Source organism: Bradyrhizobium sp. AT1, assembly GCF_001590795.1.
Classification (GTDB): domain Bacteria; phylum Pseudomonadota; class Alphaproteobacteria; order Rhizobiales; family Xanthobacteraceae; genus Bradyrhizobium.
In genome coordinates this window covers 1,968,682-2,013,752 of record NZ_JXDL01000001.1, presented here as the reverse complement: position 1 = coordinate 2,013,752, position 45,071 = coordinate 1,968,682, and the positions used below count along the sequence as shown (strand labels likewise).

The window sequence follows — 45,071 nt, the reverse complement described above, 5'->3', positions numbered from 1 at the left end:
GTTCAATCGAGGGCAAGGCCACGAAGCAAAAGCTCGGGCGAGATGAGCCGCGAGGACGCGAAGCCGTGTCAGTAATGCCCATGTCAGTCATTCACCACCGCTCTCGTGCCCCGGACGCAGCGCAGCGCCCCTTCGGCGGTGCGCTGCAGAGCCGGGGCCCACGCATCGGCACGTACCCATGGCTTGCTGGGTCCCGGCTCTGCGCAGCAGCGTAAGGACGCTGCAGCGCGTCCGGGACACGAGAGAGACGCACGATCGCCACGCCCCTGATGGCGAAAAACCTTGTGCAAGCAATCCAGACTGTCTCCGCAAAGGCGTTCCGCAAGCCCGGGACGAAATGCGCCGCGAGGATGCGAAGCCTTGCCTCATTCCCCCTGAATCCACTCCGCTACCCCGCGCCACAGCGTGTCGCGGTGGTCGGGGCGGAAGAAGCCGAAATGGCCGATCGTTTTGGCGCCGACCTCGGACGGTTTCACCGTCAGCACCTCCGGCTTGATCGCAGTGAACCCGCTCGTGAGCAGCTCGACCGCCGGCCGCGTCGCCCAGGGATCGTCGGAAAAGCACAGAGCCCGCAGCTCGCCCTTGAAGTTTGCAAAATTCTCCAGCGCCGGCAGCTTGGAATCGAAGAGATAGCGCGGGCTCGAGACCCACTCCGCCCATTGCAGGAATACGCCCTTGGGCAGATCCTCGCCGACGCCGGCCCAGCCCGGCGCATAGCCGAGCGCGTGGGTGAGCGGCACACCGACGAGGTTCATGAAAGCGAAGACGCGGTATTTTTCCGGCGATGTCATCAGCCGCCAGGTCGCGGCCTGCGAGGCCACGAACGCGGCGCGCGAGATGTCCGTGTTGTTCGCGATCAGCCCCAGCGCCTGGCCGCCGAAGGAATGGCCGACATAGGCGAGCGGCAGCGTATTGTACCGCTCCCGCATCCAGCTCACCGCGGCGGTGACGTCGAGCGCGGCCCAGTCCGACATCGAGGCCTTGAAGCCGACCAGGGATTTCGGCTGGTTGTAGCCGACCATCGCCGGGAGCCTGCTGTCGCCGATGCCGCGATAATCATAAGTCAGCACCGCACAGCCCCGATGGGCGAGATAGGAGGCAAAGCCGCGGTAGATTTTGCGCGGGACGGCGGTGGCCGAATTGATCAGCACGGCATGGCGCTTGGCGCCGCGCGGCAGGAACAGGGTGCCGGCCAGCGCATAGCCGTCGGCCGCCGGGAAGCTGATCTCGTCGATGAAAACGTCGTCCAGTGCCGCGTCCATGGGGATGGATGTGCCGCCAGTTTCCTCTGCCACCCCTAGCAAATGCGAATTTGGCTTTTCCCGCAAGGGTTTGCGAAGAGAAACGGATTTACAACTGGCGGCGTCGCGCCAGCCTGTGTATAAGGCGGCCCTCGCAACCCACAGATCAGGTTGCACTTTTCGCTTCACGGAGAGATTGCGATGTCCGAGCGGTGGACGCCCGAGTCCTGGCGCAGCAAGCCGGTGCTACAGGTGCCCGACTATCCCGACGCCAAGGCTTTGGCCGACGTCGAGGCGCAGCTTGCGACCTTTCCGCCGCTGGTGTTCGCGGGCGAGGCGCGCAACCTGAAGAAGGCGCTGGCGCGCGTGTCGGCCGGCGAGGCCTTCCTGCTCCAGGGCGGCGACTGCGCCGAGAGCTTTGCCGAGCACGGCGCAAACAACATCCGCGATTTCTTCCGCGTGCTGCTGCAGATGGCGGTGGTGCTGACCTATGCCGGCGCGGTGCCGGTGGTGAAGGTCGGCCGCATCGCCGGTCAGTTCGCCAAGCCGCGCTCCTCGCCGACCGAGAAGGTTGGTGGCGTCGAGCTGCCGAGCTATCGCGGCGACATCGTCAACGACATCGCCTTCACCAGGGAAGCGCGCATCCCCGATCCGCAGCGCCAGCTGATGGCCTATCGCCAGTCGGCCGCGACGCTGAACCTGCTGCGCGCGTTTGCGACCGGCGGCTATGCCAATCTCGGCAGCGTGCATGAGTGGATGCTGGGCTTCCTCAAGGATTCCCCGCAGTCGCGCCGCTACAAGGAATTGGCCGACCGCATCTCGGATGCGCTCAACTTCATGCGCGCCTGCGGCCTCGATCTCGAGAGCCATCCGGAGCTGCGCGCCACCGATTTCTACACCAGCCATGAAGCGCTGCTGCTCGGCTACGAGCAGGCCATGACCCGCGTCGATTCCACGACCGGCGACTGGTACGCGACCTCGGGCCACATGATCTGGATCGGCGATCGCACCCGCCAGCTCGATCACGGCCATATCGAATATTTCCGCGGCATCAAGAACCCGATCGGATTGAAGTGCGGTCCGTCGCTCAAGCCTGACGAGCTCTTGAAGCTGATCGACGTGCTCAACCCCGACAACGAGCCGGGCCGGCTGACGTTGATCGGCCGCTTCGGCTCCGACAAGATCGCCGAGCATCTGCCGAACATGATCCGCGCCGTGAAGCGCGAGGGCAGGGTCGTGGTCTGGTCCTGCGATCCCATGCACGGCAACACCATCACCTCGACGTCGGGCTACAAGACGCGGCCGTTCGACCGCATCCTGTCCGAAGTGAAGTCGTTCTTCACGATCCATGCCGCTGAAGGCACCCATGCCGGCGGCGTGCATCTGGAGATGACCGGGCAGGACGTCACCGAATGTATCGGCGGCGCCCGCGCGATCACCGACGAGCACCTCAACGACCGCTATCACACGGTCTGCGATCCCCGCCTCAATGCCGAGCAATCCATCGACATGGCTTTCCTGGTCGCCGAGCTGCTCAAGCAGGAACGCGCCGGCAAGGCCCAGCCGATGCCGGTCGCAGCGGGGCTCTAAGACCTTGCTGCGGATCTGGAAGGCCACGATCAATTCCCGTAACGGTCTGGCCTTTGCGTTTCGGTCGGAGCAGGCCGTTCGCGAGGAGATCTTTGCGCTCCTGCTGGCGGTGCCGCTGGCCTGGTTGATCGGCGCGACCGCGATGCGGGCCGTCGAGCTGGTCTGCTCGGTTGCGTTCGTGCTGACGGTCGAGCTGCTCAATACTGCGATCGAAAAGCTCGCGGACCGGTTGACGATGGATCACGACAAGCAGATCGGGCGGGTCAAGGACATGGGCTCGGCGGCGGTCGGCGTGGCGCTGCTGATGGCCGGCGCGTTCTGGATCATCGCCATTATCGAGCGGCTGGGATTTATCTGATCGGAGCGCGGCGGCCATGACTGAACGTCTCGACGCATTCGCGGTCACGCTCGCCCAGCTCAATCCGGTCATGGGCGACATCGAGGGCAATGCCGCCAAGGCACGCTCGGCCCGCGCGCGGGCGATCCCCGACGGCGCCGATCTCGTGCTGTTTCCGGAATTGTTCATCGCCGGCTATCCGCCGGAAGACCTCGTGCAGAAGCCGTCTTTCCAGGCCGCGTGCCGCGCCGCGATCGAAGTGCTGGCGCGCGAGACCGCCGATGGCGGGCCGGCCATGCTGATCGGCACGCCCTGGGTCGAGGACGGCAAGCTCTACAATGCCTGCGCGCTGCTCGACGGCGGCCGCATCGCGAGCTTGCGCTTCAAATGCAATCTGCCGAACTACGGCGTGTTCGACGAGAAGCGGCTGTTTGCACGCGGGCCCGCCGCCGGACCGGTCACCGTGCGCGGCGTGCGCATCGGCGTGCCGATCTGCGAGGACATCTGGCTGGAGGAGTCCGAGGACTACGAGAACGTGGTCGAGACGCTGGCCGAGACCGGCGCCGAGATCATCCTGGTGCCGAACGGCTCGCCTTACGCCCGCGACAAGAACGACGTGCGGCTGTCCGTCGTCGTGGCGCGCGTCACCGAGAGCGGGCTGCCGCTGGTCTATCTCAACCAGGTCGGCGGCCAGGACGAGCTGGTGTTCGACGGCGCCTCCTTCGCGCTCAACGGCGATCTCTCGCTCGCGGCGCAATTGCCGGCGTTCGAGGAAAGCATCGTCACCCTGCGCTTCACCCGCAACGGCGACGACTGGCGCTGCACCGGGCCGATTGCGGAGCAGGTCGAGGGCGACAAGGCTGATTACGCCGCTTGCGTGCTGGGCCTGCGCGACTATGTGGGCAAGAACGGTTTTCCCGGCGTGCTGCTCGGTATCTCCGGCGGCATCGATTCCGCGCTGTGCGCGGCGATCGCGGTCGATGCGCTCGGCGCCGACCAGGTGCACGGCGTGATGCTGCCCTATCGCTACACGGCGGCACACTCGATCGCGGACGCCGGCGAGCTCGCCGGTCATCTCGGCATCCGCTACGAGGTGCTGCCGATCGCGGAGGCCGTGAGCGGGTTCGAGACGATCCTCTCGGGCCTGTTCAAGAATCTGCCGCCAGATATCACCGAGGAGAATCTTCAGGCCCGCACGCGCGGTACGCTCTTGATGGCGATCTCCAACAAGACGGGCCTGATGGTGGTGACGACGGGCAACAAGTCGGAGATGTCGGTCGGTTACGCCACGCTCTATGGCGACATGAACGGCGGCTTCAATCCGATCAAGGACATCTACAAGACGCAGGTGTTCCGGCTGGCAAGCTTGCGCAATAGCTGGAAGCCAGACGACGCGCTCGGGCCTTCAGGCGAGGTGATCCCGCCCGACATCATCACGCGCCCGCCGAGCGCCGAGCTGCGCGAGAATCAGACCGACCAGGATTCTCTGCCGCCTTACGAGGTGCTCGATGCCATCCTAGAGCGTCTCGTCGAGCGCGAAGAGCCGCTGGATCAGATCATTGCCGCCGGCTTCGATCGCGAGATCGTCACCCGCATCGACCATCTGCTCAACGTCGCCGAATACAAGCGCCGCCAGGCCGCACCCGGCGTGAAGGTCACGCCCAGGAATTTCGGCCGCGATCGCCGCTATCCCATCACCAACCGCTTTCGCGACAAGGGCGAGAAGCTGCCGGCGGCCGACGAGACGCTGGTGTCACGCGGCAGCAAGGCCTCGATCGACGCGTTCGAGGGGTAATTCAAGCGGTGGACGAAGCGACTTGTCCGCCGTCAGCAAGAGCGAAGGCGGAAGCGTGCCCACGAGTTTTTTGATTGTGGTATGAGCGCGGCGACTGATGCAGCAGGCCCGCGCCTTCGAGCCTAAATAAGGCGGCCGGATTTTTTATCGCATGGGTTGCAGTGCCTGCCTTGCGGTCATTGCTTCCATTTGCTTACAGCGCGTTGCACTAACGCCCGGTTTGTCTTCTCTGGCCCGTCAAGTAGATCTGGGCGAAAATCGATCAGATACAATATCAATGCAACCGTGCTAGCCCGAATCCGAACGTTCGGATTGGCATCTGATGGCAGTGCCGCAGGCAAGAAAGTCGGCTGATCGTTGCCGTCAAACACGCAAAAGTAAGATTCCCACGGCACGTCAGCATCCAAGATGCCCAGCTCATGAGCAGTCATCGCCTCTTGAATCTGAGTTCTCGTAAATGGCAAACCGTATGCTGTGCAAAAAAACAGAATCGTCTTCTTAAGTAGCCTTCCCTCTCGTAACGCTGTCAGCTCCCACCGAAACCCATGAGTTTCACCTACGCGAGCAATGACTATTCTGCTCGCCTGCAATAGTGCCTGAGCTATATACTGCCATTGTTCATCATCAACGAATACACGAGCGAACGAGGAGCTGGGATACCGTTCCCTTGGTCTTCCAATGCATAGGGTTGGAATGTGAGGCACAAGCTGTTCGCTAAGCACGCTCTCAATTCGATCCTGCACTGTGATATGGCTTCCGATGTACCGGGCAAACCGGAACGGATCGTCACTAAAATCCACGCTCTCCTTTGCTGATTTTTCGTCATCGACGAAGGAGCGCAAGTATAGACAAAATGGCTGTCCACTCTTTGCAATTTGACCAACGGGAGATGGAAGCAGGTGAAACTTGGTGCGAATCCATAGAAACCGGCAGATGTAAAATTGTACGATGATTGGAAACATCGCGATCAGAAATAGTTTTGCGAAACATCCAACGTCCAATCCCAAGGGAGATATTTCGGCCTTCAAAGTCACAGCAATGGCTATCACGATAATCACGACAAGCATCGGAACGAACCGGATAAACAGTTCATGCTGTAGTACGGGGAAAACTAGTCTTACAAAAAAACAGACCGCGATCGCTAACGCGCCAAACAACGTCAAGGCATATAGAATGCCCTTCTTAAAGTTAGGCCTCTCCTTAGAATAGACGCTTATGGCGCGACCATACCGAATTAGGAGTTCAGCTAACGCCATCTTGTGGCTCGCTCGCCGTCTTTTATGGTTGCATTAGGCACTAGTCGCCGCACTCCGCAACGTCATTTCTTCGACGTGCTTTTGCTCGCTGATGGACCGCTCCAAGCTACGCGATGGATCGATGGGCGATAGGCCAAGGTGGAATCATGGGAGCAATTCGAGCGCTCGCGCTTGGCTTCACCGCACCATCGACCATTCTCAATCAGCCATCTGCAGTGATGCGCTTCACGATCGCACCACGCGACGCCCGGTATTTAGTTTCGGGTGATTTCACGCGATACAGGAAGCGGCTTCGATGGCTTGGGCGCGTGCTTCTTCACGGGCTTGGCCAGTCGCGCAGCGGGAGCGATGCCTTTGCGCCAAAGCATGCCACACACCGCTGAGCGCGACCGCCACGACCCAGTTTCGTAATGATTTCAACTGGGTACGCTCAATGGCGTGTTCTCACCAAGGGGAGAAGAAAGCCCACCTATTTCTGCTGCTGCGGCAGGAAGGTCGGGCCGACCGAGCGGATCGGCTTGTTCTCGGAGCTCGCCGCCCCGCCCGCATCCGCGGGCGGCGTTGCGGCCGGTGCAGTCGCCGTCGTCGGCGCGGGAGCTGCGCCTTTCTTGGCGTTCGCAGGCGTGCCCTTGCCCAGCCGCTGCTGCTGCATTTTCTTGGCGCTCTCCTCGGTGACGATGATGTCGCCCTGCTGCTCGGCGCTCGCCTTGTCGTCGGCCGATTTCAGCGCGTCCGCCCAGGTCTGGCCTGCGGCCTTGCAGGAGCAGGACGGGTTGAACTCGCTGCGGAATTTGAACGCGGTCGGCAGCGCCGTGTAGGGCTGGCCGCTGATCGAGACCGCCGAGTTCATGTCTTCGCCGGGATTGCGATGGGTGTAGAGCACGGCTTCCGCGGCCGGGCACAGCGCCTTGCAGGTCTTCTCGTCGTCGGGGAAGCGCGCCGGGACCGTCGCAAACGAGACGGGGAAATAAGCGCCGTCGCAGGTGCGCACGCACACGGTGCGGTAGGTCCCGGATTGCGATTGCGGGCCTAGATCGGAGGGCGGCACGCCTTGCGGATTGCCGGCGTTGTTGCCGTTGAACAGATTGCTCAGGAAGTTGCCGCCGCCTTGCGGCTGCGCCGCAGCCGCGTATTGCGGGCCGCAATTGTTCTGCGCCAGCGCCGCCAGGACCGAACGGCGCTGGTTGTCGCGTTCCGGATTGAAGCCACCGGCGCCACCGCCGCGCAGGCGCTCGAGATTGCCGGTGATCTGGTCCAGATTGGCGCGCATCTGCTGGATCTGGGTGTTGACCGGGCCGCATTGCGCCGACTGGCCGTTGAACAGCGAGAAGAAGCCGGAGGAATCGCAGCCCATGCGCTTGGCCTGCATGGTGACGCGGTCGAGCTCGGCCTGCTGCTTGGCCTGGGAATCCTGGTAACGGCGGATCTGCTCCTCACGCGCGGGGTCGCCCCCGCCGCCGCGGTCCAGTGCCGCGAGCTGGCCCTCCAGCCGCACACACATCGGATTCGGCCCAAGGCCGTTTTGCCCCGCCTGAGGCGGCGGGCCGGGCGGACCGGCTTGAGCGAAAGCGCCGGTGGCGAGCACGGCCGTGCTCAAGAGCACGGTGCAGGCAAGGAGGAAGCGGGCACGGGACAGGGGCAAAAATTCAGGCATATCCGCCATTCTAGCGAGGTCACGGCCCGGCATGACTTTGAAGGGCCGAAGCGCGCCCTCCCATAGCCGCTTCCTGCGGCATCGTCACGTCGTTTCGGGGCCGAAGCACCGGGCCTAAGCTACGCCAGCTCCGAGCGAATTCAGCGCTGGCAGGTGATTGCGACATATTCGTCGCAATGGCCATGGGAGCAATTTGTGCCGGATTTGGGGACAGAGCCGGTAATTTCGTCGGGATCGACCCGCCGAAAGGCCGAAGCCTGGGCAAAATCTCGTGACTGGCAGTAGGTGCGAGCGGCCGAGGCGCCGCATTTGTCGCCCTTGGCCAGGCACTGGTCATAACCGCTGGCCTGGTTGGCGATGATGAAGACGCGACTCTCGGCGAGGGCGCTGGAGGTCGCAAAGACGAAGGCGCTGGAAATGAGCGCGGGCAAAAATCGCATGAAAAAGCACCGGTGGCAAAAAAGGGGAACCGCCGGTTCCAAAATGGGCTCAAATGGTTAGGGGATCATGAACCATCGCGGCGGGCAGCGCGCTTTGCGGAGATAAAACCGCGTTTCGCCGCTCTCTTGACGCCGGGGCGCCTGATAGCCCATATGTTCCGCATGAACGGTCTCCTCGCCATTTGTGCCATTTGCCGCGAGATTACGAGCTAGCGATTCGCTGGCTGGAGCCGTCTTTTCTCAAACATTGAGAGCCTCGGACGCCCGGCCGCAAGGGATGGGTTTGTCATGGAATTGCGCCTCTACGATACGCTGAGCCGGGAAAAGCGCGCCTTCGTGCCGCTCGATCCCAACAACGTCCGCATGTATGTCTGCGGACCGACCGTCTATGACTTCGCCCACATCGGCAATGCCCGTCCGGTGATCGTGTTCGACGTGCTGTTTCGGCTGCTGCGCCATCTCTATGGCGAGGCGCATGTCAAATATGTCCGCAACATCACCGACGTCGACGACAAGATCAACGACCGCGCCGCGCGCGATTTCCCGGGCTTGCCGCTCAACGAAGCCATCCGCAAGGTCACCGAGCAGACTGGAAAGCAGTTTCACGCCGATGTCGATGCGCTTGGCGCCCTGCGGCCGAGCGTCGAGCCGCGCGCGACCGACCATATCGGCGAGATGCGCGAGATCATCGAGCGGCTGGTCAAGGGCGGCTTTGCCTATGCCGCCGAGGATCACGTGCTGTTCTCGCCGCAGGCGATGAATGCCGCCAATGACGGGCTGCCGCGCTATGGCGCGCTCTCCAACCGCTCGCTCGACGAGATGGTCGCCGGTGCCCGCGTCGATGTCGCGCCCTACAAGAAGGGCAACACCGACTTCGTGCTGTGGAAGCCGTCGAAGCCCGGCGAGCCGTCATGGCCGTCACCGGCGGGCATCAAGGCCGAGGGGCGGCCGGGCTGGCACATCGAGTGCTCGGCCATGGCCTGGAAGCATCTCGGCGAGCATTTCGACATCCACGGCGGCGGCATCGATCTCGTGTTTCCGCATCACGAGAACGAGGTCGCGCAGAGCTGCTGCGCCTTTCACCGCGAGCGCATGGCGAACACCTGGATGCACAACGGCTTCTTGCAGGTTGAAGGCGAGAAGATGTCGAAGAGTCTCGGCAACTTCATCACGATTCGCGAACTCCTGAATACGCTTCCCGGCGACGTTATTCGCTTACAGATGCTGATGACGCACTATCGACAGCCGATCGATTGGACCGAGCGAAGCACGTACTTGGCTTCATCGGAGTTAGAAGAGTGGGCCGAAAGTCTTCACAGCTACTTCCGCTTTCCGAACGACAATCCGCCGACGGCTGTCGCAGATGCATTGTCAGATGATCTGAATACCCCAGCTGCAATTGCAGTTCTTCGGGAACTACATGTCGCGGCGAAAAAGGGTGGAACGAAGGAGAAATTGATCTTTGCTTCAAACCTAAAGTTGCTGGGCTTCAAGAAGCTGGACAAGCCGGGACTGTTCCGCTTCGGTGTCTCCGGTCTCAACGTTGCCGACGTAGCAATCGGCAAATACGAACCGGCCATTCGGCGATTGAGGGCCGCAATTGCAAACGATGCCCCGGATTCTGCGCGAGACGAAATCCTCTCTTCCATCTTGAAGGATGGTCTGAGCGTTCAAGAGGGTAACAGCGGAGATCTGACTTTAATCCGAGGGAGCGAAGAAGACGCTTCTAAGAAGATTCAGAAACTCGTTGATGATCGGTTGTCGGCTCGGCTCGCCAAGAACTTCAAGGAATCGGACCGCATTCGTGATGAGCTTGCCGCGATGGGAGTTGTTCTCAAAGACGGTAAGGATGACGACGGCAAGCCAATGACGACGTGGGAGGTCGCGCGATGAAGCGGCCCGACACGCCGTTCCCGCGGCACTGGCTCTATTACATCGCGCTGAAGATCCTGCTGCTGGTAGGGGCTGTCGCGATCGTGCTGAAACTCTATGGGATGTGGTGAAGACGATGGGACAGACTTTGCCAAAGCCGGGCTTGCGGCCGTTCCTGCCGGATGATGTGCCCGTGCTCGCCGCGATCTTCACCGCCAGCATCGAAGAGCTGACCGGCGACGACTACAGCGAGGCGCAGCAGCAGGCCTGGATGGAGGCGGCGGAAACCGAAGAGTTCGGCAAGCGGCTTGCGGCTGACCTGACGCTGATCGCGACGCTGGAGGGCTCGCCGGTCGGCTTTGCGTCACTCCGCGGTGCCGATCACATCCGCATGCTCTATGTGCATCCGGCCGTCAGCGGGCAGGGCATCGCCGCCATGCTGGTCGATGCACTGGAGAAGCTTGCCGGCGGCCGCGGCGCGCAAAGCCTCACCGTCGATGCCAGCGACACCGCGCAGGGCTTCTTCGCCAAGCGCGGCTATGTCGCCATGCAGCGCAACAGCGTCACTGTCAACGACGAGTGGCTCGCCAACACGACGATGAAGAAGACGCTCGGAGCGGTGCAATGAGCAAGGAGCGCCTTTATCTGTTCGACACCACGCTGCGCGACGGCGCGCAGACCAACGGTGTCGATTTCACGCTTCAAGACAAGCAGATCATCGCCGCGATGCTCGACGATCTCGGCATCGACTATGTCGAGGGCGGCTATCCCGGCGCCAATCCGACCGACACCGAGTTCTTCGGCACAAAGCCGGAGTTCAAGCATGCGCGCTTCACTGCCTTCGGCATGACGCGCCGGGCCGGGCGCTCGGTCTCCAATGATCCCGGTGTCGCCGGGCTGTTGGAAGCGAAGGCGGATGCGATCTGCTTTGTTGCGAAAGCGTCGGCCTATCAGGTGCGTGTGGCGCTGGAAACGACGAAGGAGGAGAACCTCGCCTCGATCCGCGACAGCGTCGCGGCGGCGAAGGCCGCCGGCCGTGAGGTCATGCTCGACTGCGAGCATTTCTTCGACGGCTACAAGGAAGATTCGGGCTTCGCGCTCGCCTGCGCCAAGGCTGCTTATGATGCCGGCGCTCGGTGGGTGGTGCTGTGCGACACCAATGGCGGTACCATGCCCGATGAGGTCGAGGCCATCGTCACGGAAGTCACGAAACACATCCCCGGCGATCACGTCGGCATCCACGCCCATAACGACACCGAGCAGGCGGTGGCCAATTCGCTCGCCGCGGTGCGTGCGGGCGCGCGACAGATCCAGGGTACGCTGAACGGTCTTGGCGAGCGCTGCGGCAACGCCAATCTCTGCTCGCTGATCCCGACGCTGAAGTTGAAGCAGGGCTTCGCCGACGTCTTCGAGATCGGCGTCACGACGGAGAAGCTCTCGACGCTCGTCAAGGTCTCGCGCACGCTCGACGACATGCTCAACCGCGTGCCGAACCGGCACGCGGCTTATGTCGGCGAGAGCGCTTTCGTCACCAAGACCGGCATCCATGCGTCCGCGGTGCTCAAGGATCCGCAGACCTATGAGCATGTGCTGCCTGAGCTGGTCGGCAATCACCGCAAGGTGCTGGTGTCCGATCAGGCCGGCCGGTCCAACGTCATCGCCGAGCTCGACCGCGCCGGCATCCCCTACGAGAAGAGCGATCCGAAGCTGACGCGCCTCGTCGAGGAGTTGAAGGAGCGCGAGGCCGCCGGCTACGCCTATGAGTCCGCCAATGCCTCGTTCGAGCTGCTGGCGCGCCGCACGCTCGGCAAGGTGCCGCATTATTTCGAGGTCGAGCAGTTCGACGTCAATGTCGAGCAGCGCTACAACGCGCTCGGCGAGCGCGTCACCGTGGCGCTCGCGGTGGTGAAGGTCGACGTCGCCGGCGAGCACCTGATCTCGGCGGCCGAAGGCAACGGCCCCGTCAACGCGCTCGACGTCGCCATGCGCAAGGACCTCGGCAAGTACCAGAAATACATCGAGGGCTTGAGGCTGATCGACTACCGCGTGCGTATCCTCAACGGCGGCACCGGCGCGGTCACGCGCGTCCTGATCGAGAGCGAGGACGAGAACGGCGACAGCTGGACCACGGTCGGCGTCTCCCCGAACATCATCGATGCCTCGTTCCAGGCGCTGATGGATTCGGTGATCTACAAGCTCGTGAAGTCGGGGGCGCCGGCGTAGGACTTTGCTTCGCCCCGGAATGACGGCGGAGGGGAGTAACCAATGATCGACCACATTTCTGTCGGCGTCAGCGATCTCGACCGCGCCGCAAGATTTTACGAGGCGACGCTCGCAGCGCTCGGCCTCACGCGCCTCGTCACGCGGCCGCGGACGGTGGGCTTCGGCAAGGCCTATCCCGAGTTCTGGATCAACTTACGCGAGAGCATGCCGCGCGTACCGGCGGAAAGCGGCGTGCACATCTGCCTGCGGGCGAAGACGACGGACGAGGTCGATGCGTTTCATGCCGCAGCTCTTGCGGCCGCCGGGGCCTCCGACGGCCCGCCCGGCATCCGGCCGCACGATCGCGTGCGCTATTACGCAGCCTTCGTCACCGATCCCGACGGCAATCGGATCGAGGCGGTGACGTTTCCGAGCGCGTAGCGAAGCTCACCGTCGCGCGCGCTTTGCCTGCTTCACCAAATGCCGGCGCAGGAAATCAATCGTTCGACGCACCTTGACGGGCAGGAATGCCCGGTTTGGGTAGAGCACGTAGGCCGCGGTATCGAACGTCGTCGCCGTCACCTGCCAATCGGGAAACAGATCGACGAGCCGCTTGCCGACGAGATCCTCGTCGATTAGCCAGTCCGGCAGGAGCGCCGGACCTAGTCCCGCCCGCGCGCAATCGCGCAGTGCGAGCGCGTTCGAAAGCAGAAGGTCTCCCTGAACGGCGACCTCGGTGATTTCGCCGCGTCGGTCGCGGAACAGCCAGCGGGATCGGAAATCGGGAAACGTGAACAGAAGGCAGGACATCGCGGACAGATCGGCGGGCCGTCTTGGCCGGGGTTTCCCGCGCAGAAAGGCCGAGCTTGCGCAGACCCGGTAACGGGTATCGAACAGCTTGGCGCCGACGAGGTCGCCGCTGAATCCGGGACCGAGACGGATCGCGAGGTCGATTCCCTCGCTGACCAGATCGAGATTGCTGTCCGTCAGGATGAGTTCGAGCTGGAGCTGGGGAAATTCCGCCCTGAATTCGGGCAGCAGCGGCACCAGGCAGCGATTGCCGAATGCGACCGAAGCGGTCGCGCGAAGCCGGCCGCGGGGAATGGTGCCAAGGGCGGTCGCCTCCTCGGCGGCGGCATCGAGCTCCTGTAGAACGAGCTCGGCCCTCCGCACGTAGCGTTCGCCAGCCTCCGTCAGCGACATGCTGCGTGTGGTGCGCTGGAAGATGCGAAAGCCAAGCTCCGCTTCGACCTGGGCGATCATCCGTGAGACCGAGGAGGGGTCGACGTCGCGTTGCCGCGCGGCGCCGGCAAAGCTCGCCTGGCGAGCGACCTCGATCACCAATCGAATTGAATCGATGTCCATTCGTGCAAAATAAGCATGAGCGTGGTGCGACGCCAGCCGTTTTTGCCGTGCGGCACCGCGAATAGCGTCCGGGTGTCAATTCGACATTCCGGAGATCTCAATGCCTGTCTTGCTTCGTATCGATTCCAGCGCCCGCCTTCAGGGCTCCATTTCCCGCGACCTCGGCGACGGATTCGAGGCGGCATGGCGCGCACGGGGGGCGGACTTTCGGGTGACGCGGCGCGATCTCGCCGCCGATCCGGTCCCGCAGATCACGCAGACCACGATCGCCGGCTTCTACACCGCCGCACAGGAGATGACCGCCGAGCTGCGCGCCGCGACGGCGCTATCGGACAGGCTGATTGCCGAGCTCAAATCGGCCGATGAGATCCTGATCACTGCGCCGATGTATAATTTCACGATTCCGGCAGCGCTGAAGGCCTGGATCGATCAGATCGTCCGCATCAACCAGACGTTCTCCTATGACGGCACGAGCTTCAAGGGACTGCTGACCGCGCGACGCGCGACCGTGGCCAGCGCTTACGGCGCCGGCGGCTATCTCGCGGGCGGGCCGCTGGGCGGCGCGGACTTCTGCTTCAACTATCTGAAGTTCGTGCTGGGCTTCCTGGGCGTCGCCGAGATCCAGCAGATCGGCGTCGAGGCCACGACGGGCGATCCTGCCGACCTTGCCCGGCAGGTCGAGCAGGCGAAAGCCGGTATTGCCGCCAAGGCGGCATGACACGCCGACGCCCGGACCGCGCGTGATGGACCGCGACGTCGGCGTGAGCCACGTCGCGGGCATCGTCCAGACCAGTCCGGATCGATAGGGCGCAGCCCTCTAAAGCTTGCGTGCCACTTCCGGCGCGAGATCGCGCTGGCTGTCGGGAATCTGCGCAGCCGCGGCGCGCAGCCGAGGGACGATTTCCTCGACCTTGTCGGCCTTCAGGATTTCGACGGAAAGACCGGCGCGGATGAACTGGGTCTGGCGCATGTGGGAAACGAGCGAGAACAGCGGCTCCCAGAAATTGTCGATATTGGCCAGCAGCACCGGCTTGGCGTGACGGCCGAGCTGCTGCCAGGTCAGCTGCTCGACCAGCTCCTCGAGCGTGCCGAGGCCTCCGGGCAAGGCGACGAAGGCATCGGAGCGCTCGAACATCAGCCGCTTGCGCTCGTGCATGTCGGGCGTGACGACCATCTCCTGTACGCGCGTCAGCGCGTTCTCGCGCATCCGCAGGAAGTCAGGGATGATGCCGGTGACGGTGCCGCCGTGATCCAGCACGGAGGTTGCGACCGCCCCCATCAGGCCGAGCGAGCCGCCGCCGTAAACGAGGCGGATCTTGTTGTCCGCCAGCGATTTGCCGAGCGCCTTCGCCGCTTCGATGAAGTTGGGATTGGTTCCTGGGCCGGAGCCGCAATAGACACAGACGGTTTTGATCGTGCTCATTGGTGCCATGATGCATTGCAGCGAAGAGGCGTCAAGCCCTTAAGGTGATTCGATACTCCCGGAAATCTACCGGTAAATGGCGACAAACAATCGAAGATTCGCCATCTGGCGGGGTGCGCTGACATCGGGAAGGCTCTATATGACAGGCGAAAATCGTAAATCGCGGTGACGCCCGCATCCGGCGGGATTTCAGGCTTCTTGATGGACCAACCTCAATCGTTCGACGGCGCCGACGTTCCCAATCCTGCTAGCGGGACGCCGGAGCGGGCTACGCTGATGGGCACGCTGGCGCATCTGTGGCCCTTTATCTGGCCGGGCGACCGCTTCGACCTGAAAATGCGCGTGGTGTGGTCGCTGGTGCTGCTGCTCGCTGCCAAGCTGATCACGCTGACGGTGCCGTTCAGCTTCAAATGGGCGACGGACGCGCTGACGGGCGCCAACTCGGCGCCCGTGCAGGCTGACAATTGGCAGTTCTGGGTGCTGGCCTCGCCGTTGCTGCTGACCGTGAGCTACGGGGTGATGCGGGTCCTGATGGCGCTGCTGACGCAGTGGCGCGACGGCATCTTCGCCCGCGTCGCCATGCACGCGGTGCGCAAGCTCGCCACCATCACCTTCATCCACATGCACGAGCTGTCGCTGCGCTTCCACCTGGAACGCAAGACCGGCGGCCTGACGCGCGTGCTCGAGCGCGGCCGCGAGGGCATCGAGGTCATCGTCCGCATGGTGATCCTGCAGCTGATCCCGACCATCGTCGAGGTCTCGCTGCTGATGGCCGTGCTGCTCTGGCAGTTCGACTGGCGCTACGTGGTCGCCACCCTGATCACGGTCGCGCTCTACATGTACTACACCTATATCGCGACCGAGTGGCGGATCGGCATCCGTCGCAAGATGAACGATTCCGACACCGAGGCGAACACCAAGGCGATCGACTCGCTGCTCAACTACGAAACGGTGAAATATTTCGGCGCCGAGGCGCGCGAGGCCCAGCGCTACGACAAATCGGTCGCGCGCTACGAGGAGGCGAGCGTCAAGACCTACACCTCGCTCGCGGTGCTCAACACCGGCCAGGCCGTGATCTTTACGCTCGGCCTGACCGCGACCATGCTGATGTGCGCGATCGGCGTGCGCAACGGCACCAACACGGTCGGCGATTTCGTGCTGGTCAACGCCATGATGATCCAGCTCTACCAGCCGCTGAACTTCATGGGCATGGTCTATCGCGAGATCAAGCAGGCGATCATCGACATCGAGAAGATGTTCGGCGTGCTCGGCCGCGAGGCCGAGATCAAGGATGCGCCCGATGCCAAGCCGCTGGTCGTCTCCGCCGGTACCGTGCGCTTCGAGGACGTGCGCTTTGCCTATGAGCCGACGCGTCCGATCCTGAAGGGTCTCAGCTTCGAGGTGCCGGCCGGCAAGACGGTCGCCATCGTCGGCCCTTCGGGTGCAGGCAAGTCGACCATCTCGCGCCTGCTGTTCCGGCTCTATGACGTGTCCGGCGGCAAGATCCTGATCGACGGGCAGGACATCCGCAGCGTGACGCAGGATTCGCTGCGCGCCTCGATCGGCATGGTGCCGCAGGACACCGTGCTGTTCAACGACACCATCCGCTACAACATCCGCTACGGCCGTTGGGACGCCAGCGATGCCGAAGTCGAGGAGGCCGCGAGTCTCGCGCAGATCGACCACTTCATCCGCATGTCGCCCAAAGGCTATGAGACCCAGGTCGGCGAGCGCGGCCTGAAACTGTCCGGCGGCGAGAAGCAGCGTGTCGCGATCGCGCGCACCGTCTTGAAGGCACCGCCGATCCTGGTGCTGGACGAGGCGACTTCGGCGCTCGACACCCATACCGAGCACGAGATCCAGGGCGCGCTTGAGCGCGTGGCGAAGAACCGCACCTCGCTGGTGATCGCGCACCGGCTCTCGACCATCGTTGGAGCCGACGAGATCATCGTGCTGGATCAGGGCCGTATCGCCGAGCGCGGCACCCACGCCAAGCTGCTCGCGCATGGCGGGCTTTATGCCAGCATGTGGAACAGGCAGCGCGAAGCCGAGGCGGCGCGCGAGAAACTGGCCAAGATGGCCGACACCGGCGAGGCCCCCAACCGGGAGCCGCCACCCGTCAATGACGCCCTGACGGCGCCCGCGGCGGCGGAGTGACCTTGTCTCAGGTCCCAACTCTGGCCTAAACAGGCCCGCGCGACGACCCGCGCCTCAACTCCGACCGGCAGATAGCGATGTCCATTCTCGATTCGATCCAGCGTCAGATCCCGCCGATCCACAAGGAGGGCTATCCCTTCATCGGCGGCTTTGCGCTGGCCAGCCTGATCCTGTTCTGGCTGTGGTCTCCTCTGGGCTGGATCGGCACGATCCTGACCGTGTGGTGCGCGCTGTTCTTCCGCGATCCCGTGCGCGTGACGCCGGTGCGCGAGGGGCTGGTGGTGTCGCCGGCCGACGGTCGCGTCTCGATGATCACCATGGCGCTGCCGCCGGCCGAGCTCGGGCTCGGCGACCGGCCGTTGCCGCGCATCTCGGTGTTCATGAGCGTCTTCAATTGCCATGTGAACCGCGCGCCCGTCGCGGGCAGGGTGGACCGCATCGCCTATCGTCCCGGCCTTTTCATCAATGCCGAGCTCGACAAGGCCAGCGAGGACAATGAACGCAATTCGCTGGTCATCTCGACGCCCAATGCGCGGATCGGCGTGGTCCAGATCGCAGGGCTCGTCGCCAAGCGCATCGTCTGCTTCGTCAGGGAGGGGCAGGCGATCGGCGCCGGCGAGCGCTTCGGCCTGATCCGCTTCGGCTCGCGGCTCGACGTCTATCTGCCTGTGGGCACCAAGGCGCTGGTCTCGGAAGGGCAGACCGCCATCGCCGGCGAGACGATTCTGGCCGATCTTGCGGGCGACGACCCCAGCCGCGCCTTCCGCGCCAATTAACCAATAAGTCGGTCTGCGAGGGTGTTCCGCCGCAATGGCGGAGGGCGGCGCGGCTTGCTATATCTCGCCTCGAGGTGAGGACAGCCATGACACCCTACGATCTGAGAGATCCCGACGTCCGCCGCCGCCGGTTCCGCCCGATTCCGGTGCGGATGCTGGTGCCCAACGTCATCACGCTGCTGGCGATCTGCGCCGGCCTGACCTCGATCCGGCTGTCGATCGAGGGGCGGATGTCGCTTGCCGTCTACGCCATCGTGTTCGCGGCCGCGCTCGACGGCATCGACGGCCGCATCGCGCGCATGATCAAGGGCCAGTCCAAGTTCGGCGCCGAGCTCGACAGCCTCGCCGACTTCGTCAATTTCGGCGTCGCGCCCGGCCTGATGCTGTATTTCTGGCAGCTGCACGAGCTCGGCAATGCCGGCTGGATCGCCGCCATGGTGTTCGCGATTTCCGGCGGCCTGCGCCTTGCGCGCTTCAATGCCACGATGGACGACCCGAACAAGCCGGCTTTCGCCGCCAATTTCTTCACCGGCGTGCCCGCGCCGGCCGGCGCGATCACCGTGCTGCTGCCGATCTATGTCGCGTTCCTCGATCTCGGCCGCTGGCCGGCCGGGTTGACCGCCGCCTACACGCTGCTGATCGCCTTCCTGATGGTGTCGCGCCTGCCGGTGTTCTCCGGCAAGACCAAGCGCATGCGCGTGCCGCCCGAGTTGGTGCTGCCGGCGTTCGTCGCGGTGATCGTTTTCATCGCGCTGCTGATCGCCTATCCCTGGCATGTGCTGTCGATCGGCACGGTGCTGTATCTGCTTGCTTTGCCACTCGGCTACAAATCCTATCGCGACCAGGCGCGTGCGTTGGACGCGGCTGGGCCGGCGGACGGTGAGGTCTCGTCACCGCCTTCGGCGCCGACGCTGGCGAATTTGCCGGAGCCGCCCCACGAGGACGACGACCGGCCCGGACGGCTGCACTGAGCGGTTCTCGGGGATATCTGCCATGAAGGCGTGCTGAGTTGGGTTGAGACCCGATCTCGGCTATATCGCCCTGTGACGGCGGCATCGCATCAATCAGCCGCCAATCTGGGAGAGAATGCCGTGACCGACAAAGCGACCGGGCCGCTGCCCGCTTCCGTCCTCGAAGCGCTGGGCCGCTACGACACGCCGACGATCTGCAATGCCATGGAGATCGTGGCGCCCGAGCGCCGGCTGATCGGCTACACCACCAAGCCATTGGTCTGCCCGTTCCCCGATCTGCCGCCGATCGTCGGCTATGCCCGCACCGTCGCGATCCGGTCGGTGCTGAAGTCGTCGCTTCCGCCTGACGAGCAGTCCAAGCGCCGCATCGAATATTACGAATATGTCGGCACCGGCCATGGCCCGCGCATCTCGGTGATCCAGGACATCGACGGCCCCGATGTCGGCTATGGTGCGTTCTGGGGCGAGGTGCAGAGCAACGTGCACAAGGCGCTCGGCTGCCTCGGCGTCATCACCGACGGTTCGATCCGCGACATCCCGCAATGGGCGCCCGGCTTCCAGGCGCTGGCCGGCTCGATCGGCCCGTCCCATGCCTGGGTGCATGCCGAGAGCTTTGGCGGCGAGGTGCGCGTTGCCGGCATGACCGTGAGGTCGGACGACCTGATCCATGCCGACCAGCACGGCGCCATCGTCATTCCGCACGACATCGCGGCCAAGCTGCCCGAGGCCGCCGAGCTCTGCGGCCGCCGCGAGACGCCCATCCTGGAGATCGCCCGCAGCCCCGACTTCTCGCTGGAGAAGCTGAAGGCCGCGCTGAAGCGCTCGGCGGAGATCCACTGAGCTTACGGCGGCGAGACCGCCCGCGGGTTGCCTTGTTCGGTCAGGAACAGGGCAGCCTGATCCGGCTCTCCAAACATCGCGGCGGCGCATCCGATCAAGGTGAAGCCGCCGGCGAGGTCCCACAAAGTGATGTCGTCCGCGCTGGCAGGGCTGTGAATCAGCCGCGCTGCGATCACGGCGAAGGCGGCCTCGACAAAGAGCAGGATGCTGAACGCCGGCAGGACGAGCTCCGGCTCGAGCAGGTGGAGCGCCAGCACCGCCGGCAACACAGTGAGAACACTGAACAGCGTCAACATTGCAAATCGCTCCCGCGATCGAACATGCCGCAGGGCCGCAGAATAGCAGATCATCATTCGTTTCGCCCGTGGCGCAGGGCCGCAGTCGTTCGCCGACTGGCGCGCTGGGCGAAGACCCACTAGGCTCGCAATCCGTTCAAACTGTTGCCGGCGCACGAGAGCCGGCGGTATGGAATGTCGTGACGCGTAAATCAGATCGCTTCTTCAGGAATCTCTGGCGGTTCAACGCAATTGCGCTTGCGGGGGCGTTGGTCGTTTTCGTTCTGCTCGCCGCTTCGCTCGCATGGTCGCTGTTTGGCGAGACGACACGGACGCGCCGCGTGACTAATGTGGTCAATGTCGGCGAGCAGGAAAAGGTCTCGGAGGAATTCTCGCTGGGAACGCCGTATGTCCTCACAGGGACGCCCTATGTTCGCGTCGCGCTAGTGCGCGGGCAAACCTCCGCCGGATCCTACTATTTGAAGCGGTCGGAGCAGAACACGGTCAACTATCTCTTCATGAACGCTTCCAATAACGAGGTGAGGTGGCTGTTCGATCGCGCCAATCAGCTGCTCATCGAAGGCCAGATCCTGTTCGACAAGGCGAAGGTCACCGACATTTCGCGCAGCGTCGTGGGCTTAGTTTATGTGGTGGTCGACAAGGATACAAACGGCGACAATCGCTTGACCGAAAAGGATGCGGTGTCCGTCGCCACGAGTGACCTCGACGGGACCAATTACAGGAAGCTGATCGAGGGTATCGAGCAGCTCTACTCGGTCCAGCAGATCACTGACGACAAGGTTCTGGTCTTGTACCAGAAGGACAAGCAGAGCGTCTCCCAGCTCTACAGCCTTCCCCGCATGGAGCCGCTCAAGCAGGCGATCATTCCAAAGGTCGGCCTGAACTAGACGCGCCGCCTTCTCCGCCGTCGCGCCGCAATCATGGTTACCAAAGCGTTGAAATTCCTGTCGGCAGTCGGCAAAGCCGGCTTCATTGTGGCGCGTTGCGTCGGCCTGGCGCGACGGCGCAACTTAACCTTTACGCGGCTTTAAGGGCGGCGCTCTAGGGTTTCCGATGCGGTTCGGGGTTGGGCCGCGCCAGCGGCTAGGACGGCCGTTGTTGCGTACGCGTTGGAGTATCCCATGGATATCATGACGAGCGTCGGGCTCACGGCGGGCATCATCGTCATCACCGCGATGATCTTCATGGGCGGCGACCTGCACATGTTCATCTCCGAACATGCGATGATCATCATCTTCGGCGGCTCGATCTCCGCCACCATGATCCGCTTTCCGCTCTCGGCACTCCTGCACGGCCTTCCGCTCGGCGCCAAGTTCGCCTTCACCATGAGCCGCCTGTCCGCGCACGACCTCGTCGACGAGCTCGCCCGCATCGCGGAGATCGCCCGCAAGCAGGGCCCGGTGGGTCTCGAAAAGGTCGAGACCGACGAGCCCTTCCTCGCCAAGGGCATTCGCTACGTCGCCGACGGCTACGACCTCGACTTCATCCGCGACAATCTCGAGCGCGACCGCGACAATTTCCTCATGCATCTCGACGAGGGCAGCAAGATCTACCGCGCCATCGGCGACTGCGCCCCGGCGTTCGGCATGATCGGCACCCTGATCGGCATGGTGCAGATGTTCGCCAACATGACCGACCCCTCCAAGCTCGGCCCGTTCATGGCGACCGCGCTGCTCGCCACGCTTTACGGCGCGCTGGTCGCGAACCTGTTCTGTCTGCCGATCGCCGACAAGCTGCACGGCAAGCTGCTCGACGAGGAGACCAATCGCACCTTGATCATCGACGGCATCCTGATGATCCGCGACTCCAAGAGCCCGACGCTCGTGCGTGAAATGCTGCTGGCCTACCTGCCGGAGAAGCATCGTCACGCCGAGGGCGAGCCGGTGCCGGCGTAAGACCGCCCGCCGGGATTTTCAGCCATGGCCAAGAAGAAACGCGGCGATGCGCATGGAGGCGGTCACGGCTGGTTCGTGACCTTTGCCGACCTCATGGGCCTGATGATGAGCTTCTTCGTGATGCTCGTCGCGTTCTCGACGCAGGACGCCAACAAGCTGAAGATCGTCGCCGGCTCGATGCGCGATGCCTTCGGCGTGCAGAGCGAAGCGCGCTATGCCGGCATCGTCGAGTCCGACGGTCTGCCGACACGTCCGCGGCTGAAGAATGTCGATCACATTCAGCCCGAGGACGCCTCCAACACGCCGACCCCGGACCAGGAAGACCGCGACAAGACCTCGGGCGCGAAGATCAAGGTCGACCGCAATTTCGCGCTCGCCGCGGCCTCGCTGCGCCAAGCGTTGCAGGACATGCCGGAGCTGACCGAGATGTCCAAGCACATCATGTTCGAGGAGACCAAGCAGGGGCTCAACCTCGAGATCGTCGACCAGGACGGCCGCTCGATGTTCGCCGACGGCTCCAAGGTGCCCTATGACCGCACCCGCCGCCTGGTCGAGAAGCTCGCGATCCCGCTCAAGGCGACGCCGCTCCGCGTCTCCATCGCCGGGCACACCGCGGCCGGCTTCGTGCCGAACCGCAGCGACTACGGCGCGTTCGATCTGTCGGCCGATCGCGCCAATGCCGTGCGCCAGATCCTCGAACGCGAAGGCCTGCCGCCGTCGCACATCTTCGCCGTCTCCGGCAAGGCGGACACCCAGCCGCTGTTTCCCGACGATCCTTCGCTCGCGGCCAACCGGCGGGTGACCATCACGCTGATGCGCGAAGATCCGCCGCTGCCGCCGAATCTGAAGCCGTGAGCATGATCCGGGCCCGGTGAGCGCCGGGTTTCCGACGAAATCATGCGCGGAAACAGGCCCCCTTGCGCTACCATCTTACCTGAGGCATGTCGTCACGCCGGCGATGAGCGTGGCTGCGGCGTCACAGCATCCGGCTCGGCGCCTGCTATGGTGGTGCGCCGATTGACAGGTGCACCGGAAGCGTCAAAAGGCGCCGGATCAATTCCAGGGAAGAAGCGTTTTCCACCTTCATGACGGCGAGCATCACACAGGCCGAGACCCAGGACGGGCCGGTCACCTCCGGTTTTTGGGCCCTTACGCTCGGGAGCATCGGCGTCGTCTTCGGCGATATCGGGACTTCGCCGCTCTACGCATTCCACGAGGCGGTCAAGGGCGCGGCTCATGGCGAGCCGGTCTCGCGCGTCATCGTGCTCGGTGTGCTCTCGCTGATCCTGTGGGCGCTGTTGATCGTCGTCACCGCCAAATACGTCCTGCTGCTGCTGCGGGCCGACAATAACGGGGAGGGCGGCACGCTCTCGCTGATGGCGCTGGGCCAGCGCGCGCTGGGGCGGCGAAGCTGGGTCCTGCTCGCCCTCGGTGTGATCGGCGCCTCGATGTTCATCGGCGATTCCATGATCACGCCGGCGATCTCGGTGCTATCGGCGGTGGAGGGCCTGAAGCTCGCAACCCCCGCGCTCGAACACTACGTCGTCCCGCTCACCGTCCTCATCCTGGTGTTGCTGTTCGCGGTGCAGAGCAAGGGGACCGCGCTGGTCGCCTCGGCCTTCGGGCCTGTGATGGTGATTTGGTTCACCGTCATCGCTGTGATGGGGGCCGTCCACATCGTCGATGATCCCTCCGTGCTGGCGGCGATCAATCCCTATTACGCGGTGCAGTTCGTGCTGTCGCACGGCACGATCGGCCTCGTGACGCTCGGTGCCGTGTTCCTGGCGGTCACCGGAGGTGAGGCGCTCTATGCCGATCTCGGCCATTTCGGGCGCAAGCCGATCCAGTCGGCCTGGATCTTCTTCGTGCTGCCCGCGCTCCTCATCAACTATTTCGGGCAGGGCGCGCTGGTGCTGTCCGACCCCGGCGCGATCGAGCACTCCTTCTATCGCATGGTGCCCGAGCATCTGGTGCTGCCGCTGGTCGGGCTTGCGACCGCGGCGACCGTGATCGCGAGCCAGGCGGTCATCACCGGTGCTTATTCGCTGGTCTATCAGGCGGTGCAGCTCGGCCTCTTGCCGCGCTTCGAGGTCCGCTATACCTCTGAGACCCATGCCGGCCAGATCTACCTTCCGCGGGTGAACCGGCTGCTGCTGATCGGCGTGATGCTGCTGGTGCTGCTGTTCCACACCCCCAGCAATCTGGCCTCGGCCTACGGCATCGCGGTCTCCACCACCATGGTCGCCGACGGCATCATGGGCTTCGTCGTGATCTGGAAATTGTGGAACTGGCGCGCCGCCACCGCTGCCGCCGTGATCGTGCCCTTCGTCGTCGTCGATCTCAGCTTCTTCAGCGCCAATCTCCTGAAGCTGCTGGAGGGGGCCTGGGTGCCCCTGCTGTTCGGCGTGGCCATGGCGGGGACGATCTGGACCTGGCGGAAGGGCTCCGGGATTCTGATCCAGAAGACGCGCCGGATCGAGGTGCCGCTGGACGATCTGATCCGGAGCCTCGAGAAGCGGCCGCCGCATATCGTCAAGGGCACCGCGGTGTTCCTGACCAGCGATCCCTCGTTCGTGCCGACCGCGCTGCTGCACAACCTCAAGCACAACAAGGTGCTGCACGAGCATAACGTGATCCTGACCATCGAGACCGCGCACACGCCGCGGGTCGACCTGGCGGAGCGGTTCCGCATGGAGAAGGTCAGCGACAAGTTCTCCAAGGTCCGTCTGCGTTTCGGCTACATGGAGCAGCCGAACGTGCCCAAGGCGCTCGCGATCGCGCGCAAGCAGGGCTGGCAGTTCGACATCATGTCGACGTCGTTCTTCGTGTCGCGACGGTCGCTGAAGGCGTCGGCCCAGTCGGGCATGCCGTTGTGGCAGGACCATTTGTTCATTGCGCTCAGCCGGTCCGCCAACGATGCCACCGACTATTTCCAAATTCCCACCGGGCGCGTGGTTGAAGTCGGAACCCAGGTCACTATTTAAAACGCAACTGCAGTACCCATGCGAAATTTGCATGGCGAGGGCCCAGAATCGGGCTAGGCTATGTCGGCAGCGCAGGACTATAAGCCCGCGCTCTTCCGCCGTTGTGCAGTGAAGCATTTTTAGAGGCCAATCGGGCTCTCCCATGACAAGTGACGTAGCAGTTCCCGCCCCGGAAACGGTGGCGGCCAATGGGCATGGTGACGCCCACACCACCGCCCGTTTCGGCGCGCTGACACTGGGCAGCATCGGGGTGGTCTATGGCGACATCGGTACCAGCCCGCTCTACGCGTTCCGCGAGGCCGTGATGGCCGCCTCGGGTGCGGAGGGAGTGCCGACGCCGGCAGCCGTGCTCGGCGTGCTCTCCCTGATCCTGTGGGCGCTGATCGTCGTGGTGACGCTCAAATACGTCGTGATCCTGCTCCGCGCCGATAACAATGGCGAGGGCGGCACGCTGGCGCTGATGGCGCTGGCCCAGCGTGCGGTCGGCACCGGCGGGACGGCCATCGTGCTGCTCGGCATCATCTCGGGCGCGCTGTTCTACGGCGATGCCGTGATCACGCCGGCGCTCTCGGTGCTGTCGGCGATCGAGGGCATGAAGGACGTCACCCTGACGTTCGAGCCTTATGTCGTGCCGCTGACCATCGTGATCCTGGTCTGCCTGTTCGCCGTGCAGTCGCGCGGTACCGCCCGCGTCGCCGCGTTCTTCGGGCCGATCATGTGCGTCTGGTTCGCGGTCATCGCGGCGGCGGCGATCCATCCGATCATCCAGCAGCCGCAAGTCCTCTACGCCCTGAACCCACTCTACGCCGTGTCCTTCATGCTCCACCACGGCATCATCGGTTTCGTCACGCTGGGCGCCGTGTTCCTGGCGGTCACCGGCGCCGAGGCGCTCTATGCGGATCTCGGGCATTTCGGCAAACGGCCGATCCAGTTTGCCTGGCTGTCGATCGTGCTGCCCTCGCTGGCGCTGAACTATCTCGGGCAGGGGGCGCTCGTGCTCAGCGACCCCGGCGCCATCGTCAGCCCCTTCTTCCAGCTCTTTCCGCAAGGCTTCGTCCGCGGCTGCATGGTCGTGCTCGCCACCATGGCAACCGTCATCGCCAGCCAGGCGGTGATCACCGGCGCCTATTCGCTGACCCGCCAGGCGATCCAGCTCGGCCTGCTGCCGCGCTTCGAAATTCGCCATACGTCGGAAGCCCATTCCGGCCAGATCTTCATCCCGCGCATCAACCAGCTGCTGCTGGTCGCGGTGGTGCTGCTGGTTCTATTGTTCCGCTCCTCCAGCGCGCTGGCCTCGGCCTACGGCATCTCCGTCACCGGGACCATGGTGGTCACGGCGCTGATGGGCTTCGTCGTGATCTGGAAGGGCTGGCGGTGGTCGGCTCTTGGGGCCGGCGCGCTGATTGCGCCCTTCCTGTTCCTCGACCTGACCTTCCTGACCGCGAACCTGCTCAAGGTGTTCGAGGGCGGCTGGGTGCCGCTGGCGCTCGGCGCGCTCATGATTATCCTGATGTACACGTGGCGGCGCGGCAGCCGGCTGCTGTTCGAGAAATCGCGCAAGCTCGAGTTCCCGCTCGCTGATCTCGTCGCGATGCTGGAAAAGCGGCCGCCGCAGCGGGTGCCCGGCACCGCCGTGTTCCTGACCTCGGACCCGCTCAGTGCCCCGACGGCGCTGATGCATAGTCTGAAGCACTACAAAGTGCTGCACGAGAAGAACGTCATTCTCACCATCGAGACGGCGCAGACCCCGCGGATCGACCCGGCCGAGCGGGTGAAGCTGGAGCAGATCTCACCGACCTTCTCCAAGGTGACGCTGAAATTCGGCTTCATGGAATCGCCCAACGTGCCGAAGGCGCTGGCCATCGCCCGCAAGCTCGGCTGGCAGTTCGACATCATGTCGACCTCGTTCTTCCTGTCGCGCAGGGCGCTCAAGCCCGCGGTGCATTCCGGCATGCCGCGCTGGCAGGACCGGCTGTTCATCTCGCTCAGCCGCTCCGCCAACGACGCCACCGACTATTTCCAGATCCCGAGCGGCCGCGTGGTCGAGGTCGGCACCCAGGTGACGATCTAGGCTGTGCCCGAGGCTGCACTTCAAGAGGCTGCACTTCAAGTCGCTGCGATTTAGCTTTAACTTGCGCAAGGCAGCTCAAGCCTTTGTAGCGCTTGATTTTCGTGAGCCGAGAGGCGAGGTTGCCGCCGGCCGGGACAGGTCCGGCGGGCACGCGCGATGTTGGAGGATGATGTGGCAAACCAGGTGCAGGATCTGACCCCGGACGAGGTCTCCAAGGGTGTCGCGGAGGGCCGCTATCTCCTCGTTGACGTGCGCGAGCCGAACGAGGTCGAAGCCGAGGCCTATCCCTATGGCGTCGTCGTGCCGCTCTCGACCTTCGATCCCAAGGCGATCCCCGATCCCGCCGGCAAGGAAGTCGTGTTCGCCTGCCGCTCGGGCAAGCGCTCGGTGACGGCCTCGCTCGCGGCGCAGGCGGCGGGCCTGCCTTACGACAAGCACCTGGCCGGCGGCATGCTGGGGTGGAAGGCGGCGGGGCTTCCCAGCAAGGTCGGTGGCTGATCGGGCCGATGTCGAAAAGCTCTTCCCTGAACAAGATCTTCGCCGATCTTCCCGTCACCATCTTCGAGGCGATGTCGCAGGCCGCGCGCGACAATGCCGCCATCAATCTCGGCCAGGGCTTTCCCGACGATCCCGGCCCGGAGGACATCCGTCGCGCCGCCGCCGAGGCCTCGCTCAACGGCTACAACCAGTACCCGTCGATGATGGGCCTGCCGGAGCTGCGCCAGGCGATCGCCACCCATTACGACCATTGGCACGGGCTCAAGCTCGATCCGATGAGCGAGGTGATGGTGACCTCCGGCGGCACCGAGGCGCTGACCTCGGCCATCCTCGCTGTGGTCCAGCCCGGCGACGAGGTGGTCTGCTTCCAGCCGGTCTATGATTCCTACCTGCCGATCATCCGCCAGGCCGGCGGCATTCCGCGCCTGGTGCGCCTGGAGCCGCCGCACTGGCGGTTGAATGAGGACATGCTGAAAAGCGTCTTCAATTCAAAGACCAAGGCGGTGCTCTTCAACAATCCCCTGAATCCGTCCGCGGTGGTCTATCCGCGCGAGGACCTCGAGCTCTTGGCGCGCTACTGCCAGGAGTTCGACGTCATCGCGATCTGCGACGAGGTCTGGGAGCATGTCACCTTCGACGAGCACAAGCACATCCCGCTGATCACCATCCCCGGCATGCGCGATCGCACCATCAAGGTCGGCTCGGCCGGCAAGATCTTCTCGCTGACGGGCTGGAAGATCGGCTTCGTCTGCGCGGCGCCACAGCTCTTGCGCGTCGCCGCCAAGGTGCACCAGTTCCTGACCTTCACCACCGCGCCGAACCTGCAGGCCGCGGTCGCCTACGGCCTCGGCAAGCCCGACGAGTATTTCCTGTCGATGCGCAAGGATTTGACGCGGAGCAGGGACCGCCTGACCAAGGGGTTGGAGAGCCTCGGCTTCCCCGTGCTGAAGTCGCAGGGTACCTACTTCCTCACTGTCGACCTCTCGCCGCTCGGGCTCAACGAGAGCGACACCGAGTTCTGCTGGCGGATCGTGAAGGACTACAAGGTGGCGGCGATCCCCGTGTCGACGTTCTACGAGCAGGACCCGGTGACGTCAGTGGTGCGCTTCTGCTTTGCCAAGAAGGACGAGACGCTCGACACCGCGCTGGAGCGGCTGTCGGACGCGGTGCGTGGACGCAAGAGGTAGACAGGGATGACGAACGTCGGCCGCTCCGGATTGGGCCTTGGGCTTGCGATCGCCGCCGCGCTGACGTTGCTCTCTGTGCCCGCAGGGGCCGAGGAGCGCGTCGTCAACTTCTACAACTGGTCCAACTACATGGCGCCAGATGTCCTCGAGGCCTTCACCAAGGAGACCGGCATCAAGGTCGTCTACGACACCTTCGATGCCAACGAGACGCTGGAGACACGCCTGATGGCCGGCAAGTCCGGCTATGACGTCGTGGTGCCCACCGCCTATTTCCTGCAGCGCCAGATCAAGGCCAACATCTTCCAGAAGCTCGACAAGGCGAAGCTGCCAAACCTCGTCAACGCCTGGCCGATGGTGACGAAGAACCTGGCGACCTACGACCCCGGCAACGTCTATGCCGCCAACTACATGTGGGGCACGACGGGCATCGGCTACAACGTTGCCAAGATGAAGCAGATCCTCGGGCCCGATGCCAGGATCGACAGCTGGGACATCGTCTTCAAGCCGGAGAACCTAGCAAAATTCAAGGATTGCGGCGTGCACATGCTCGACTCCGCCGACGACATCTTCCCGGCGGCGCTGAGCTGGCTCGGGCTCGATCCGAACTCGACCAAGCAGGCCGATCTCGAGAAGGCCGCCGAGGTCGTCGCAAAAGTTCGCCCGTCGGTGCGCAAGTTTCACTCCTCCGAATACCTGAGCGCGCTCGCCACCGGCGAGATCTGCTTCGTGGTCGGCTGGTCCGGTGACATCATGCAGGCCCGCGCCCGCGCGGCGGAGGCCAAGAATGGCATCGAGATCGGCTACGCCATTCCGAAGGAAGGCGCGCAGATGTTCTTCGACAACCTGGCGATCCCTGCGGACGCCAAGAATGTCAAGGAAGCCTACGAGCTCATCAACTATCTCTACCGCCCGGACGTCGCCGCCAAGAACTCGGACTTTCTGTCCTACGCCAGCGGCAACCTCGCCAGCCAGAAGCTGGTCGATCCGAAGATCCTGAACGACAAGAACATCTATCCGGACGAGGCGACGCTCGCGAAGCTTTTCGTCATCACAGCGCGCGAGCCGGCGACCCAGCGGATCATCAACCGGCTCTGGACCAGGGTGAAGACGGGGCGGTAGAGGCTGCCACGGGCTCCCGCCGTGACGGCAGCTAACGCCACCTGCGATGCAGCCACAGCCACTGCTCGGGATACTCGCGCACCCAGCCTTCCACCACGCTCGTAACCGCCTGCGTCGTTCCTTGGATGTCGATCCTGCCCTCGGCATCGCGCACCGGTGGGATCTCTTCCGTGAGCTCGCCGCGAAAGCGGCCGCCGGGCAGGCGGATAATGCGCACGCCGTGGATCGGGCATTCGACCTGGCGGAGCAGGCGCGCCAGCATCGGGTTGGCACGGGTCTTGCGGCCGAAGAAGGTGACCTCGACGCCGCCGGTCAGGTACTGGTCGATCAGCATCGCGACGTGCTTGCCGTCCTTCAGCGCCTGCGCCAGGCGCAGCGGCGCATCGCGTCCCGCCGGGATCAGCGTGCCCATGTTGACCTGGCGCATCTCCTGAATGATGCGGTCGGCCGAGGCGATGTTCGGCCGGCGGTAGAGGATCGCGGTATCCAGCCCATGCGCGACGGCGGCGAGCGCCGGAAGCTCCCAATTCGATAGATGGGCTGCGAAAATCAGCGCCGGCTTGCCGTCGTCGCGGATGCGGTCGAACAGCTCGATACTGCGCGGCGACAACTCGATCCGGCTCCGCTCCGGGTGCGCGCGATCGTAATCCCAGACCTTGTCCATATGGGCGAACTCGGCGCCGACGCGGCCAAGATTGTCCCAGACGCCCATTAGGATCTGGTCGATCTCCTCCGGTGATTTCTCCGGAAAGGCGGCGATGAGGTTGGCACGCCCGATGCGGTGCTCGCGCAGGCGCGGCCCGATCAGCTTCACGGCGCGCGCGAGAAAGTCGGAGGTCTTGACCGGATCGAAATAACGCGTGGTCCGGAGCAGGCCGACGGTGGCGGCGCCGATCAGGCTTCCACCGATCGATTTAACTGCATTCCGCGCGCGAATCTTCGTGCTGACAGGAATCAGCGCCATGCGTCCGGTCAGGCCGGTTCGCGGGTCAGGATCAGCGAGGCGTTCTGGCCGCCGAAGCCGAACGAGTTCGACATGACGGCGGTGACGCGGGCATCGCGTGCGGTGTTGCCGACCACGTTGAACAGGATCGTGGGATCCGGATTGTCGTAATTGATCGTCGGCGGGATGCGCTGATGCTCGAGCGTGAGCAGCGAGAAGATCGCCTCGACCGCGCCGGCTGCCGAGATGGTGTGGCCGACCATCGACTTGTTGGAGGTGACCGGGATCTTCTGCGCGAGCTCGCCGAACACGGCCGATGTCGTGTTGAACTCCATCTTGTCGTTCTCGGGCGTCGCGGTGCCGTGCGCGTTGATATGGTCGATCTGGTCCGGCGTCATGCCGGCATCGGCGAGCGTCTTGTTCATGCAGCCGATGATCGGTTTGCCGTCGGGCGAGGAGCGGGTGCGATGGAAGGAATCGGTAAGCTCGCCGCAGCCGGCGATCACGCCGAGGATCTTTGCACCGCGCGCGGTGGCGGCCTCATAGCTCTCCAGCACGAGGGCGCCGGCGCCTTCGGCCATGACGAAGCCGTCGCGGTTCTTGGAGAAGGGGCGGGAGGCTGCTTGCGGCGGATCGTTCTGGGTCGACAGCGCCGAGAGCAGCGAGAAGCGCACCAGCGCTTCCGGATTCACGGTGCCGTCGGTCGCAACGCACAGCGCAGCGTCGGTCTCGCCGCGGCGGATCGCCTCGACGCCGAGCTGGATCGAGGTCGCTCCGGACGCGCACGCCGTCGACAGCGAGATCGGCGAGCCCTTGGTGCCGAAGGTCTCGGCGAGATGCGCGGCCACCGAGCCGAACATGAAGCGGTGATGATAGGCGCTGTACTTGCCGCCACCGGAGATGCGCAAGAGATCGTCGTAGTTGAAGTCGGGCTTGCCGACGGCGCGGCCGAGCTCGCGGCGCTGCGGCCATTCGACTTCGACCGGAGCAACCGCGAGGAAGAGGGGTCCCGGAAAATCGGCCTTGGCGCCGATGCCGGCCTGCTCCAGGGCCTCCTGCGTCACCAATTCGGCCATCCGTTCTGACAGGCCGGTGGACGAGAACGGATCGACGCTGACGAAATCGACGGTGCCGGCCATCGTGGTCTTCAGGCCGTCGACCGGAAAGCGCGTGATGGTGCGGATGCCGGATTCGCCGGCGACCAGCTTCGCCCAATTGTCGGCCTTGCCGGCGCCGAGCGAGGTCATGATGCCCATGCCGGTGACGACGACGACGGGACGCCCGAGTTTGTCGCGTGGTGCAGTCATGTCGATCCCCCGGGTGAGCTAGCCAACTGCCTCGACCAGCGCCATGCCTTCGCCGCGCCAGTGTCCGGCTCCCACCACCACAATCTGGGTGGGAGCTCCCTGCATTTCAATCTCGGTGCCGGTGGAATCGTTCGGCGGGAACAGCGCTCCGCGCGAGATCGACAGCGCGGCAAGCGCGATGCCGAGCGGGAATTGCGTCTCCATGGTGTGACCGAACATCGTGCCGGTCGAGCGCACCGGGAGATCCGCATGGCTCTTCAGGAAGCCGCGCTCCTCGCTGGTGGCCGGCTCCGCACCGGTTGCCCCCGTGATGATCGCGCCCTTACCTTCGCGCTTCGGCAGCTTGGCCCAAAGCTTCTCCAGCGTCGCGGTCATGTCGCCACTCTGCTTGCGCCGGGCGAGATCGGCAACGACGCTCGACAGCTTCGCGAACGGCTTTGCACCGCGTGCTTCCGCATGCGCCCGCGATTCAAGCACCAGGAACGCGCCGGCCGAGCCGAGCGCGAAGCCGGGATGGTCCTTGCGCGCCCACACCGGAGCAAACTTGTCCTTGAGGTTGAAATCGCCGAATTCGTAGAGGACGAGCAAGTCCTTGCGCTCGCCATTGTGCGAGCCGCCGACCAGCGCGATGTCGCTCTCGCCCGAGGCGATGCGCGACAGCGCGATACGGGCGGCATCGGCGCCGGCGACTTCTTCGCCCATGAAGGTGCGCGAGGTGCCGCCGAGACCATGCACGATGGCGATGTTGCCGGCGAGCAGGTTGGAGAGCTGCGCCAGGAAGAGGGTAGGGCGCAAATCGCTCATCAGCCGTTCGTTGAGGAAGCCGGGCGCGTTGGCCCCCTTGGCTTCCGCCGTGAGCACGCCGGTGTCGACGTTGAGATCGCGCTCGCCGCCGCCTGCGGCCACCACCATGTCGATCTTCGACAGGATGTCCTTGTTGCCCTTGATCCCGGCGGAATCGAGCGCGAGGCCGGCGGCGTAGGTGCCGATGCGCTGCCAGGCTTCCATCTGGCGCTGGTCGCCCTTCTTCGGGATCTGGGCGTCGAAGCTGACCGGCATCAGGGGATGCACGATGTAGGGCGCAAAACCCTTCTCGTCGACATTGATGCGCTTCTCGGAAAGCGCGGCCCAGTTGGCGTCCAGGCCCTCGCCGAGCGATGTGGCGAGCCCAATGCCGGTGATCCAGACTTCGGTCTGGCCTGGCTTCGTAGCGGGAGTGTCAGTCATGGCGATACGGCCTGTTGCGGAAAGCCGACGCGCTCGGCGACTTTCGCCATGTACCCGCGCATATCCGCATTGGGGAAGGGAATCAGCGTGAAGGTCAGTGCCGAGTTGGCGCGCAACTTGCCGCCGACCCTGATCTTGGCTTCGGTCATGGCGTAGCCCGAGCCTTCATGCGTGAGGCTCGCCTCGATGCTCATGAGATCGCCGGGATAGACCGAACCGCGGACCTTGGCCTCCTTCACGGCGGCCAGGATCGGCATGCGCTCGAACTTGAACACGCCGAGCTGAAGCCAGCCCGAGGCCTGCGCCATCGATTCGATCAGGAGCACGCCAGGCATCAAGGGATAGCCCGGGAAGTGGCCCTCGAAGATGGTGCTTTCCTTCGGGACCAGGGCTTCGACGACGATCGTCTTCTCGTCGACCTTGAGGTCGACGATGCGATCGATCATGTGGAAGTATTCGAGTTGCATGACCGCGCCCTTAGGCGCTCGCGCCCTTGGCCGCAACCAGTTCGTCGATGCGGGCGCACAGGTTTTTCAGCACGAAATACTGTTCGGTGGTCGCCTTGCCGTCGTTGACCTCCTGGGTCCACTTTTCCAGCGGCAGCTTGATGCCGAACTGCTTGTCGATCGCGAACGCGATGTCCAGGAAATCGAGGCTGTCGATGCCGAGATCGTCGATGGCATGGCTATCCGGCGTGATCGTGTCGCGCGGGATGTCGCAGGTTTCAGCGATGATCGTGGCGACCTGATCGAATGTGGAAGACATCACTAAGCCTTTGATATATTGCGGATATTTGTCAGATTTTCCAGAGTGGCACGGTGGGTGGGCATCGCGCCCCTGATGACGCCCAAAAACCCCCCTCTGGCCGGGTCGAGAGCCCGTATATCGGAGCGCCGCCCTGAGTTCAATGGAGCCGGGCAGGCTTGGAGGCGGGGCTGGGGATGCCCGCCGGAGCCCTTCCCGCCGGGGGCCGGCGGTGGATCGGGCCTAGATATGCGGCGTCGTGATCTTGACGCAGTCGCGACGGCCCATCAGCACGCAATCCTGGGTCCGGCGCAGGTCGGCGATGTTGACCGCGAGCCAAATCCCGATCGCGGTCAGCGCGATGGTGAAGGCCAGCGCCGCGACGTTGGCGAGCATGCGATGGCGGAAATCGTCCGGCTCGGCGCGCGGCTGCTCGTAGCGTGACAGGTCCAGCGGCTCGGGCGCGACGTGCAATGGCTGCACGGTGCCGCTGCCGCGGTGGACCGTCGGGGATGGCGAGGTGCGCGGCCTGAACTGGAGCACCCGGTGCTCGTCGTCAGAGCTTATGGGCCGCTGGCTATTCATGGGGCGGGGATCACTCCGAAGCAGCGGTTTTTGATAGCACACGTGACGAACGCGTTGCAGAAAATCTTCGCAATGCCTGCGTGCATTCTGGCGCTCGCGCTATTTGTACATGGATGGTATGGAGCGACCGGGGAACCGCCCGTCAAGTCGATGGCGTGAGTTGCGTTGCAACAAGGGGCCGGGCGACAGCCAGGGATTCGCCGCCTGCGGTCGTGCCTACATCAGCTTGTGATCTCGACGCCGTTCCGAGCACGTTTTGCCGCCGCAGAGCGCATGTCATAGTCCACGGAACCTGAATCGTCAGTTGCATCCACGCGAGGGGCCTTCGACCATGACCACGACCAACGCACGTGAGCCGAGAGTGCATCCGGTCCCGATCCTGTCGCTCCGGCCGACGCAGATGACGGTCGGCATGCGCGAGGTCAAGGAGAAGCGCAAGCGCTGGCGCGGCCACGACAAGAAGAAGCAGGCCGATCTGCTCGGCAAGCACATGATTCCCGTCGTCTACGGTCCGGACGAGCGCTACTACGTGATCGACCATCACCATCTCGGCCGCGCGCTGCACGATGAAGGCGTCAAGGAGGTGCTGGTGACCGTCGTCGGTGACCTCCGCATGGTCGAGCGCGAGGCGTTCTGGGGCGTGATGGACAACAAGCGCTGGGTCTACCCTTACGACGCCAAGGGCGAACGGCGGGGGTTCCGGGACCTGCCCAAATCGATTGCCGATCTCAAGGACGATCCGTTCCGCAGCCTGGCCGGCGAATTGCGCCGCATGGGCGGCTTCGCCAAGGACACCACGCCGTTCTCCGAATTTCTGTGGGCCGACTTCCTGCGCCGAAAGGTCTCGCGAAAGGTGGTGGAGGCCGATTTCGACAAGGCCATCGAGAAGGCGATGGCCGCGGCCAAGAGCAAGGATGCGATCTATCTGCCCGGCTGGTGCGGTGCGGCGGACGAGGATTAGAGGTATCGGGAATCAGGCGTTGTGATTCACCCCGTGCCTCTCGTGAGCTGACCATCATGCGCGGCCACTCGCGTCAGTCGCGCTGGAAGATCCTGGCACCGGGGTAGGCGCGACGGGCGTAGGTGATCACCAGCGCGCGGTCCTGGGTGTCCAGGAACGGCGTTCGGATCTGGCACGACCCGACGACGAGGTGCCACAGGCCATTGAGTTTCTGGATCACGACTTTCATTTGAGTAGTTCCTCGATAACCCCCATTCCAGCGGATGCTGCTTGTCGCTGCATTGCTGAGGATCGTGGCCGGGGGTGTGGAATTCCCAACACCGCTCACATTCCGCTGCAAAACCGTCGACCATTAGTAAGTGGTTGCGGCTCGTGCCCAGATAAGCCGAATCCCATCACAGCCGCTTGAGTGAAATCAAATTCCGCGTCCACGAAACCGTCCTGAAACAGAGCCGTCCCATCTCTATGGGGTAGTCGAGCTCACACAGGAGGCGAACATGCGCCGTCTGGTTTTCGTCATTGCCTTGCTCGCGGTTGCGTCGGCGGGAATCTCGGCATCGTTTGCCGCAGTTCACCACGCCAAGTCGTTGACGTTCGCGGAGCGCTTTGCTCCGGCGCTCGAGTTGATGGCGAAGCGTTAGCGGCGTCTCGCTGGTGCGGTCCGGCGGACGATGATGAGAGCGTCCGCCGCGGCGCGGCGACATCGCTGCGCGCGAGCCTATGACCTCAACCGGCCAGGGCGCGATCGATGTTCCGCAGCCGCACGAAGGCTGCCCAGGCTTGCGGATATTCCTTGTCGGCGGGAGCGATCGCAAGCAGCGCGCAGCGCGCTTGCTTGATCTCTTCCTGCGACAAACGCTTCGCCGAAGCCTGCGAATTTTTCGACTGCTCCCAGCGGGCCTCGATCTCCCCGGCAAAGGCCAGCGCTTCAGCGGCCGTGCGCTCCTGCGTCGGTTTTGCCGGGCATTGGCCCGAGGCGCGCGCGGGCCATGCGACCGGCGGCCGTTCGGCCTGCCAGATGGGTTCGCTCTCTGGTGCGGCCTTCACCTCCGAGCCTGAAGGCCGCCCTGCCGGCGACGGCGCCTGTCCTGTCCCGGCCGGACCCGACGCGGAGCCCAATCCTGGCGCGACGGCTGTCGTCTGCGCGGCGAGTTGGCCGAGCTGTTGCTCCATCGTCCCGCCGCTGGATTGAGGGATCATCTTCGAGACCGCCTTGGCCACTGCCAGCGTGCCGGGTGCGATCGGCAGTTGTTGTTCGGCAGTCCTGACATCGGTTGCGTTGGGGCACGATTGGTAGGGAGAGTGCTGGGACGTAATCCGGCCGCCGTCGTCGACCCGGGCGAAGTCGCTGGCGACGGTGTAGACGAACGCGGCATCGATGGCGTGGCCGGCCTTGTCGTTCGCTTTCACGGCGCCGCATACATATCTCGCAGCGTCCGCCTCGACCGTTCGCAGGCCGCTGAAGTGGGCCGAGCCGGGCTCGATGAGCAGGCGAGAGACTGCCGCTCGGGCCTTGCGGTGCTCGGACTGAAACATGCTCCATATTTCATCGGGATTGATCATGTCGGGCTGATAGTTCCAGGTGTACCCGATCCCGAAGAATGCTGCGCCGATGCACGTCGCGATGATGGAGGCTCGCAGATTCATGAGATGGCGCCCTTTAGCAGGCACGACTCGTCCGCGTCTCCGCTCATGGTGTGAGGGAAACTGTGGAGGTTGTGCCGAAGTGTTTGTGCTAGTTGGGGGCGAGACTCTTAATAAAACGTGTGGGATTGTGAAATCGTCATGGTTCCCGTCGAGCGGGAACTCTATTTTTCCGCCGGCGTCATTTTCACATGGAGGTCATACACCCGGCATCTCCCGCCGTGCTGCGCGCGGAGATGTCTTGAAGCCCTCCAATAGCACCCAAGGGGCGGGGAAGCTTGGGGGCAGCGACATTGCGTCCTGGGCACGGCTTGACTTTTCGCAAACGCGTGCCGGTTCCGGCCGCTACTGTCCGCCTTGCATGATTGCCGAAGAGCGTTGCGCCCCGATGTCGAAGTGAGGTGGGCTCCAGGTCATGCCGATTGGAGACATGACCATGAGCCTCATCTTTCGCATCGTCTTTATCATCGCCGGCGCGGTCACTGCGCTGTTCGTTGCGCGCGATGCCCTGAACTTCACCATCATCCAGACCTTCGTCGCCGTCCTGCTCGTGACGGCCATCGTGGGGGTTGGAAGTTTCTGGAGTCTGCGGCGGAAGACGTGAGCAAGGCAGAACACGGCGACGCGGCCGGGCTGAGCGAAACCGAGGCTCGGCTGCGGCTGCAACAGGACGGTTACAACGAACTGCCTCGGCCCGAGCGGCGCACGGCGCTGCGCATCGTCATCGAGGTGTTGCGCGAACCGATGCTTGCGCTGCTTCTGTGCGGCGGGCTGGTCTACCTCCTGCTCGGCGACCTCCGCGAAGCCCTGCTGCTGCTGGCATTCGGCGCCATCTCCATCATCATCACGATCGTGCAGGAAACCCGTACCGAACGCGTGCTGGAAGCCTTGCGAGACCTGACCAGTCCGCGCGCGCTCGTGGTCAGGGACGGGGAGCGGCGGCGGATCGCGGGCCGGGACGTCGTTCGTGGCGATCTTCTCGTCCTGGCCGAAGGCGATCGGATTGCGGCCGATGCGCTGCTCGTGAGCGCACGCGATCTGGAGGTGGATGAGTCGCTGCTGACCGGGGAATCCGTCCCGGTGCGCAAGCAGGCCGCCAAGACGCCAGCCACCGAAGCCGTCGCGGCCGAGCATCGCCCCGGCGGCGATGATCTGCCCTTCGTGTATTCCGGCTCGCTGGTGGTGCGAGGCGAGGGTCTGGCCGAGGTCGAGGCCACAGGCCCTCGTAGCGAGATCGGCAAGATCGGACTGTCGCTGCATGGCTTGCAGGCAGAGCCGCCGCGGCTGCAGCAGCAGACGGCACGGCTGGTACGGCTTTGCTTTCTCGGCGGCGCGGCGATCAGCCTGGCCGCAGTCCTGCTTTACGGAACGTTACGCGGGGATTGGCTGCAGGCGCTGCTCGGCGGCATTGCGATCGGCATGTCGATGTTGCCGGAGGAATTTGCCGTGGTCCTCACGGTGTTCATGGCGATGGGCGCCTGGCGCATCTCGAAGGCGCGCGTGCTGACGCGGCGCTCTGCCGCGATCGAAGTTCTCGGCTCCGCCACGGTGCTATGCACCGACAAGACCGGCACGCTGACGCAGAACCGGATGTCGGTTGCCGAGCTGAGGCTGGGAGACGGAACGAGCTTGCGCCTTGGCTCGGCGCAGCCGGCTGCCGTGGGAGCGGAATTTTTCGATCTGGCACGGTGCAGCGTTCTGGCGAGCTCGCCGGAGCCGTTCGATCCCATGGAGAAGGCGCTGCACGCGTTCGTGCGTGCGAGTGTGCCGGAGGATGACGACGCCGGGAGCGCTCGGACCTTGATACGCAGCTACGGCCTGCGGCCCGAGCTGCTGGCGATGACCCAGGTTTGGCAATTGCCGCATCGCCAGGAAGCCTTCGCCGCGGCGAAAGGCGCCCCCGAGGCGATTGCGCGCCTCTGCCAGCTCGACGGTGCGGAGCAGGCGGCGATGCAGGAGGCGGTCGCGGCCATGGCGAGGGATGGTCTTCGCGTGCTGGGGGTGGCCGCGGCGACCTGCGATGGCCAGACGCTTGCAGCCTCGCAGGAGGGGTTCTCCTTTCGCTTCCTCGGTCTTGTCGGGTTGGCCGATCCGCTTCGTCCGCAGGTCCCCGAAGCGGTAGCCGAATCTCGCTCGGCCGGCATCCGCGTCGTCATGATCACGGGCGACTATCCGGCGACCGCCATGGCGATCGCCGGGCAGGCCGGGCTCGACGTCAACGAGGTCGTGACCGGCGAGCAGATCAAGCTCGCGGATGAGCGCGAGCTCGAGGCCCTCGTCAGGAATGTGAACGTCTTCGCGCGCGTCCTGCCGGAGCAGAAGCTGCGGATCGTCCAGGCCATGAAGCGCAACGGCGAGATCGTCGCGATGACCGGTGATGGCGTCAACGACGCGCCGTCCCTGAAGGCTGCCCATATCGGGATCGCGATGGGCGGCCGCGGCACCGATGTCGCCCGCGAGGCTTCCTCCATCGTGCTGCTCGACGACGATTTCGGCTCCATCGTTGCAGCGATCCGGTTGGGGCGGCGGATATACGACAATCTCCGCAAGGCGATGGCCTTCATCTTCGCCGTCCATGTTCCGATCGCGGGACTTGCGCTGCTTCCCCTGGTGTTCGGGCTGCCCGTGGTCCTCGGCCCCGTTCACATCGCGTTTCTGGAGCTGATCATCGACCCCGTCTGCTCGCTGGTGTTCGAAGCGGAGCGGGAGGAGCGCGACGTCATGGCGCGCCCACCGCGGCGCGTCGATGCGGAGCTGTTCTCGTGGGCCCTGGTCGGGTGGAGTGTTCTCCAGGGCGTCATGGCATTCGCGTTGATCGCCGCGATCTTCGTCGTGGCGCTTCGTTCCGGCGTTGCGCCCGACGAGGCGCGCACGCTCGCCTTCATCGTGCTGGTCACCTGCGTCGTCGCGCTGGTGCTGGCCAACCGGTCGTTCAGCGCGTCCTTCATGTCAGCCTTCTTCCGTCCGAACCCGGCGCTGCTCTGGATCTTCGTATCGATCGCATCGATTCTGGCAGCGGCTCTGTTCTGGCCGCCGGCGTCCAGCCTGTTTCGGTTCGGTCCCATGCACCTCGACGATCTCATGGTCACGCTCGGGGCGGGATTGCTGTTGCTGACGGCGCTCGAACTGCTGAAACCGATCTGGGCGCGGCGGCTGCGATTCTAGATCGTGACGCGGCAGGTCGTGCTCGTGATCGCGAGAGATCGACAGTCCCAGGAATTCGTGCAGCCGGCGGAAGACGCGAGCAGGACGGCGGAGCCGACACATTAGAACGGATCCAGTCTAAATCGATTCTACGACACGAATGTCCAAAAGACTTTGATTGTGCGCACGAAGTCTCTGCATGGTCGTCTCCGTAAATTCGGGGACTGGGAATGCTGGAATTTGTGTCTGACGCACGCGCAATGAAGCGCGGGCGCGTGTCGGTGTTGTGCGGTCTTCTCGCACTTCCTCCTGCCATCCTCTTCGGCAGCAACGCCCAAGCCCAGAGTGCGAGCACAGCATCGGATCTTCCCCCCGTCGTGGTCGAGCAAAGTCGCGAGAGCAGACGCCAGGTCACGACGTCGCGCAATCCGCGATCGGCGCGCGTCCGGCAAGCACGATCGCGCGCTTCGGGACAGACATCTCAGGCGGCTTCTCAGCCGGCCGTCGCTGCAACGGAACGCGGCACGGATCCGGTGAGGGGCTTTGTGCCCGTCCTCAGCTCGGCTGCGATGAAGTCCGACGTGCCGATCCTCGAAACGCCTCAATCCGTTTCGGTGGTCAGCCGCGACCAGCTCGATGCGCGCTCGGCCACGACGCTGGTCGAAGGATTGCAGTACGTGGCGGGCCTCGCCGTCCAGCCGGGCGGCAAGGACCCGCGCTTCGACAACGTCTTCATCCGCGGCTTCGACAACAATGGCTACGGCGCCTATCGCGACGGACTTCGCGAGGTCGGCGATCCCAACTTCTTGTCGCTGTTCCGCAACGAGCCCTACGGCTTCGAGCGCATCGACGTCATCAAGGGCCCGAGCTCGGTCATGTACGGGCAGGGCGCACCGGGAGGCCTCGTCGACGTCATCAGCAAGCGGCCGCCCGACAAGGCCTTTGGCGAGATCGTCGGCCAGTTCGGCAATTACGACCGGTTTCAGGGCGCATTCGACGTCGGAGGTCCCGCGGCAAAGGATGGGACACTGTTCTATCGGTTGACCGGCGTGTTCCGTGATTCCGACGCGCAGATCGCCAACTTCTCGAACTTCGTGAAGGACAACCGGACCTATATCGCGCCGGCCGTGACCTGGAAGCCGACCAACGATACGACGCTGACTATTCTCGCCGACTACACCCACGACGTGACGGGCAACGCGTTTCCGCTGTCGATGCTCCATGTGGCGGGCGGTAAGATCACCAACGTCACGGCGCTGCCGCTGTTCCTCGGCGATCCCAGCTACAACAAGTTCGATCAGGAGCAGGAGCGTGTCGGCTACCAGCTCGAGCACCGCTTCAGCAACAATCTGATCTTCGAATCGAAGGCCCGCTATGGCCACACCGAGCTCGACTATCGCTATCTGACCTTCATCGGAACTCCGCTCGATACGGCCACGCTGTTTCCGCGCCGCGCCATGCGCATCCAGGAGCAGGTCGACACCCTATCGACCGACAACCACCTGATCAGCAAGTTCAGCACCGGGCCGCTTCGGCACACGGTGGTCTCCGGCGTCGACTATCTGACGTTCAACATGACGGACCGGACCCAAGCCGGAAGCGCGCCGTCGCTCAGCAGGATCAATCCGGTCTACAACCAGGCCATCGCGGATCCGACTGCGCTCGTCACTCCCTCGGCGAACCAGACGATCGACCAGGTCGGCGTCTACATGCAGGATCAGATGAAGATCCAGAACTGGATCTTCACGCTGGGCGGCCGCTACGACGCCTCCGAACAGAACACCTATGCCTTGGCTGCCGTGGCGAGCAACAAGACCACCGACACCAAGGACACGGCCTTCACCAAGCGGGGGGCGGTCTCTTATGTGTTCGATTCCGGTGTGGCGCCTTATTACAGCTACTCGGAGTCCTTCCTGCCGACCCCGGGCACGGATGTCGCGGTGAAACCGTTCAAGCCGACCACGTCACAGCAGCACGAAGTCGGCGTGAAGTACCAGCCGTCGCGGACGCTGTTGATGACTTTGGCGCTGTATGACCTGACCCGGCAGAATTCGCTCACGTCCGATCCCGTAAATTTCGGCTATTCGGTCCAGCTCGGCGAGGTGAATTCGCGCGGCATCGAATTCGAGACGCTGGCGCAGATCGTGCCCGGGCTCAATCTCGTGGCGACCTACACCAACCAGGACGTCAAGGTGACGCGGAGCACCGGTGCCGATCTCGGCAAGGTGCCGACGCTCGTGGCCCGCCAGATGGCATCGGCCTATCTCGATTACACGATCCAAGGCGGCGCCTGGGACGGCTGGGGTCTTGGCGGCGGCGTCCGCTATAACGGGCCGACCTTCGCCGACACCACCAACACCATCGTCAACGAGGCTTACGTCGTGTTCGACGCCGGCCTGCATTATCGCCAGCCGAAGGGTGTGAACCTCGCACTGAACGTCAAGAACATCGCCGACCGCGTCACGCTCGCGTGCACGACAGGCGGCGGTTGCCAGTACACCAGCCCGCGCACCGTCACGGGCACGCTCAGCTATCGCTGGTAGACGCCATGGTTCACGCGCGCACGATCCGCCTGTGGTCCCGCATCCACACCTGGACCTCGCTGGTGTGCATGCTGTTCCTGCTGATGCTGTGCGTGACGGGCCTTCCGCTGGTCTTTCACGACGAGATCGACGATCTGCTCGAGGACGAGATCGAAGCTCCTGTCCTGCCGGAGGGGACGCCGCGTCTTTCGCTCGACAGGATGATCGCAGCGGCCCAGGCGCGCTTTCCCGGGCAATACGTCCTGCTGCTCAATCTGAAGCAGACCGAGCCGCTGGTGACGGTCGCGGTTTCGCCGACCGCTGTTCCCGCGCCGGGCAACTTTCATCGCCTGACACTCGATGCGCGGACCGCCGCCGTGCTCGGCGAAGAAGCGCCGCATCAGGATGTCATGGACATCGTGTTGCGGATCCACAAGGACATGTTTGCGGGCCTGCCAGGCGAGCTGTTTCTCGGGGCGATGGGGCTCATGTTCGCCGTGTCGATCATCTCCGGTGTCGTGGTCTATTGGCCGTTCATGCGGCGGCTCGATTTCGGCACGATCCGCCGGCGATCCTCGCCCCGCGCCAAATGGCTCGACACGCACAATCTCCTCGGCATCGTCACCGTGACCTGGACGATGGTGGTGGGCCTCACCGGCATGATCAACACGCTGGCGACGCCGCTGTTCGATTTGTGGCGGGCGCAACTGATCCCGGTCCTGCTGGCGCCTCATCTCGGCAAGCCTGTGGCTCCGATTCCTTCGGTTCAGGCCGCAGTGGAGCTCGTCCGCGCGAGATTTCCGGATCGTCTGGTCACCTCGGTGACGATGCCGACCTCGGCGCGCTTCGGCAGCCCGCAGCACCTCGTGGTCTGGACCAGGGGCGCGACGCCCTTCACCGCGCGCATGTTGCAGCCGATGCTGGTCGACGCCAACGACGGCAAGACGATCGTCGCGCCTGAAGTGCCCTGGTATCTGAAGACGCTTCAGGTCTCGCGCCCGCTGCATTTCGGCGACTATGGCGGGCTTCCGCTGAAGATCGTCTGGGCGCTGCTGGACATCATCACGATCATCGTCCTCGTCAGCGGGATCTATCTCTGGATCGCGAAGCGAAAGTCGTCGGTCCGCGGCAAGCCGCTCGGCGCGGGCCGGACCGCGGCAGTCGGCGTCTAGCCCATGGCCACGCCCGTCCGGAACCGGCCTCAGGTTCACAGAAGCGTATGGGATGTCTTCCGCTGGCCTCTCCTCGTCGGCGTTGTTTGCGGCGCGGGGCTTGCCGTCGCGCTGGTTGGAGACGGTCTCTGGGATGCGATTTCGTGGCTTGCTTTGTCGTTGCCGGTCGTTCTGGGGATCGTCTGCTGGCGCCGCGCAGCTCAACCGCGCTGAGATTTATGGACGGCGATCCGGCTCCGACAGACGGCGCGCTTCGACGTCGTGGCCGACGTCATGCTTCTCATCCTTGCCGCCAAGCATCCGATGCAGCCAGCGTTCGAGACGGCGGCCGATCGTCAGCAGAACGAAGGTGAAGGCCAGTGCGACCAGCACGATCTTCCATTGGCCGGCGCCGCAGGCAATGCCGAGGCAGGCGGCGAGAAAGGTGCACGCCGCGCTGGTCAGGCCGCGCACGCGGAGACGGTCGCTCTCGTGGACGATGACGCCGGCTCCGAGGAAACCGATGCCAGTCAGGATGCCCTGGATCACGCGGCTGGCCGCATCGGTAAGCTTGCCCGGCTCGGCGAACTCGACCGCGAGCAGCACGACGGTTGCGGTGGAGAGCCCGACGATGCCGAGCGTCTTCAGCCCGATCGGCTTGCCGTGCAGGTCGCGGTTCAGGCCGATCGCACTGCCGGCGAGCGTCGCGCTTCCAAGGCGCAGCAGAATTTCGGGCCAATCCAGTTCGGTCATGTCGTGTCCGTCACTTCGTCGGCCGGCGTCCCATGAGATCGTCAAGGGTCGGAAAGCCGGCTTCGAGCCGGCAAAGCATAGTCTATGCGAGCGAGACGCTCCAGAGGCGCCGGAAGATCGC

At 64.2% G+C, this 45,071-nt stretch carries 40 protein-coding genes and 2 pseudogenes; 26 read left to right on the top strand and 16 right to left on the bottom strand.

All coding sequences use genetic code 11. The annotated features are described in order from the left end of the window. Positions 1 to 365: 365 nt before the first annotated feature. Positions 366 to 1,262 (bottom strand): alpha/beta hydrolase family protein, encoded by an 897-nt coding sequence (locus SE92_RS09735; RefSeq protein ID WP_063195506.1) that lies wholly within the window; start codon positions 1,260 to 1,262, stop codon positions 366 to 368. 180 nt (positions 1,263 to 1,442) lie between these two features. Here SE92_RS09735 and SE92_RS09730 point away from each other — a divergent pair, with 180 nt between their 5' ends. From SE92_RS09730 to SE92_RS09720, 3 genes are read left to right on the top strand one after another with little or no spacing between them, the layout of a single operon-like run. After that, positions 1,443 to 2,831 (top strand): class II 3-deoxy-7-phosphoheptulonate synthase, encoded by a 1,389-nt coding sequence (locus tag SE92_RS09730; protein ID WP_063195505.1) that lies wholly within the window; start codon positions 1,443 to 1,445, stop codon positions 2,829 to 2,831. A gap of 4 nt (positions 2,832 to 2,835) precedes the next feature. Further along, positions 2,836 to 3,189 (top strand): diacylglycerol kinase, encoded by a 354-nt coding sequence (locus SE92_RS09725; RefSeq protein ID WP_063195504.1) that lies wholly within the window; start codon positions 2,836 to 2,838, stop codon positions 3,187 to 3,189. A 16-nt stretch (positions 3,190 to 3,205) separates the two neighbouring features. Further along, on the top strand, positions 3,206 to 4,963 hold the full coding sequence (locus SE92_RS09720) for an NAD+ synthase (RefSeq protein WP_063195503.1): 1,758 nt from the start codon (positions 3,206 to 3,208) through the stop codon (positions 4,961 to 4,963). 176 nt (positions 4,964 to 5,139) lie between these two features. Here SE92_RS09720 and SE92_RS35745 read toward each other — a convergent pair whose 3' ends face one another. From SE92_RS35745 to SE92_RS09710, 3 genes are all read right to left on the bottom strand, one after another. Further along, positions 5,140 to 6,219, bottom strand: coding sequence for a hypothetical protein (locus tag SE92_RS35745; protein ID WP_157095270.1), 1,080 nt, complete (start codon positions 6,217 to 6,219; stop codon positions 5,140 to 5,142). Positions 6,220 to 6,688: 469 nt separating this feature from the next. After that, positions 6,689 to 7,882: a DUF2865 domain-containing protein gene (locus tag SE92_RS09715; RefSeq protein WP_063195502.1), complete on the bottom strand. Its 1,194-nt coding sequence runs from the start codon at positions 7,880 to 7,882 to the stop codon at positions 6,689 to 6,691. Positions 7,883 to 8,013: 131 nt separating this feature from the next. After that, on the bottom strand, positions 8,014 to 8,313 hold the full coding sequence (locus SE92_RS09710) for a hypothetical protein (RefSeq protein WP_063195501.1): 300 nt from the start codon (positions 8,311 to 8,313) through the stop codon (positions 8,014 to 8,016). A 288-nt stretch (positions 8,314 to 8,601) separates the two neighbouring features. On the opposite strand from SE92_RS09710, the pseudogene cysS reads away from it, so the two are divergent. The 5 genes and pseudogenes from cysS to SE92_RS09690 all read left to right on the top strand — a co-directional run. Then, a pseudogene (gene cysS, locus SE92_RS09705) lies at positions 8,602 to 9,927 on the top strand (cysteine--tRNA ligase); the annotation flags it as partial. A gap of 96 nt (positions 9,928 to 10,023) precedes the next feature. Then, positions 10,024 to 10,206 (top strand): annotated as a pseudogene (locus tag SE92_RS37455) (CysS/YqeB C-terminal domain-containing protein); the annotation flags it as partial. Positions 10,207 to 10,321: 115 nt separating this feature from the next. Beyond that, complete coding sequence (locus SE92_RS09700; RefSeq protein ID WP_063203425.1) at positions 10,322 to 10,813, top strand: GNAT family N-acetyltransferase; 492 nt, start codon at positions 10,322 to 10,324, stop codon at positions 10,811 to 10,813. Next, a complete protein-coding gene (gene cimA / locus SE92_RS09695) occupies positions 10,810 to 12,408 on the top strand; it encodes a citramalate synthase (protein ID WP_063195499.1) in 1,599 nt (532 codons plus the stop codon). The genes SE92_RS09700 and cimA overlap by 4 nt, the downstream gene beginning before the upstream one ends. 42 nt (positions 12,409 to 12,450) lie before the next feature. After that, positions 12,451 to 12,828, top strand: a complete 378-nt coding sequence (locus SE92_RS09690; protein ID WP_063195498.1) for a VOC family protein — start codon at positions 12,451 to 12,453, stop codon at positions 12,826 to 12,828. 6 nt (positions 12,829 to 12,834) lie between these two features. On the opposite strand, the gene SE92_RS09685 is transcribed toward SE92_RS09690, so the two are convergent. Further along, positions 12,835 to 13,752 carry a LysR family transcriptional regulator gene (locus SE92_RS09685; RefSeq protein ID WP_063195497.1) on the bottom strand — a complete coding sequence of 306 codons (918 nt, stop codon included), beginning with the start codon at positions 13,750 to 13,752 and terminating at the stop codon, positions 12,835 to 12,837. A 100-nt stretch (positions 13,753 to 13,852) separates the two neighbouring features. Between SE92_RS09685 and SE92_RS09680 the strand changes: the two genes are divergently transcribed. Then, on the top strand, positions 13,853 to 14,470 hold the full coding sequence (locus SE92_RS09680) for an FMN-dependent NADH-azoreductase (protein WP_063195496.1): 618 nt from the start codon (positions 13,853 to 13,855) through the stop codon (positions 14,468 to 14,470). 99 nt (positions 14,471 to 14,569) lie between these two features. Here SE92_RS09680 and SE92_RS09675 read toward each other — a convergent pair whose 3' ends face one another. Continuing rightward, positions 14,570 to 15,175 carry an LOG family protein gene (locus SE92_RS09675; protein ID WP_063195495.1) on the bottom strand — a complete coding sequence of 202 codons (606 nt, stop codon included), beginning with the start codon at positions 15,173 to 15,175 and terminating at the stop codon, positions 14,570 to 14,572. Between the two features lie 201 nt (positions 15,176 to 15,376). Here SE92_RS09675 and SE92_RS09670 point away from each other — a divergent pair, with 201 nt between their 5' ends. The 4 genes from SE92_RS09670 (at position 15,377) to SE92_RS09655 (ending at position 19,919) form a co-directional block, all read left to right on the top strand. Next, positions 15,377 to 17,332, top strand: a complete 1,956-nt coding sequence (locus tag SE92_RS09670; protein ID WP_063195494.1) for an ABCB family ABC transporter ATP-binding protein/permease — start codon at positions 15,377 to 15,379, stop codon at positions 17,330 to 17,332. Between the two features lie 71 nt (positions 17,333 to 17,403). Further along, the gene (locus SE92_RS09665; RefSeq protein WP_283806815.1) at positions 17,404 to 18,108 is read left to right on the top strand and encodes a phosphatidylserine decarboxylase; all 705 of its coding nucleotides are present in this window, start codon (positions 17,404 to 17,406) and stop codon (positions 18,106 to 18,108) included. Between the two features lie 86 nt (positions 18,109 to 18,194). Then, positions 18,195 to 19,079: a CDP-alcohol phosphatidyltransferase family protein gene (locus SE92_RS09660; protein ID WP_063195492.1), complete on the top strand. Its 885-nt coding sequence runs from the start codon at positions 18,195 to 18,197 to the stop codon at positions 19,077 to 19,079. Positions 19,080 to 19,199: 120 nt separating this feature from the next. Beyond that, positions 19,200 to 19,919 (top strand): RraA family protein, encoded by a 720-nt coding sequence (locus SE92_RS09655; RefSeq protein ID WP_063203424.1) that lies wholly within the window; start codon positions 19,200 to 19,202, stop codon positions 19,917 to 19,919. Between the two features lie 2 nt (positions 19,920 to 19,921). Here the strand turns inward: SE92_RS09655 and SE92_RS09650 are convergent, their stop codons facing one another. Then, positions 19,922 to 20,215 carry a hypothetical protein gene (locus tag SE92_RS09650; protein WP_063195491.1) on the bottom strand — a complete coding sequence of 98 codons (294 nt, stop codon included), beginning with the start codon at positions 20,213 to 20,215 and terminating at the stop codon, positions 19,922 to 19,924. Between the two features lie 68 nt (positions 20,216 to 20,283). Here SE92_RS09650 and SE92_RS09645 point away from each other — a divergent pair, with 68 nt between their 5' ends. The 8 genes from SE92_RS09645 (at position 20,284) to SE92_RS09610 (ending at position 29,969) form a co-directional block, all read left to right on the top strand. Then, positions 20,284 to 21,102 carry a hypothetical protein gene (locus SE92_RS09645; protein ID WP_198172601.1) on the top strand — a complete coding sequence of 273 codons (819 nt, stop codon included), beginning with the start codon at positions 20,284 to 20,286 and terminating at the stop codon, positions 21,100 to 21,102. A gap of 234 nt (positions 21,103 to 21,336) precedes the next feature. Then, on the top strand, positions 21,337 to 22,110 hold the full coding sequence (locus tag SE92_RS09640; RefSeq protein ID WP_063195489.1) for a motility protein A: 774 nt from the start codon (positions 21,337 to 21,339) through the stop codon (positions 22,108 to 22,110). A gap of 24 nt (positions 22,111 to 22,134) precedes the next feature. Then, the gene (locus tag SE92_RS09635; RefSeq protein WP_063195488.1) at positions 22,135 to 22,965 is read left to right on the top strand and encodes an OmpA/MotB family protein; all 831 of its coding nucleotides are present in this window, start codon (positions 22,135 to 22,137) and stop codon (positions 22,963 to 22,965) included. Positions 22,966 to 23,195: 230 nt separating this feature from the next. After that, positions 23,196 to 25,094 (top strand): potassium transporter Kup, encoded by a 1,899-nt coding sequence (locus SE92_RS09630; protein ID WP_063195487.1) that lies wholly within the window; start codon positions 23,196 to 23,198, stop codon positions 25,092 to 25,094. A 142-nt stretch (positions 25,095 to 25,236) separates the two neighbouring features. Continuing rightward, positions 25,237 to 27,165, top strand: a complete 1,929-nt coding sequence (locus SE92_RS09625; RefSeq protein ID WP_063195486.1) for a potassium transporter Kup — start codon at positions 25,237 to 25,239, stop codon at positions 27,163 to 27,165. Positions 27,166 to 27,336: 171 nt separating this feature from the next. Continuing rightward, a complete protein-coding gene (locus tag SE92_RS09620) occupies positions 27,337 to 27,663 on the top strand; it encodes a rhodanese-like domain-containing protein (RefSeq protein ID WP_015686918.1) in 327 nt (108 codons plus the stop codon). Between the two features lie 8 nt (positions 27,664 to 27,671). Continuing rightward, positions 27,672 to 28,850 carry an aminotransferase gene (locus SE92_RS09615; protein WP_063195485.1) on the top strand — a complete coding sequence of 393 codons (1,179 nt, stop codon included), beginning with the start codon at positions 27,672 to 27,674 and terminating at the stop codon, positions 28,848 to 28,850. A gap of 6 nt (positions 28,851 to 28,856) precedes the next feature. After that, the gene (locus SE92_RS09610) at positions 28,857 to 29,969 is read left to right on the top strand and encodes a polyamine ABC transporter substrate-binding protein (RefSeq protein WP_063195484.1); all 1,113 of its coding nucleotides are present in this window, start codon (positions 28,857 to 28,859) and stop codon (positions 29,967 to 29,969) included. 31 nt (positions 29,970 to 30,000) lie between these two features. Here SE92_RS09610 and SE92_RS09605 read toward each other — a convergent pair whose 3' ends face one another. The 6 genes from SE92_RS09605 to SE92_RS09580 form a co-directional block, all read right to left on the bottom strand. Beyond that, entirely contained in the window at positions 30,001 to 30,933 is a 933-nt protein-coding gene (locus SE92_RS09605) for a lipid A biosynthesis lauroyl acyltransferase (RefSeq protein WP_063195483.1), read from the bottom strand. A gap of 8 nt (positions 30,934 to 30,941) precedes the next feature. Continuing rightward, positions 30,942 to 32,219 carry a beta-ketoacyl-ACP synthase gene (locus tag SE92_RS09600; protein WP_063195482.1) on the bottom strand — a complete coding sequence of 426 codons (1,278 nt, stop codon included), beginning with the start codon at positions 32,217 to 32,219 and terminating at the stop codon, positions 30,942 to 30,944. 18 nt (positions 32,220 to 32,237) lie between these two features. Further along, entirely contained in the window at positions 32,238 to 33,446 is a 1,209-nt protein-coding gene (locus tag SE92_RS09595) for a beta-ketoacyl-ACP synthase (protein ID WP_063195481.1), read from the bottom strand. Further along, complete coding sequence (locus SE92_RS09590) at positions 33,443 to 33,913, bottom strand: 3-hydroxyacyl-ACP dehydratase FabZ family protein (RefSeq protein WP_063195480.1); 471 nt, start codon at positions 33,911 to 33,913, stop codon at positions 33,443 to 33,445. The genes SE92_RS09595 and SE92_RS09590 overlap by 4 nt, the downstream gene beginning before the upstream one ends. Before the next feature lie 10 nt (positions 33,914 to 33,923). Continuing rightward, positions 33,924 to 34,211, bottom strand: a complete 288-nt coding sequence (locus tag SE92_RS09585; RefSeq protein ID WP_007592476.1) for an acyl carrier protein — start codon at positions 34,209 to 34,211, stop codon at positions 33,924 to 33,926. A 222-nt stretch (positions 34,212 to 34,433) separates the two neighbouring features. After that, complete coding sequence (locus SE92_RS09580) at positions 34,434 to 34,775, bottom strand: hypothetical protein (RefSeq protein WP_063195479.1); 342 nt, start codon at positions 34,773 to 34,775, stop codon at positions 34,434 to 34,436. Positions 34,776 to 35,106: 331 nt separating this feature from the next. Between SE92_RS09580 and SE92_RS09575 the strand changes: the two genes are divergently transcribed. Then, the gene (locus SE92_RS09575; protein ID WP_063195478.1) at positions 35,107 to 35,736 is read left to right on the top strand and encodes a ParB-like protein; all 630 of its coding nucleotides are present in this window, start codon (positions 35,107 to 35,109) and stop codon (positions 35,734 to 35,736) included. 73 nt (positions 35,737 to 35,809) lie between these two features. Here the strand turns inward: SE92_RS09575 and SE92_RS36575 are convergent, their stop codons facing one another. Next, a complete protein-coding gene (locus tag SE92_RS36575; RefSeq protein ID WP_198172599.1) occupies positions 35,810 to 35,965 on the bottom strand; it encodes a hypothetical protein in 156 nt (51 codons plus the stop codon). Positions 35,966 to 36,233: 268 nt separating this feature from the next. Between SE92_RS36575 and SE92_RS36570 the strand changes: the two genes are divergently transcribed. Then, positions 36,234 to 36,377 carry a hypothetical protein gene (locus SE92_RS36570; RefSeq protein WP_167443344.1) on the top strand — a complete coding sequence of 48 codons (144 nt, stop codon included), beginning with the start codon at positions 36,234 to 36,236 and terminating at the stop codon, positions 36,375 to 36,377. 85 nt (positions 36,378 to 36,462) lie between these two features. Here the strand turns inward: SE92_RS36570 and SE92_RS09570 are convergent, their stop codons facing one another. After that, positions 36,463 to 37,383 carry a hypothetical protein gene (locus SE92_RS09570; RefSeq protein WP_063195477.1) on the bottom strand — a complete coding sequence of 307 codons (921 nt, stop codon included), beginning with the start codon at positions 37,381 to 37,383 and terminating at the stop codon, positions 36,463 to 36,465. Positions 37,384 to 37,980: 597 nt separating this feature from the next. Here SE92_RS09570 and SE92_RS09565 point away from each other — a divergent pair. The 3 genes from SE92_RS09565 to SE92_RS09555 all read left to right on the top strand — a co-directional run bounded on the left by SE92_RS09565 (position 37,981) and on the right by SE92_RS09555 (position 44,218). Further along, a complete protein-coding gene (locus SE92_RS09565; protein ID WP_063195476.1) occupies positions 37,981 to 40,545 on the top strand; it encodes a cation-translocating P-type ATPase in 2,565 nt (854 codons plus the stop codon). A gap of 548 nt (positions 40,546 to 41,093) precedes the next feature. Beyond that, a complete protein-coding gene (locus tag SE92_RS09560; protein ID WP_084251780.1) occupies positions 41,094 to 43,067 on the top strand; it encodes a TonB-dependent siderophore receptor in 1,974 nt (657 codons plus the stop codon). Between the two features lie 5 nt (positions 43,068 to 43,072). Next, complete coding sequence (locus tag SE92_RS09555) at positions 43,073 to 44,218, top strand: PepSY-associated TM helix domain-containing protein (RefSeq protein ID WP_063195474.1); 1,146 nt, start codon at positions 43,073 to 43,075, stop codon at positions 44,216 to 44,218. Positions 44,219 to 44,434: 216 nt separating this feature from the next. Here SE92_RS09555 and SE92_RS09550 read toward each other — a convergent pair whose 3' ends face one another. After that, positions 44,435 to 44,950, bottom strand: coding sequence for an MgtC/SapB family protein (locus SE92_RS09550; RefSeq protein ID WP_063195473.1), 516 nt, complete (start codon positions 44,948 to 44,950; stop codon positions 44,435 to 44,437). Positions 44,951 to 45,071: the final 121 nt, after the last annotated feature.

Coding starts and splice junctions, on each gene's coding strand:
- SE92_RS09625 (WP_063195486.1), top strand. CDS start 25,237: ATGACAAGTGACGTAGCAGTTCCCGCCCCGGAAACGGTGGCGGCCAAT.
- SE92_RS09605 (WP_063195483.1), bottom strand. CDS start 30,933: ATGGCGCTGATTCCTGTCAGCACGAAGATTCGCGCGCGGAATGCAGTT.
- SE92_RS09570 (WP_063195477.1), bottom strand. CDS start 37,383: ATGAATCTGCGAGCCTCCATCATCGCGACGTGCATCGGCGCAGCATTC.
- SE92_RS09560 (WP_084251780.1), top strand. CDS start 41,094: ATGAAGTCCGACGTGCCGATCCTCGAAACGCCTCAATCCGTTTCGGTG.
- SE92_RS09630 (WP_063195487.1), top strand. CDS start 23,196: ATGACGGCGAGCATCACACAGGCCGAGACCCAGGACGGGCCGGTCACC.
- SE92_RS09670 (WP_063195494.1), top strand. CDS start 15,377: ATGGACCAACCTCAATCGTTCGACGGCGCCGACGTTCCCAATCCTGCT.
- SE92_RS09710 (WP_063195501.1), bottom strand. CDS start 8,313: ATGCGATTTTTGCCCGCGCTCATTTCCAGCGCCTTCGTCTTTGCGACC.
- SE92_RS09610 (WP_063195484.1), top strand. CDS start 28,857: ATGACGAACGTCGGCCGCTCCGGATTGGGCCTTGGGCTTGCGATCGCC.
- SE92_RS36570 (WP_167443344.1), top strand. CDS start 36,234: ATGCGCCGTCTGGTTTTCGTCATTGCCTTGCTCGCGGTTGCGTCGGCG.
- SE92_RS09555 (WP_063195474.1), top strand. CDS start 43,073: ATGGTTCACGCGCGCACGATCCGCCTGTGGTCCCGCATCCACACCTGG.
- SE92_RS36575 (WP_198172599.1), bottom strand. CDS start 35,965: ATGAAAGTCGTGATCCAGAAACTCAATGGCCTGTGGCACCTCGTCGTC.
- SE92_RS09660 (WP_063195492.1), top strand. CDS start 18,195: ATGACACCCTACGATCTGAGAGATCCCGACGTCCGCCGCCGCCGGTTC.
- SE92_RS09575 (WP_063195478.1), top strand. CDS start 35,107: ATGACCACGACCAACGCACGTGAGCCGAGAGTGCATCCGGTCCCGATC.
- SE92_RS09675 (WP_063195495.1), bottom strand. CDS start 15,175: ATGAGCACGATCAAAACCGTCTGTGTCTATTGCGGCTCCGGCCCAGGA.
- SE92_RS09635 (WP_063195488.1), top strand. CDS start 22,135: ATGGCCAAGAAGAAACGCGGCGATGCGCATGGAGGCGGTCACGGCTGG.
- SE92_RS09735 (WP_063195506.1), bottom strand. CDS start 1,262: ATGGACGCGGCACTGGACGACGTTTTCATCGACGAGATCAGCTTCCCG.
- SE92_RS09680 (WP_063195496.1), top strand. CDS start 13,853: ATGCCTGTCTTGCTTCGTATCGATTCCAGCGCCCGCCTTCAGGGCTCC.
- SE92_RS09590 (WP_063195480.1), bottom strand. CDS start 33,913: ATGCAACTCGAATACTTCCACATGATCGATCGCATCGTCGACCTCAAG.
- SE92_RS09730 (WP_063195505.1), top strand. CDS start 1,443: ATGTCCGAGCGGTGGACGCCCGAGTCCTGGCGCAGCAAGCCGGTGCTA.
- SE92_RS09650 (WP_063195491.1), bottom strand. CDS start 20,215: ATGTTGACGCTGTTCAGTGTTCTCACTGTGTTGCCGGCGGTGCTGGCG.
- SE92_RS09600 (WP_063195482.1), bottom strand. CDS start 32,219: ATGACTGCACCACGCGACAAACTCGGGCGTCCCGTCGTCGTCGTCACC.
- SE92_RS35745 (WP_157095270.1), bottom strand. CDS start 6,219: ATGGCGTTAGCTGAACTCCTAATTCGGTATGGTCGCGCCATAAGCGTC.
- SE92_RS09700 (WP_063203425.1), top strand. CDS start 10,322: ATGGGACAGACTTTGCCAAAGCCGGGCTTGCGGCCGTTCCTGCCGGAT.
- SE92_RS09720 (WP_063195503.1), top strand. CDS start 3,206: ATGACTGAACGTCTCGACGCATTCGCGGTCACGCTCGCCCAGCTCAAT.
- SE92_RS09640 (WP_063195489.1), top strand. CDS start 21,337: ATGGATATCATGACGAGCGTCGGGCTCACGGCGGGCATCATCGTCATC.
- cimA (WP_063195499.1), top strand. CDS start 10,810: ATGAGCAAGGAGCGCCTTTATCTGTTCGACACCACGCTGCGCGACGGC.
- SE92_RS09690 (WP_063195498.1), top strand. CDS start 12,451: ATGATCGACCACATTTCTGTCGGCGTCAGCGATCTCGACCGCGCCGCA.
- SE92_RS09550 (WP_063195473.1), bottom strand. CDS start 44,950: ATGACCGAACTGGATTGGCCCGAAATTCTGCTGCGCCTTGGAAGCGCG.
- SE92_RS09715 (WP_063195502.1), bottom strand. CDS start 7,882: ATGGCGGATATGCCTGAATTTTTGCCCCTGTCCCGTGCCCGCTTCCTC.
- SE92_RS09685 (WP_063195497.1), bottom strand. CDS start 13,752: ATGGACATCGATTCAATTCGATTGGTGATCGAGGTCGCTCGCCAGGCG.
- SE92_RS09595 (WP_063195481.1), bottom strand. CDS start 33,446: ATGACTGACACTCCCGCTACGAAGCCAGGCCAGACCGAAGTCTGGATC.
- SE92_RS09585 (WP_007592476.1), bottom strand. CDS start 34,211: ATGTCTTCCACATTCGATCAGGTCGCCACGATCATCGCTGAAACCTGC.
- SE92_RS09580 (WP_063195479.1), bottom strand. CDS start 34,775: ATGAATAGCCAGCGGCCCATAAGCTCTGACGACGAGCACCGGGTGCTC.
- SE92_RS09615 (WP_063195485.1), top strand. CDS start 27,672: ATGTCGAAAAGCTCTTCCCTGAACAAGATCTTCGCCGATCTTCCCGTC.